Here is a 43,588-nt window from a genome sequence, read left to right as displayed (position 1 = left end):
CAACTTCAGCCGAAACTTTTGAGAGTGCTGCAAGAGCATGAGGTCCGAAGGATTGGGAGTTCGGTCTCGAAAATTGTGGATGTAAGGATAATCGCAGCGACAAACCGCAACCTCGAGCAGCTTGTCAGAGAAAAACTTTTTCGTGAGGATTTGTTCTATCGTCTCAGTGTAATAAGGATAGAGCTTCCGCCCCTTAGAGAGCGACAGGAGGATATCCCGCTGTTGATTGCGCATTTCATGACGAAATACACTCGTCAGCACAATAAAAAAATTTCCGGCATCTCCGACGAACTCCTGTCGACTCTGAAAAAACTCGATTGGCCCGGGAATGTCAGAGAGCTTGAAAATTTTATCGACCGCTCAATCGCGCTGGCGACCGGACGAGTTCTGTCGCTTTCGGATATCGAGCTTCCGACTGCGAGTCCGAAAGACGCATCATCGTGGTCTGCCCACCTTCCGACAAATCTCAGTTTAAATGAGGTTGAGGCAGAATATGTCAAGAAAGTTTTGAAAGAATCCAACAATAACTACGGTGAAGCCTCGAAAATCTTGAGGGTTAACAAGAGCACACTTTATAGAAAATTCGGGAAGCCGCATAAATAAAGATTTAGGAAGTTAGAAAAATATGGAGATGAGAAATATTTCATATTTCTCCATTGCTTTTATTGTCCTCGTTGTTTCATTTCCGCTCGACGCGCGGGTGAAAGGGTCCAAGTCACAGGCAGTTCTCAAACGTGAGATAAACTTTATAATAAAAAGATCAAACACGCCGAGGACCGTCAAAGCCATCGACATATATTCGCGGAGAGATGGAAAGAATATCTATGAATTCAATTCCGGTTTCCTCTTAAATCCCGCAAGCAACCTGAAAATTGTCACCGCGTCTTTCGCACTTCAAAATCTCGGAATCGATTACAGATTCAGAACAAGATTTATTGTTGACGGCATCCGCCGACCTAACTCAATTGACGGAGACCTGGTTGCAGCTGCCTGCGGAGATCCGATTGTTTCTCACGCGGATCTTGATTCAATTGCAGGTATTATCTCGGGCAGTGGAATCGAAAGCATAGACGGCAATCTTGTTATCGACGCTTCAAAATTTGATTCGCTTGAATGGGGCTCAGGCTGGATGTGGGACGATGAGCCGGGTGACTACCAAATGTTCATCGCACCAGCTTGCTTGGACCACAATACGATCGAAGTACTCGTATCCTTAGATTCGATCAAACACAATCTTCTGATAACGACACAACCGGTTACAGCTTTTGTTCGCATCGCTTCAACCGCCGTCGCGGACATATTTGACAGCCTTTCCGTTACCAGGGTGATGACAAACGACATAAATACAATATCGGTGAGCGGAAAATACTCCCCCTACCTTTCACCCTCCGATTATTATTTTTCCGTCAGGCACCCCTCGCATTATTTTGGAACCGTATTCAAAGAGATGCTCGAGAGGCACAATATCAAACTGCGTGGCAGAGTCGTCGTCGAAGATTCTTTGCTCCGGATGGATATTGCAGGTCGGATAAACAAGGCAGCAACCGGACCGGGTACCATCTGGACACTGGATCACTCATTGGACACCGTCGTCACTTATGTCAACAAAGTGTCGGACAATCTGGGAGCCGAATGTCTCCTGCGCAGCGTTCCTAACATAATTTACGGACAGACCGGGAGCGCCGACAACGGCATAAAACTCGAAAAAACTTTCCTGAGCCAATGCGGAGTCGATTCAACTGAATATTATATAGTCGATGGTTCCGGACTGTCTCATTACGATTTAATCACTCCGGATGCGATAGTAAAGGTTTTGAATTACGATTTAAATCAGCCGTACCGGGACGTCTTCATGCATTCCCTTCCCGTTTCCGGAATTGATGGCACGCTGGAGAAGAGAATGAATAAAGATTTCGCCGTGGGAAAAATCCTTGCCAAAACAGGCTCGATTAGCGGCGTGAGCACGCTTTCGGGATATGTTTTGCTCCCGAAAGACACGCTCGTTTTCTCAATGCTGATGCAGAATTTTATCATGAGCGGCGATTCAATACGCGCCTTACAGGACAGCATCGGAACTGTGCTCTCCTTATATGATGATAATTCGGCTACATTCGTGCGAAACCTGAAAAAAAATAACGCTGGAACTTATTGGGCAGCATACGAGAAGAGAAAGTTCCGCCTGGAAGAGATGAACAGAAACAGACGGAAGAAGCACATCTCGAAATGATTCCGCAAAAATGAATCACACCAAGCGTTGAGGTTGTACCTTCATTTCATTAAATTATGTACAAGTTTGTGTGCATGCTGGCGTAGCTCAGTTTGGTTAGAGCACTTGACTGTGGATCAAGGGGTCATGAGTTCGAATCTCATCGCCAGTACAAGACTCTTCGTCGACGTTGTGCCAATCGAGTTAGTGGTGGGGCACTTCAAAGAAGCCGTCAAGCGTTACCAGGTTGAATAAATAGAGTTTTCTCATATCTTTACTTCCTTCCATTTACCCTTTTTGAAATAGTACCAGGTTACCAGCGCGATCACAGTTTCGGCTATCGGTATTGCCACCAGTGCTCCCGACCAATTCATTTTCAGTCCTTCGGACAAAAAGTAAGCCAGTGGAATTTGAAGCAGCCAGAAGCAAACGAAATTGATCACTGTAGGCGTCCTTGTATCACCTGCGCCATTAAGTGCCTGGGTCATAACCATGGCGATTCCGTAAAAGATGAAACCCGATCCGAAAATTTCTAAAGATAATGCACCATGCCTTATTACCGATTCGTCTTGCGAGAAGAATCGAACGATAGGAGTTGAAAAGAACAAGAAAAGCAGCATCACAAGGCTCATGAAAACAGTATTGTATTTAGCTATGAGCATGACACTTTGTTCCGCTCGCTGCAGTTGTTTGGCGCCGAGATTCTGACCCACCAATGTCGCCGCCGCGTTGCTCAATCCCCAGGCAGGAAGAATGAAAAAGATAAAACTCCTCAAAGCAATCTGGCATCCTGCCGACGCAGTTGTTCCGCCGGTTTCAGCCACCAAGCGGACAATCAAAATCCAGCTTCCGCTGGAAATAATAAATTGAAAAGCAGCAGGCCAGGAGATGTTCAGAATGGATCTGATTACATGGGAGTCGAATCGAAAAAGCGGCAGGTGAACTTTTAGTAAACCGCTTCCTCTGAACAGGTGATAAGATTGAAAGAGCACACCGGAACTTCTTCCTGCCACTGTAGCCATCGCAGCCCCTTTTAATCCGAAAAAACGGATGAGAATCGGGCACAAAACAATATTCACACCGCTGGCAATCCACAAACTTTTCATCGCCATCGCAGGGTCGCCTGCTCCACGGAAAATGCCGTTAATGAGAAACAAAAGTATGATCGACAGACTCCCGCCAAACATTATGCGGGTAAATATCGCTCCATCCCTCACAACATCGGGAGTTGCACCCATAAGTGCCAAGATATTTCCGGAAAATATCATCCCAACCGTACCTAGGGCAACCGCCACAACCAGGGCAACTAAAAGTGATTGGGCACCGGCCTTTGACGCAGCCTCATGATTTTTCTCGCCAATTCTCCTGGCGACAATAGCCGTCGCAGCCGAACTCAATCCAAACGAGATGGAATAAATAATCGTGATGACGGATTCCGTCAAGCCGACAGTAGCAATTGCGTTCCGCCCCAATTTTCCTACGAAGAACATATCTACAAGAGCGAAAACACTCTCCAAACTCAGCTCAAGGATCATCGGTATCGCGAGCAGTATTACAGCCTTCGGAACGCTCCCCTGTGTATAATCCAGCTCCTCGCTTCTGAGCGACTGTCTAATTATTGAAATAGCGTTTCTTATCTTAAGCATCTTGATTTGAAATTCATTGAACGATAATGACATGAATAGGGATAGACTAAATCGAAGAGAAAAGTCTCAGAGACCTTTCTCTGGTTCAATCCTTTCGGGATTCCCGGCAATTACTCCGAGAGACGGCGTGCTTGTTAATACATGGTAATTAAACTTAATAATTTCCCCCGAGACTTCCTACCGGTGTTTCTCGTTTGTCAAGAACAAGTCACCTTGCGGACACGCAGTGTAAGACCACAACGCCGGATTTGAATGTTTTTCTGTCTATGAGTTTCAATCTAATCATGTGGCTCACACCATCGAACAACCGTCTTCCCTTTCCGCAAACTACCGGTTGAATCGCGAGCCAATATTCATCGATCAAATCTCGCCTCATAAACTCTTGAGCAACACTTATTCCACCCAATGAGATGTTCTTGCCCGGCTGTTGTTTTAACGTGATGACTTCTTCCGCCATGTTATCCTTAACCAATCTCGTATTGTTCCATTCCGCTTTCTGGAGAGTCCGTGAAAACACAATCTTAGGGATGGCATTGAACTTATCGGCAAAATCGAGAATGCTTCTCGTAGCAGCGGGATCATCGTGTACATGAGGCCAATAGCTTTCCATGAGCTAGTAAGTCACTCTGCCGAACACCGCGAGATCCGATGTGTCGAGCAAGCCGCTGTAAAACTCATGCAATTCATCGTCAGCGACCGCGACGGTATGATCGCCGAATCCATCGAGCGAAACGTTTATAGCTAAGATTAGTTTTCTCATCTCAGAAAACATCGTGCTCTAAATGAGGCGTTGCCAAATTCACGCTCTCTTCTTTGAGAACCGGTTCTTATTCTCGGCAATTCTCGCTTTTACTATTTTCTTCACAAGCAATGTCGGTATCGGTTTGTCAGGCTGAAATTGAATAGTGCCTTTACTGGTCTTGTAGTCCTTGAGCTCAGATTTGTATTGCTCTACAATGCCCCCCGGATAGAAAGCGCAATGATTTGCTCCGGCACCAAACCACAGGAGAACTCTTCCTTCCATCCTGAATGCCGGCATCTGGTAGCTTATGCATTCTTCAGCTCCCGGTGCAACACCTTTGATGATCTTCCGAAGCTTCTCAAGTGCTATGCGCTTGTCTTCATCTAAAGCACCAAGGTATCCATCGACCGTCTTCGATATACTTTTCATTGATCATGCTCCTTAATATTTTTATTTAGTAGCCGCTTGCGGCATAGGTTCGACGAGAAATCCTTCTATTATTGAAGCAGCGGCCGCCGGCGGTTTGTTTCCTTCCTTTGTTGTTTCTGCTGTACCGATGTACTCTCCGTGAGCCCCGGGAAGGATCGCCAATCGTCCATGCGGCAGGAGACGATACATCTTGATTGTGTGTTCGGGTCTGACAACGTCGTGGTCACCATTCATTATCAACACCGGCGATTCTATAGAACGAATTTCGTCTGCGGGCCAGTCTTTGAACTGCAGCATTCTATTCCTGTCTTCTTGAAACATAACCTGCAAATCATTCGGGTGCGGTGCCACCTTCAGGTAAGCCTCCTTCAAAGCTGAGGGCATATCGTCAAGTGTGCCATGTTCCATCCTGTCCCAGAACTGTTTTGAAAACGCATCTCGTTTGAACGCGGCCGAAGCAACGACAAGCTTACGGACAAGCTTGGGATGCCGGATTGCGATCTGCAGAGCATCCCCTCCTCCGTTGCTGAACCCAAAGAAGTCGGCTTTATCAATTTTCAAGTAATGCATCAGAGCCGCGACATCATCTGCATCTTGCTCGAAAGATTCGGGACGGTCAATATCTGCGGTATGCCCGTGCCCCTGCAGTTCAACCGCGACGACTTCCCTATCTTTGCAGAGCAACGGTAAAATCGCTCCGAAGGACGTTTGAATCGTCGAACCGCCGCCGTGAAGCAGAACGAGCGGAACCCTGTCATGGCTGGTCTCATGAATCTCGTAATACATTTTCAATGCACCCACAGGAGCATAGCCACTGCTGTCTTGGCCGCGCGCAACAGCCAACATGGTCAATCCGACTGCTATCATTTCGAAAGATTCTTGAAACACCGTTGATTTCCTTTCAAGATCACTTCTGTTTCGGATAAGTATAATTGATCATCCATCTTGTTCCGAACCTGTCGGTGAACATCCCGAAGTAGGCGCCCCAGAATTCGTCATGGATCGGCGTCTCTATTTTGCCGTCTATGGAGAGTTTATCGTATAGTTTTCTTGCTTCTTCTTTGCTGTCTGCCTCAATTGAAATATTGAAATTATTGCCATACGACAATTTATGCCCCATGGATTCGAGAGCGTCCGTACCCATCAGAATATTTCCTTTGCCGATGGGCAAAGAGACATGCATGATTTTGTCTTTCGCATCGGCCGGAACTTGATCCCCGAAGGGAGTCTCCTTAAATCGCTGGATCGCGACGAACTCTCCGCCGAAAACCGATTTGTAGAAATTAAATGCTTCTTCGGTATTTCCTTTGAAGTTCAAGTATGGATTGAATGTTGCCATAATTGCATCTCCTTTTATTATTGTCCTTCATTATTTTCCTTCGTAAGCTCGTTTCAATTCCCCGATATCGAACTTTTTCATCTTCAGAAAAGCCTGTGTTACACGTGCCACCTTGGTCTTGTCCTTATCTTTTTGCATCTTAGCCAAAATGGTCGGAATAATCTGCCATGACAGACCGTATTTATCCTTAAGCCAGCCGCATTGTTCGGCTTTCGGATCTGCAGACAGCTTCTCCCAGTAGTAGTCTATCTCCTTTTGGGTTTCACACGGTACTACGAACGAGATTGACTCATTGAATTTAACAAACGGACCTGCGCTCATGAATGTAAAGTCCTGGCCTAGCAACTCGATGGTCACAATCTCTACAGTACCGGACGGCGTATTTCCAAGTTTTCTTGTCTCCTTGATTTTCGATCCCTTAAAAATAGAGTTGTAAAACTCTGCCGCTTCACCGGCTTCCTTATCGAACCATAGGAACGGGGTTATTTTCTGTTTTGATGTCATCTTTGTTCTCCTTCTATTAATAGTCGATTGGTGATCATGGAAATCGACAACCGGCATCTATCACCGAACAGTTTCATACCGCCCGTCTTCTCTCAATCCGTTCTCGACCGGTCGTATCTCAATGCTACCGAAACGAGCTGAAGGCCACTCTGATGCGATCTGTATCGCCTCATTCAAATCAGATGCTTCGATAAGAAAGAACCCACCAAGCGTTTCTTTGGTTTCAGAGAAAGGGCCGTCGGTGATGGATAGTTTCCTATTGCGAACTCGAACCGTCGTCGCGTTGCGGACGCTCTGCAATGGTTCTGCTGAAATGAATTTACCACGGCGTCTAAGATCTTCAACATAATTCATCGTTTGAGTTCGCAAGGAATCCCATTCACTCTTCGTGAGGGTGTTCAGCTTATGCTCTTCCTCGTATGCGAGGCAAATGTACTTCACGGCACATCCTGTTCCTTTTCACCGCGTCTTTTCTCGCTTTCCTCAATCATCGCGCTTAGATCGGCGGCGGGCCGAATCTCCCAACATCCTCCTCCTTTATTAAGAGCGAGCGACGGATGTTTCGACATAAGCTGTATTGCATGGTTCAGGTCGTCCGCCTCAAGTATCATGATTCCACCGATCTGTTCTTTCGTTTCGGCGAACGGCCCATCCGTGACCGACACGCGGCCATTCTTGATTCGTAAGGTGGCCGCGTTCAGTGCAGGTTGAAGAGCTTCGCCGCCGACGTAACGGCCGGTTCTCTTCAGCTCTTCATCATACGAAAAACACTGATCCACAAAATTACTCCGTTCGCTTTCGGAAAATTCCTCGAAAATTTTTTCGTCCATGTAACCAAGACAAATGTATTTCATGGCTATTCCTTATCTTTTTTGCAATGGTTTCTTATACTTTGAGTCAGTTATTTTCACTCCTGCCCAGAAGTTGGTCGATAGGTTGCCATTATCACTCCGGTTGTCGTAATCTTACTGTCGATCAGCTTAAGGGCAGAAAATGGGCTGCCATCCGGAAAGAGGCGGCTTCCCGATCCGAGAACCAATGGGTGAATGGAAAGGTGGTACTCGTCGATCAAATTGTGCTTCATCAACGATCGGACAAGAATTCCGCTGCCATGCTGACGGAGTCGATGTACGGCACCGCCCAGCCGCCGTGCTTGAAGTCGCCGCGGGTGTCCTCGTCGGGCCGCGCCGGCGCCTGCATGACGCCGTCGAGTTTGAGACCAAGGTAAACAATCACTTTGTTCATTTTTAACTACCGCTTCCCGATCGACTAACGGGCGGGTACTTTAGATTTTCTTTTTTTCTCGATCGCTTCCTGTACCACTTTGCTTTCTCCGGCTTTCCGGACTTCAGGAGGCATCTCAGACATCTCAAATATCTGTCTCACCTCTATGACTGCGCCGCTGTCGACTTTAACTGCCGGGCATTTCTTTGCCCACTCGACCGCTTCTTCTTTTGACTTCACATCGATCAGCCAGTAGCCGCCGACCACTTCCTTCGCTTCCACGAAGGGCCCGTCGGTTACGGTTGCTTTACCGCCTTTGTACGTAACGCGGGCACCTTTCAATAAAGGATGAAGACCATCGAGTGATATGAGGATTCCGGCTTTTGCCATTTCCTCGTTGTACTTGTTCATCGCTTCTACTGCTTCCTTTGGAGGAGCAAAGTTCGCATCCGCCTTTTGTTTCGGCGATGCGTTTGGCTGGTATTCCGGCGGGATCATAAACATCATGAATCGCATTGTAGTATCTCCTATGTTGATCGTTAATGAAATTTATTTCGCATGTTCATCTACTTCGAAAACTCCGAAGGTATTGTTGTCCTGATCGAGAAAATAGCCTTGCCAGCACCGTCCTGGTACAGCAAATTTTGGGAGTGCAACTTGCCCGCCATTTTTCAATATCAAGTCGCTTGTTTTGTCAAAGTTGTCGACTTGAACAGAACAAACAAACGCATTCGTACCATGTTCCGTTGGAGGCACCTTTGCCGGCCTTTTTAAGAGTCCTCCATTGATGCCGTCGGTTTCGATTCTATACTCGATCGGAACAAGTTCTTCCCTGACAAATTTCCATCCGAACACTTCTTTATAGAATTCTAACTCTCTTTTCGGTTCCGACGACTGGATTTCAAAATAACCGACTTCGTTCATTTCTCCCTCGTCGATAGTTTTCGAATTGTCATCTTGTTCACTAAGTAGTCGATTGAGGTCAGACAAAATCGACATGGGAAAAAAGGATTCTCATAGATCCCTTTTTAATCGCGTATAGGTTCATAGCAAAGGAAGACACTCCCACTCCTGAAGGCTCTCGATTTAGTCAACTTCAGTTTCAATTTCTCTTTCACGCCTTCGAACATTGTCCTTCCCTTGCCGAGAACGATTGGAACGACGATGAACTGATATTCATCGATCATGTCTTCCTCAGCCAGTTGGGATACGATCGTTCCGCTTCCGAAGATCACCAGGCCCGGCCCGGATTCTTTCTTCATCTTTCGTACCTCGCCGACTACATTATCTTTGATTAGCTTCGTGTTGCTCCATGCGGCTTTCTCCATAGACCTCGAGAAAACAACCTTCGGCTGGTTGTTCATTGCCTGTGCAACGATGGGGTCATTCGTACGCGCCATCTCCGTTGGCCAGTAACTTGCCATCAAGTCATAGGTTTTTCTGCCGAACAGAAATTCGCCGCCGCCCTTTGCGTTGTCCTGAACAAACGCCTGAAATTCGGGATCACTGTCGTGAGCCCAGCTCATGTCGCCTTTCGCGTCGACGAAATAGCCATCCAGCGATATGAAATTGAAAACGATCACTTTACGCACTGTTATTTCCTCCCTCTTTTTTATTCTTCAATGAACTTGTCGGTGGACTCATTCTATGTCCTGTCGTAGCTTGCCTTAGCGATCTGATTTATTATACTAACACGATGCGTGACCATGCTGTTCCATGATCCGGATACTTCAAGTAAATCAGGGGGGAGCTGAGAATACGTTTTCAACTCCCCCAATATCAGATCAGTCATTGATGTTATTCAGCTTTTCGAAACGACAAGAATTCGCGCACGCGGCTGTTGCGAAGATAGAGTCCCGCCCAGACCAGTATGCCGAAGTAAACCGGGAACAGGATGTTGCTGAAGAGGGGTGTGCCAACGCGCAAGTTAGCTTCGACTGCGCCGCCGAGGTATCCCGTCAACAAGACCGCTCCGAGAATCGCAGTGCGCGGATATAAGTAAACTACCAGACACGCGAATAAGATTATGCCTACTGCCATGATCGTGTTTGCCGAATATCCGAGCTGGGCAGAGGCTTTCACCACGGCGTCCACCTTCAGTATCTTTGTGATGCTGTCGAAGAGCATAAATAACACGACAATGCCGGTTATGATTCGACCTGTCCAGACAGCGCCTCGACCGTGCGAGCGCCGAGCAGTTGCTGAATAATCTATTGTTGCTTCCATGACTTTTTCCTCCTCTTGTTTTTTATTTGCTAAATTATCGTTCACATTAAGTAGTCGTTTGAGAAGGCGGGAAATCGACAGAAGATTATATCCTTTTTTTCTCCTCCAAGAATTGCGGTAGTCTATCCCTTTCGAGTGGCGGGGGGCGGCAATCCCTCTGCGTCTCTTGTCATTCCGACCAAACAAGTGCGTGTCTCGAAGGGATCCGCCTGTCCGATGAATAGGCGGAGAGGAATCTTGCATTAGCTTCCACTCAATCCGGCATTCACGATCGGGTACTGATTCAGTTAGGAGTTGAGTGGCTCAGTTTGCGTGATCTGAATAATCCCTTGCGAAAATGGAGTCCCGTCGCGTCGAACTCACCTCCTTAGTCCCCCTCTCTAATAAATTAGAGAGGGGGAAATCGCGCTTTGCGCGAAGAGGGTGAGTTAGATCGAAGAAGGGAATTTCGTAATTGCCATTTTTTCCTAAGTCCGTACACCACACTCTTCCATTCCGATTCAAGTTGAGCCAGCATTTACGATCTCCATAGAAGATTTCTCCTCGCAAAGAGCGCTCGCTGAAATGACAAACCTGTAGTGTTACAATCCCCCTCACGTCTCCTGTCATTGCGAGGAGGCCTGCTTGCAGGGCGACGAAGCAATCCCTTGGTTAGTGATTTCACGAATAGGATTGCTTCTGGCGCTTAAGGCGCCACCGCAATGACGGGTTAGATGAGAGCGGTAAAATCCTTGAATCACCATCCAATAAATTGGACGGCTCAACGAATCTCGAAATCCGCCGCGGGCGGATTGGCGCTCTAGCAAGGCGTCCATTTCTAATGGATGCCTTAATTTGTCCCTCGCGATGACGGGTTAAGTATGAGAATGCCACCCCGCACCCGTCGTGAAGTACGCGATCAGATTATACAAGGCACCAATTATCAGGAGATAGAACACCCAGTTGATCAAGGTATCGCTTGCGGAGTGAGAGTGGCTGTCGATCCTCAGGAATGCGTAAACTGCACCTACTACACCGGCGACAAAAACGAGCCACCCTGCCAAGGAAGCCGGGAGGTAGAATATCCCTTTCCGCCTGAACCAAAGTAATTTCATTTTGCTCCGCTCCATTATAAGTAAATGAATATGACGATAATCGACACTAAAACTATAACAACGTTCAGCCACACTATCCGCAGGAGTCCGGAAGCCTGAGGCTTTCCAGCTTCACGATAGATCCTCAGCATCGCAGGTAAATTCATGGCTATAGATAATCCTGGAAGAATCAGGAACACGAGGATGGACAACCATCCGTCTCTCGTCGCGAATTCGTGGAGGTTCCTCGTCAGGGTCTCATGCGGAACAAACAATGTCTTCATGAAAAGCGCGACCAAGACGTATAGCGAAACGCCAAGCCACCACCAGCTCACGAGAGACCTGTTGCGGGCCTCGGCGATCGCATTTGCCAGGACATCCTGGTGTTTCAGTTCATCAACCATGGGTTTCTCCATATGTTTCAGTCTCTCTTCAAATTCCTGCATTTCTTCCATCGTTAATTCCTCGCCTCAGAATTGGTTGCACATCTCGTGAAGTTTTCGAAGCCCTCTGGAAATGAGCGACTTCAGTGTTCCTTCCTTGATCCCGAGTATCGCGCATATCTCCCCGTTGTCCTTCTCTTCGAAGTAACGAAGTGAGATCACTTCCTGGTATTTGATCGGGAGCGTCTTGAGCGCGGCGAGAACCGCCTGGAATTCCTCGTGTCTATGGAACTCCTCTTCGATCTGCTTTCGATCTTCGTTGAGCGATGCTCTCAGCGACCCGGCGGACTCGATGTCGACCCTATCCAGGAGTGAGGATCTCTTTTTTCTGAAATACATATTGAGTTCGTTTGTCGCGATGCGATAGAGCCAAACCTTGAGAGATACACCCTTATATGTGAATGCATTTATGTATTTCAGCGCCTTGTAAAATGTCTCCGCCGCGATGTCAGCTGAGTCGTCCACTTTCCCCGTTCTCCTAAGCACGTAGCCAAAGATCGGCTTATAGTATTCCTTGAAGACGACCGAGAAAGCTCCAGGGTCGGCCTTGATTCTTTCGAGAAGTTCCGGGTCGGTCATCGTACCATATTGTAATACATCTGAATCAATAATGCAGGAACGTTGAAATGGTTGCACGGGTATGGAGGTGAATCTATTTTCGTCTCATGAAACGCGAGAGGAGTACCTTGCTTCGTGCGACTAGCATGTCCCGAGTTTTCGAGTGACGGCAATCCGTCACTTGATGGCACTCTCCCTTTTCAGTTCTCATTCCCCTCACCGCCTTGCGGGATCCCCTCATATAAAGTATTTTGGGCGGGATATGCTCTTAGTGGAAATCCAAGCCGCGATGCCGGGCTACCCGAGCGCATCCTGGCACACGCCCCTCCGTCAGCGCAGTGACAATATCTATTGAACCCGACTTACTTCATACTCCACATCTTATACCTTTCGAGGATCGTCCAGCCCCCTTCTTGCCACCCGAGCATGACGTATTCCCCGTAGGTCTTCGAGCTGTCGGTCCAGTTTGCCGCGGCAACGTACACAAGAGCAAGCGTCTTTTCCTTATTGAAGCCTACCCGCGAATGGTAGACGGCAAAGTCCGGAGCGCCGAGCTCTTTCGGGACACTCGAAGTTGACGTTGGTCCCCAGATGATTTGTTTGACATTCAATGGCAGAGTCTTATCTACGACAGTGCTGGTCTCCGACTTCGACATCAGGTCGAGAAAGACCTCTGTCGTCAGGGAGTGGAGGCTGCCCGCAAGCATATTGTACACGTCCTGCGGGGATTGGTCCTGAGTCCGCATGCCGCTGCAGCCCACAAAGCTGAAACCGGTATTAGCGGGCGGATCGCACTCAAATGTCGTCGTCCGATTGGACAGCATGAACCAGCGCGGATGCTTCGGCAAGTGATCTGCTTTGACTACCGCAGCGACTACGGAGTACTCCACAGAGTCCATCGGCCCTGCTTTCGAGCCTGATGGTAGGTCCTGTGAAAATCCACAGATTGTCAGGGACATTGACAGCACAAAAGTCAGAAGAATCTTGAACATTTAAGCCTCCTTGATATAGTTTATTATCGATCACCGCAATCGCCTTCGGCCGTGCAGCAATACATGCGCACTTAGATCTAGCGATGTCACCCGCTGTCCTGTCTCACATGTATCTCACAAAAGCCAGTATATCCCACAAAGCGTGGACGATCACCGGGGCTTCTATCGATCTGTATTTGGTATAGTACAGAGCCATGATCGCGCCGAAGATAAAAACGAAAGCCATTCCGTAGACGCCCTGATAAGTGTGGTATGAGATTCGGATCACGATCGTTAAGACACCAATCGATATGGCGGAGATCCTCCCCTCCAAAGCGTGGTACGAAAGTCTCAATAAGAAAAACTCCTCAAAGTACGCGTTCACTATCGACAACACTATAACCAGAGGCGCGATTACTTTTGTGGCGGTGCTGAAAGTTGATGTCGTGTGATGATAATTAGGAGCGAGAACATGAACGAGAACCGAAAGGACCAGGGTGGTCGCCAATAAGCAAATCAGGAAGAGTCCGATCGACCATAAAATCTGGCCCGACCTCAACTTGAAACCAAAGACCGACATATCATACCCCATTTTTCGAAACAACAGGAACGCTACAAGTAAACAGATAAGCTCTTCAGCGAGTAGAATAGCGAAACGAGTGTTCGAGGCAGGAACGTCCACTCCGTGGTATAAAAAGAACGAATAGGCACTCTTCACTATAAGCGGTAGGAATACAAAGGCCATCAAAATGCAATAGACATAAACAGGTATACGTTTTGCCATGATTTCCCTTCTGTTCTTATCAACTCCTTTCGGACACGGAATGCACTCTACTATTGTACCGACGACGGATTAATAACAGCGTTTGTCATGTGCCCTCCGACGGCGCTCATTCTTTTTTCTTTGCGACTACCGCATGAAGCCACAGCGACCTGTGCGGGAACCTTGCCTTCACGATCTTCGCCTCCATCCCCTCATTCCTGAATACATCGCGGTACGCTTTTGTGAAACCTCCATCGGATATGACTGCAGTCCCGCCGGGCTTCAAGACCCGCGCGATCTCCCTGCATGCCTGATCCCTTCCTTCCTTACCCTTAATGTTATGCAGACAGAGGTTTGAAAGAACCACGTCGAAGGATCCGGATGGGAAAGATGTCTTCCGTATATCTTCGTTCCTGATCTCGATTTTGTCACGTACGCCCTCCAGCTCGGAATTGTGCAATGCTCCTTCGGGAGCGTTGTTTGCCATGTCCTGCTTTCTCCAGATATCTACGCCGACGGTCTTCCCGGCCCTCTTTGCCGCGCCGATGAGGAGGAGGCCGCGTCCTGTCCCGACATCGAGTACCGTCTCGTTCCCCTTCCAATCCACTAAAGACAGGAGGGCATCACGGTGCCTCAGCTTCCCGAACCTGACATACGAAAAATGCCACGCCGTAACGACGAGAAACCCCAATCCAAATGCGAATACTATATACGCGGCGATCCTGATGAGGAGTGAAGACGACAAGAACAAAAGGAGATCGACGATAGCGACGGCGCATAGAGAGATAACCAATGCCGCGGGATTTCCGTCAAAGCCGTAATCTGGTTTTGAATTACTCATGAAGTTTTTCTGATAATGTATGGAGAAATAATTAGATTTCCTTGCGTCGTACCTGATTGTCCGGTAGAGGAAAAGCCACATCGAGACATCAATATGCCGCCGCCGGCAGGCAAAGAAGTAAAAGCAGTTTGCGTTTCGCGAAGCTATTTGGAATGACAGCGGGGGCACGTGTGAACGTGCCCTTGGTTATTTATGGGGAAGTGGACACGTGAATTAATCCGAAGAGATACTCTTGAACGACAGCCTATCCCTCATTCAGCTTGTTCACAATATTTTTCGAGCACGTCCGACTTAAGGAATTCCAATTGCTTATCGTTATACAGTTCACGAAGTCTGTCGTAGGAAATATATGTACACTTTTCAGAAAGTGCTCCGCCTTCCAACAAGGAAAACACTGGACGTTTGATTTCTTCAAATACTTTCTCGCTTCTTGAAGGTGGCGCGACAATGTGCAATTTGATATCAATATTGGGTAGCAAAGCAAGAAGATCGGCCATTCGTAACAATCCCGAATAGATGGAAGTTGTATGCTCGACCTCGAAGGCTCTAACAATTGCTCGTCGGTTTAGCCAGAGCACATCTATGTTCTCGATTGTCTTCATGGCTGTTTCGTCATAGTTCAATGGCAGTCTGTCAAGCAGTTCTTCTCCTGTAGGATGCCAGACCCTGAGAATTCTTGATCGATCTCCTTTGGGAATCCAAATCTGCATTCCCATTTTTGCTCCGATTTCCGCTACGATTGCCTGCATTGCAATTGACTCCCTAGGTCCTTCCTCTTCGGCATCATAGGAGGTATCGTCATCATCGTCGCGCGGTATACTCACCTCCACAGGTTTCTTTCCGATCTCAACAGTATGTGTACCTCTCCAGAGAGCCTTTGCCGGCGAGCGATAACAGAATTCCGAAATCGTTCGAGCGGACCCTTCCACACCTTCAGACCTAAATCCCCGGAGGATTATTTCGTTCGTGTTTGCGAACCTGACACCTGAAGTGGCATTGTCATAATCAAATGTCATTGGAAATCCAAAGTGTTCAATAATGAGCCTTCTGTCTTTCATAGAGATTATGCTGATATTGCTCATCGGGTCGTACGCCGCAAGGAAAGCGTTGATCACGTTCCCGCTCGGCCCAGTTAGATTATTCTTCCTGCCTTTATTCATCTCATAAAGTGAATCAACGTTAGCGGCTCTCTCTCCTGTATCGGCCGTTTCAAATATCTGAGTTATGAGCTTTGACAAATCTTTCTTTGAGCATAACTCGTGAAACATTCTTCGCCATGCCCCCTGTGCAACCATGGCTTTCGCGATGGCTTCGGATTCGCTATTGTTCCCTTTCCCATGTCGATCAAGTATCCTTACAATAGGGTCGATGTTGTCATCCGTAAGTGAATCGGGTGAACCATTTACAATTTTATCATTCCAAAACCGACGAAAGGTCCGACTCTGTTCAGCCCAGATCGCATCCTTCGCATCGGCATCATAGATAGTAAGGAATTGCTCGAATTGATCTTTCAACATAGCAAATACACTCCTATAAACATTATCATTTATTACAAAATACTCTGCCCGATTAAGCGCAGGCAGATTTTTCTAACTTGGTCAGTTAATCTTCAGATTCCTTAATCTCAACATTTTTCTTTCCCGAAGACGTTACCTTGCATCCTAGTCTACTGTCACTTTTGCTTAAATTGTTCTGCCATTGTAAGGGTCTAAGATTGTCTTTCGTATCTGGGCCTCCCGGGGATATATGGTCAATCTCCCATCCGTAATCGGATTTTCTGTTTCCGTATTGCATGCGATGAATCCACGCACCGCACTGGTCTTTTCTCCATACGTCCGGGTCATAGCCTGCGACGGCTTTACCATCGTTCCATACCTTTTGAATTTCTTCTTCAGAAAAAGCCATCTTAAGCCTCCTATGATTTAGTTTTTGATTTTTTTATCTGCTTCTTACTTGAAGCCGCCCTTTTGATCTAGTCACTTTATTTGGCTTGCTTCCCTTTCCACATCTTCAAGCTTTGTCGCCTCTGTGAAATAAACTTCCTTGAGCTCTGCAAAGTGCTTCTTCCCGCATTCGATCTTCTGGTTCTCGCTTTCGAGGCGCTTGGATTTATCGAGGGTCGATTTCGTTTCCGCCACGAAGTAAAGCCGCTTTTCTTTCTTCAGCATCAAAGCCCAATCGGGTCTGTATTTCCCAACCGGAGTTTCTATCTCAAACCACCGCGGGAGCTTCAAGAAAAACTCTACGTCATCGCTGGTATCACAAGCGTTGGCAAATTTGCGCTCTGTCTCCGACAGCGAATCTATCTCTATGTTGTCGAAGATAGTCTTCTCTTTGTTCTTGACACCGTAAAGATTTGATAGATACTCTTCTATCTCGTCAGTCTGGAACTGGTGCATCTCGTAATACTCGTTCTCTATCTTTTGGTATTTGACACCATCGACCATAGTTGCTTCCAGTTCAGTCTTTATCTCGTGCACTGTACTTTCAAGAAACAACTGCGGATTCTTCAGGCAATCAAGGAGCCTTCCCGATTGGCGTAGGATTTCCATTATGGTAGAACGCGTAAGATGCGTTCTTTGCTCGATGTAGCCGACAATATCGGGGATTGCCACTGTGCCGTATTCCGGAGCATGAAACTCAATCGACTTCCCTTCACCAGTGACGCCTGATTTTTCCATGACAAGCTTGGTTCGCTGGGCAACGATTCGAGGCGCAAGAATCTCACACATCTTGCTAACCCGCTTCGCAGCCTTGCGAGTCAGTTCGTCGGTTAGGTATTCGACGCGGTACGTTGTCTTCTGTCTTATGCGTTCCCAAAGCTCAATGAATTTCGGATCTGCGTCGTACCCTTTCCGCAGAGTGACTTTCTTCTTTTCATTCTTGTTCTTTATCCTTCCTTCGAACTTCTCTCCCGTCTCGTCTTCGATTTCTTTCTGGAGCTTTTTTGCAAATTGCTCGTAGCTCTCATTCGCGATTACGGTCAATCTGTTTACCGCCTTCTCAAACACCCTGTTTCCGTCGGAGTTGACAGCAAGCCTGAGCCCCCGTCCAATCTCCTGCCGCTTCTTTAGCTCGGAGGTGGTCTCGTTCAGTGTGCAAAGCTGGAAGACATTGGGATTGTCCCAGCCTTCGCGCAAGGCTGAATGGCTGAAGATAAACCGGAGAGGCTCATTAATTTCAAGGAGCTTCTCCTTGTCTTTCATGATGAGTTCGTAAGCCTCGGTATCGGTTTCAGAAGTTTTCCCCTCGCGGGAATCTTTCATCAAGCCTTTCTTGTCCTGGGCAAAGTAGCCGTTGTGGACCTGAGCAGCGCCGAATGGTATCACTCCTCTAAACTCAGGTTTGCCTGCGTACTCTTTGAAGATTTCTTCAAACCAGACAGCGAACTTTCCGTCTCCCTTCTTGCCATCTTCATAGAGGCGGTAGTTATTTACTTTGTCTATGAACAGGAGAGATAAAACCTTGATGCCTTTTGGCCTCAGGACTGCTTCCTTTCGGAAATGTTCCTCGACCGTCTTTCTTATCTGGACTTTCATTATGTCGTCCCGAAGGCCGCCCGTAGTCTCTCCAAGACTTATTCTTAACCCTCCCGAAAATTCGACAAAGCCCTCATCGGCATCTATTGAGTTTACTATATACCCATCACGGTACATCTCTCTTTTGTTCGATAGGTCATACAGGTTATCGCCATTATCGAGATAGGCGGACTTCCTCAAGACCGATTCTGCGCCTTCATAATCAAATGAGAGCTTTGCTCTCGGAGGTCTTTTCTTCTGCGTCTTTATCCCTTCAAGCTTCACAAATGCCTGGTTGAAACTGTCCTCGCTGACTACCGAATCGACTTCGATCTGCTTTACCAATCCAAGGTCATAAGCTTTGACAGGACTCAGTTTATAGACAAGATTATAAACATCCCGATGCGTTGCGGAATATCGGAGAGTGCATGATGGCTTTAGGTTAGCAATTGCCTCCTTCCGAAGATCGGTTTCCATGTTCTGCGGCTCATCCACGATGACAATCGGATTTGTGTATTGAATGAATTCTATCGGCCGCTTTCCCGTGAGCTTGTCGTTCGGCTTGTTGATGATATTCTCATCCTTAGCAAAGGAGTCAATATTGATGACGAGCACCTGGATCGTGTTACTTAAAGCAAAGCCACGCAGAGCTGAGACATTCTTCGAGCCATAGACGGTGTATGTCAAAGGGGCGCGGTTGTAAAGGCTTTGAAAGTGGCCGTATGTTATCTGGAGATTCTTGAGAACTCCTTCGCGAATCGCAATGCTTGGCACGACAATAATGAATTTCTTGAAGCCGTAAGTTTTGTTGAGCTCGTATATGGTGCGAAGATAAACATATGTCTTCCCTGTACCAGTTTCCATCTCGACTGAGAAGTTGAGGCCTTTCAATTCGGAGGATTCTTCTATTCCATTTCGTTTCTGAATAGAGTGGACATTCTTAAGTATTTCCTGCTCCGTCAATCTGATTGCATTCCCGACACCGTTTTCTGTGAATGCAAGACTTGTGTCTCCCTGCTGAAGCGAGAATTCATAGTCGCCAGTGTTAAGCGGCTGTCCTTCAAAAATGTCCACTACGGATTGGATAGCCTGTATCTGGAAGTCTTGATGTGAGTCGAATTGGAGTTTCATCGTTATGCCTGTTTCTGTCGAAGAAGGAGGGCATCTTCACTTGGTGTACCCCTCTCCAGCCATCCCATGGCATCGTCATCTTGCTTCTCAGGATTTATCCACAAGACACCATTCAATTCTTGGAGAGGGTCTCCGAATTTCCGGTATAACTCTCGCGCTTCTTCATCAAGAGACACGACTCGACATTCACTTGATTTTGCGGCCACAATAAGGCATACGTCTTTGAGCATCGCCCGCTTCTGGGCATCTCCAATTTCGAGTGATTCTATCTTTTTTAGCAAAGTGGTTGGGTCGCCAGCTTCAAGATCGCGGAGTTTGCCTAATGATTTCATACTTGCGGCCCACTGAAAAGCATACTTTGAGGCATTGCGGTTCCATTCTTCATGTATCTTCTCTGTCATTACAAGTTGATTACATATATCTCTGACACGCTCCATGAACTCAATACAGGTCACACCCCTCACGGACTTAAAACCCGCTGCGCGCGCGATCGACGCATCTATAACCAGTTGCTTCTTGAAAGGCTTACTCATCCGGGGAAAGTTACTTACGAACACCTGCGTTGATATACTCCTTCTCCACTCGAAGAGAAACTTCGTCGAAGTCGGATGGCCATTCGCCGAATGCTCCTGTCTGGTCGAGCTCTGCACTAGTCACCTTGGTGTATCCGTCCTTGTTTCTGTCAAACCAGTGGAGAGCCACTAGTCTTCTGTATTCGGGACGCTCAGCTACAAGGGCTTGAAGCTTGCGAAGGAAGAGACTGCTGTGGGTTTCTACAACAACGCGCACTCCCCGACTTGCCGCCCTCAAAAATATCTCAGCCAACGCCGCTTGCGCATTGGGATGAAGATGAATCTCAGGCTCTTCGATGTAGACAAGTTGGTTCTTTCGCGCTGCGAGAAGGGCCACCAAAACCGGAATTGTTTGTGAGACCCCGAAGCCTACGTCCGCAATACTCACCAGATCCTGAGCGCCGCCTCTTCTGGCTGTGACGAGCCGACCTACCCTCAACTCCACTTGTACATCGTCTAAGGGGTGAGCTTCAATTTTCCAAGTCAAACCCAAGACCTGAAGGTCATTAAAGAGTTGTTGGAGTCTCTTGTTGTCCTCTGATTGCCACATATTTATGATGCTCGCCACGTAGTCCTGAAATCTCCCTGGGAATTCCCCGCCTATTGCAGTTACAGGATAGGTTCTCTCAGGATTTCCGCGCAATCCAGGAACATGGATGATATCTCGCAGCCGTGCTTGGAGTTCGAAGCTTGGAGATAGCGGGGCAGCACTTAAAACAGTCCTCACCGTCTTCTCGATATTTTCCGTCAGGGCAAGGGCAAAAAAACAGCGGTCGCGTTGGACTTGCCATGAAAGAGTCGTTTTCCTTTCCTTGGAAAACGCCTCTGCAAGTTCCTTCAATTGGGCGGGAATTACGTAAGAGGCACTATCAACGATCATACCATTCTTGAACTCAAATAGCTTGCCATCTCCACCGTATTCCATCTTGGCAAGTTGGGGGCCTGAAGTGCCTTTTGAAAATATTGACTTTATGTAGTAACTGCCATCTGTCTCGATAGCAACCACCATTTCCTTGGCGTATTCGTTTCCGCCCATGTTGCTAAAGAACTGGCCAGCCGACGTGAACCTAACGTTAGGACCATTGAGCAAAAGCGGTCCCGGGTCATATGGAGACTCAAGGGTCTGTTTCATCATGAGCATGGGTTGCATAATGCTGGACTTTCCTGAACAGTTTGCTCCTGCCAAGACGGTGAGCCGTCTAACGGGGATTTCGCAAGTGCTACTTAGCGATTTAAATCCGGTTACAGAGATCTTGGTTATACCTTGGATCTCTGGATCTTCCATCGTAGAATCTTCTTTCATGTCTCACTCCTTAAAAATAAAACGAGATCGGTCTTCTGTTGACTGCCATAGGAACATGATGCCAAGACCAATCCGACCCAAATATCATATCGTCCTAAACTCCACTCCCGCGTCCTTCATCTGCAACGCGGTATTTGTCTTTAACTGATCGTTGCCTGCGAAGAGGCGGTCGAGGCAAATAAAATTCTTCGGCTTCATTTTGACGACCTCAGCTATTGCCTTTTGGGTAATCTTTTCAAGCGCAAGCGCAATCTCGCCTTCGGCAATCGAATAGATCGCGACATTGCCGACTGTTCGCTTCTCCATCTTCGTTGTCAACTCATACCCCGACTTAACAAGTATCTCCCACGCCATGTCGTTGGCGTCAGAGCCAGTCTTGACGGGATCAGTAAAAGCATCCATCTGTTTTTTCAGATCGTCGCCGTTCTCAATCGTATCTGTCCGCCAGACCTTGAAGGTCGACGGCTCAAGCGTGAAGGCTTTGAATCCGAGGTCCAAGGATTTGTCTTTGAACAGGTCACGCTGTGTTTCGATTTCTTCATTGATCTTCTCACTCACCCTTCGGATACGCACTCTGCAAATATCCGCGATCGTTTTGTAGTTCGCTTTGTACGCATCCGACTCCTCATCAATCTTCTCTGGAAGCTGTATCAGGATAAACTTTCTGTTACCGCCGTCTTCCTTGTTCAGTTCCATGACAGCTTGTGCCGTTGTGCCACTGCCGGCAAAGAAGTCGAGGACGATGCTATCTGTGTAAGTCACGAGCGAAATGAGTCGTCTAATTACTCCCGCGTCCTTTGGAAAGTCGAAAACTTTTTCCTGCAAGATGCCCTTCAGATCAGCACTTGCCCCTCTCCTATCTCTATAAAATACGCTACTGGGTGCTTGATACTCATTCTCACGCAAATAGACTTTAATGTTTGGCACTGAAGACTCATCGGGTCCAAAATGCACGCGATCAGCGGCTAACTCTTCTTGCATCCTTGGATATTCCCATCTCCATCCTCTTGCTGGGATTTGAACGGGCTTCTTGGTCACTGGGTGGAGGACTTCATACCTTGGTCGATTTTTCCTTCCATCGTCTGGGCCGGATATATCACTCGCAAAATAGACACCTTCTTTATCCGCCCAGTGGTAGTGTTCATGTTCTTTTGCAGGATCATATGGCTTAAGGCCGCGATACCATTCTTGTAAACCTTCGCTGACAGCAGACCAATCTTTGCCATATTTCCTCTTCAATTTCTCATACTGAGAATAAATCCGATCTATACCTTCCTTTTTTTCTTTCCATACATTCCCAGATGAAATTTTAGCCGCTGACGACTTGCCATAAGACAAAATATATTCATGGCTTACACTAACCTGCTTCGAATCGTTTTTCCTCCCTCCAAACCAGACAAACGCGGCCACAAAATTCTCTTCTCCAAAAACCTCATTCATCATTAGCCGCAGGTTGTGCATCTCGTTGTCGTCAATCGAAACGAATATCACACCGTCGTCGAGCAGAAGATTCCTCGCGAGGAAGAGCCGCGGGTACATCATGGATAGCCAGTTGGAATGGTACTGCCCGTTCTCTTTGCTGTTCTTTCTGAAGAATCCTTCCTTCGTCAGGTAACCCGCCTCATCTTTGTCGCCGATGCGCTTCAGGTATTCATCTTTGCTCTCGCTGAACTTGTCGGGATAAATGAAGCTGTCGTTGCCCGTGTTGTATGGCGGGTCGATGTAGATCATCTTCACCTTCCCATAGTACGACTTCTGTAGCACTTTCAGCACTTCAAGGTTTTCGCCTTCGATGAAGATATTTTGCGTCGTGTCAAAATCAACCGACTGTTCGCGCTGCGGCTTCAGCGTTGCGGTGGTCTGAGTCTGGATCGCTCTGAAGGCGTCACTTTTGCCAGCCCAGTTGAGAACGTACCGTTCGTTGTCGATTGTTGTGTCTTCGCCCAAGGTTAGCTTGAGCTTTTCCCAATCCACCTTCCCATCCGAAACAACTTCCGGGAAAAGTTCTTTCAGCTTACTTAGCTGCTGCTCCCTGATGTTTTGAGATTTACCGTCCATTAATACGGGGTCCTCCGCTTCTTGGCTTTCTTCACGCGAGGAACTGTTCTATTCAGCAAAACGTAAAGACTCATTTTATCAATGTCTTCGGCACTTCTTAGTCCTGAAAACAGTGCGAGATCAATGCACAGCTTATAGATTTCTGTCTCCCATAGTTCACCGATTTTTGACGGGAGATATATCTCAAGTAGGAACTCCGTCTTCTCGAACGGCTTTCGCTTTTCGTCGCCCATGTATGGGTGAAGCGATCGGACCAAAAAATCAAGGACAACCCCTTGAATCGTCCCCCCGCGAAGACCTACAATCTCGGCAAAAAGGATTTTCAGGGTATCATCGTTTATTAGACTTACATCAGTGTGAAGGTAATGATATATGCGTTCTGTCGGCAAAGGCTTTAGGAGCATACAACGCCTCCCCGCAATTGCAATTTTTCCCACTCCAATTCTTTTTCCAAGTTGATTAAAAGTAATCGACATGAACCGAAGAATCAACGGGGATGCGGTTAGCTGATAGATCATGGCTCGCAGCTCGTAGGAATTTAGATGATTGAAAAGTGAGGGGCCTCTCTCCTCAGGGATCCTCACAAGCGCATGATTTATCATTCCTTGCCTTCTCAAGAGATTCACGTCCCTCGTTGAATGAGAAGTAGGCTAACGCCAACGAACCGAGGATATCGACATAACCGACTTTCGTCAGCTCGTAAATGCCGCTCGCAACAAGCAAGACTACGGACATGTAAACACAAACCCTGGTACACTGTGCATCCGCGATTATCGCGTCTGAGTCCAGCGCCTTTCCCACCGTGAGCTTCGAATACATGAGGGCAAGCATGACTCCAATTGAAATTAATGAAAGCACTACGCCCGCAAATGTTGTCCCGGGTCTTTCTCCCGTAAGCAGTTTGTAAATACTCGTCGCAAGAAGCCCGAAAACAAGGACGTAAAATGAAATGCCGGTGATTGTCAGGGCGGTCTTTTCAAATTTATCTTTGCTGCTCTCCGGGTCACGCCGGATACGCGATACCATGTGAGCAATACCAAGTCCTGAAATTACCTCGATGAAGCTGTCGATGCCGAAGCCGAAAAGAGTAAGGCTTCCGTCCCTCTGGCCGAAGAAAATAGCGACAAGCCCTTCGGCAAGGTTGTAGGCTATGGTGAAGATGGCCAGCCTGAATGCGGTTCTATAGAGTCTCTCTGAATTATCGTTCATGACCGCCGTTTTATTTCTTTGATAAGCTTGATTCCCCAGTGATACGGTTCTAAAATCCTGCTGTCGCCGTTGAAATGCAAATCGAGGCCGCCGATACTGGCGAGAATCATCTCTTTGTCAGGCCGCGTCTCGATGCGAGGCCCGCGCGGCGTCTCGATATCTTTTCGCCAGTGGATAATGGCTGCCACTCCCGAAGGTTTGAGGATTCGCGAAGCTTCTTGAAGGAGAACCCGTCGTTCGTTGAAATGCAAGATGTTGAAAAGCAGAACCATTCCGGAGCCCGCGGAGTCGAGCCCGGTTCCTTCCTCGAGAACATCGCGAAGAAAGAAATGTACGTTCGTGAGTGCAGCCCTCTCGGCGTTGTTCCGTGCAGCGGCAAGCATCTGTGGGTCTATGTCGAATGAATAAACTTCGCTGCCGGTTTCCTTTGCAACGGTGACAGTGAACGATCCGTAGCCGCATCCGATCTCCACGATCGGGCCGGCTGCGTTTTTTATATCAAGCCATTCTACAATTCCGGGAATATGAAAAAGGCTGTTCCAGTATGTCTCATCCGGCATCCCGCTGTCGGATACTTTCATCTCGCCGGCGCCTCAGGAAATCCGGTTCAGAGTGACCTTTGAGTAGACCTCGAACTCTTTGTTGGGTTCGTCCAGTTCAAAGGTTTCCTCGACCTGATTATCGCGCATCTCTTTCTTCCGAGTGGGTCAAAAGTAAGCGACGCAGCCTTTAGATTCAACGTTCCCAACCCCGGAGATGCATACCGGGATCTCTTAGCTGCGATCTACGCCTGCCACACCACCGTCAACACGCAATCGTAGTTTGGCATCGGCAGGCACTGCTCTACTAAGTAGTGGTTCGGACGGAAGCCGCGGGTATCCGAGAACCATGAATCCGCAAGGACCCTGTGAGGCTTAAGGTCCATTTTCTTTCCCGACCCTTGCGAAAAGAATTTATCGGCTTCCGAAAACTTGTTCACTTTATACCCCTTCCCGACATACCGGTACGGGAATGATTCGCTTATCGCAGACCATGACACCCTTCCTTCGTTATGCGCTCCCTTGCAGCTCATTATCACCGCGACGGGAAAGTTTCCGGCTTGAGAATACCTTATCGCACTTGCGCTGAGCGAGACCCCGAAATATTCCGCGGCTTGTTTGATCGTCTCGATACCCGGCGCTTTGTCCTTCACGAACCCGGCGTACCACTCCTTCTTCATCAGGAGCTCGGCGGCGAAGGCGTTGGCCGCGTTCTCCTCTTCCTTCTTTGATTTGTATCCAACCATGTCTTCCATCCTGCAAAGGTGAATTGGGTTCTTGTCTAAGAGGAAGTGGCCTATCTCGTGGGCGATTGTGAACCGTCTCTGTCCCGGCTCCTTTGAAGACGCCGACACTTTTATCAGCCCCGAAGATTCGGTCCGCACCGAGTATCCCTCGCTGTTCTCCGCGTCCGTTTCTTTCACGATGAGGCCGACGGCGTTGGCGACCGCTTCGATGTCTATGATCCTCTCCGGGTTTTTTGCGTTGAGTTTCCTCAACAGCTCACGCGCCTTCGCTTCGGGTAATGGATACATAGTTTCGTTAGTTAAGTAAAATCCAATGAGGTTCTTCCCTGAATGCCTCCTGTCATCGCGAGGAGCCATCCGCTTCATGCCCGGGATTCCTTCAAGTCCTAATCTCTAACTCACCCCTTTTGTCCCCCTCTCTTCCCGAGAAGAGAGGGGGAAATCCCGCTCGGCGGGAAGAGGGTGAGTTCGGTGGTACATGAGGGGATCCTCCCATACTTACCCGCCGGATCGCCTCAGCAGAAAGAAAGTGCATGTCATTCCGACCAAACTTATCACGACGAAGTCGCGATAAGTGCGCGGAGGAATCTTGTGTGGAGTACCTGTCAACAGGACTTTCATGAGCACTACAGAAGATTTCTCTCCACCTGCGGCGGACGCGTCCGCCGTCTTTTTGGCGGATCGCTCGAAATGACGAATCACTCTTCCTTCCCATCCTCCTTCTTCCCTTCGCTTTCTTCCTTCGCCCGCGCAATGATGTCCAGCTCTTCTTTGTCGGCCAATATTTTCGACGCCTCCTCTTTGCTCATATGCGAAAGTTTCCTGAACGCGAATCCGAATTCGCCTGAATTCCCTTCCGACTTTCCGCCTCCTCTGGTTTGCACGGCAGGCGGACCGCTTTTCTTCTTCAAGCGGCCCAGCATATGATAATATTTTTCCTTGAACGTTTTCCCCTTCGCCAGCATTTCCTGCGCATCGATTTCCTGAATTGCATCGATCAATTCCCCTCTCGATTTCTCAAGATCAATCCCCGCCTCCTTTAAGTATTCCCGGATATACTCCGGCTCTTCGCCGGACATATCGGCATAGAATTTCAGGAACTTTAACAACTCCATTTTTCCTCCCAAATGATTTTTTGTAAGCCGAATCATCGAACAAGCGCCGGCGATTCTTATCTCCGGTGCGACTCCCTCAGCCGGTCACGAACGAAACAGCAAAGCCATTCTCGAGCTGTAATGTTCGGAACCAACCGCCTGCAATCTTGTTGACCGGTTGCTACGTCTCAGTATTTTGACCACCTATTTCGGAATCTGATTCCTCGTAGGCGTTTTTCGTTAGCTTTCTGAATTTCTTGGGATCGCTTATGGATTCCCGCTGCTCTTTGAATTTTCTGTCGAGGGTCCTTCTCACGTTGCGCACCTCGTTTCGAACATCCGGCACGGAGTATTTGTTTGCATCGGCAATCTCCTGCACGGATTTTCCTTCCATCATCCCTTGAAATACAAAAAATCTTTTCTCGTCCGATTCCAGATCCCTCTCTGCCTCGTCTATCATCATTTTGCGGTCCAGCTCCCCCTCGTAATCCGGCGAGAAGGGTGCCGCATCCGATAGTTCGTTTTTTCCGTATACTTCCTCGCCGTCTCCGCCGTCGCAATCCCCGATTCTTTCTTCCCCCTCCCTGACGAGTTTCTTGTCATGGTCCAGCATGTTTCTTATTTCACTCAATAATAATCTTGAGTATATGAAATCCTTCAGCACGGGAAACTTCTTCCGGTCCCATGTGCGGCTGCCATGGTACAGGGCAATCAGCACCCTGTTTGCCACATCGTTTCCGCCGAACTCGCGTTTTGCGCGGGGCTTCAACGAACGAATCATTCTCTCGGCGGATGAGTACAGTATCGCGAGCTCATCCTGGTTCGCCATTAACTTTTTAACTTCCTCTCGCGTATCCTGTAAATCTGCCTCTTTCATCGATGCTCTCCGGTTTGAGTTCTATGCAGCATCTCTGCATCTCGGTACCGACTCAGTTTGATAGTTCCAAACAAAATAACGATTGTCATGCCAGCCCCGTGTCAAGCGCGGGATAAACTCCAGCTGGCATCCAGAACCAAAGAAGTGGATTCCGGCGGAAGCCAGAATGACCCCGGGATCGAAACGGTGCCGCCAGCTCCACCTCCGAGTTCGCTTTCTCATGGGCCGGCTTGTACGGACCCACCTCCACCATAAATACTACTAACTTCCCCCGAATTTACCATCGTACAGAAAAATATAGTGGTGTGCTGGGTTTGGGTAGTGGTTCAGTTTGAATCGGAATGGAAGACTGTAGGGTACGGCATTAGGAAAAAATGGCGATTAGGAAATTCCCTCCTTCGGTTTAAGAAACGAATACTGTCCGACGGCGCCGAAGGCGCCTAGTTTATTCGTTTCTTCGGAGGGGGAATTTCCAGCCATTTTTTCCGTAAGCCTTGACTTTCTCTTTCGTACTTTCTCTTGTGTCAAGACAAGAGAAAGTACTATAAGTCCGCACAAGGTTTGTTGATTCTCCATTGTTCATTTTCTTTTGCTCGCCCAAAAGATAAGGAATCGTATAAATACATGTATGAAGACGAGGAAACTCCAATCTTTCTGCACGACAACAATTAAGCAAACCGAACCACCTAATCGCAAAGTGAGCCAGTACGTGAGCAGAGACTTTTTCTTAAGCTAGTGCACTGCCAAAAATATCTGCAATTGCAAAAGCTGTACCATCAAACAGTATTTACAATGTGGCATCAACAAGTTCTTTGACAATTTGAAAATCCATCCCTCTGAATTCCGGATGACCCTCGCATGTTTCCCACGCGGTTCCCGATCAATTCTCGGTTGAGTCCCGGTTAACTCCCGATATGCCCTCGATTAACTCTCGGTCAAGTCTCGCTTGACTCTCGTTCAATTACGTACCGGTTCCCTTATTCAAACAATTGCCATTAAATCCAAGAAAGGAGAATTAACATGGCACAACTAAATAAGTCACCCCTTGGAAAAGTCCAGGGGAAGCTTGGCGACATGGCCTTCCGGCAACGAAACGGAAAGAACATCATCGCCTTGAGACCTAAGAAGCCGTACACCCCTGCTGCCGATCAAGGCTCGATCGACCGCCGGTCGCGCTTCGCGTTCTCTGCGAAGCTTGCGCAGTCGATCTACTCCGTCCCGGAGCTTGCCGCGCTTTGGCTCCCTGTGACTCCATCGGGGATGTCGGCTTACAACTACATCATCCAGAAGAACATCACGCTGGTGAACCCCGATGCGGTAACCGACCTTACTGCGATAACGCCCGGTCTCGGGTTCGCCGCCAACTGTACCGATGCAGCCCTCTCGGCGAATGCCGTCTCCGTCGCACTTGCGGCGCTCGGCCGCACGACCGGCATAGACATAAGCAGTGAGCCGAACGTGAAGTTAGCTTATGTCCTGTCGCTGGTCAATCCCGCGAACAAATCGCTCCCCGACTTCTGGTTTGTGGCAGGTGCAGCCGCCGCACAGCCCACTGTCCTCGACACCCCGATGACGTTCAGCATTCCGCTGTTCGGTCAGGAAGCGGCGGGCGTCGGAAATTACGGGGACAAGAGGCTCCTCTTTGCACTCGTGACTCTCGACTCCGCAAACAAACCGGTGAAGTATTCCGGCACACTCCAGAGGGTTCTCACCGGTACATAATGAGCCCGCAGGCTCTTCATGTCATGGACTCGCGGCCGACTCGCTTCTCCCTCTCCCGATTTGGGAGAGGGAGGCCGGGCCTGCCCCGTGATGTTCTTACACGGGATGAGTTCGTCATGGTACAACACTGGAATTGCTGCAGCAGGGATCGCCCTTCTTTTTCCAGGTTGACTAAAAGTAACCGGCGCAGACTTTAGATTCAGCGATTGCAAGCGGTAAGCGATCGGGAATAAGCGTTAAGCTCGCCTACGTCCTACGGATTTCGGCGGAGCGGACGGCAAGAATGGTTGGGATAGCGAAGAAGAGTAAATCGAAAGGATTGTTCGCCAGAGGTGAATCTGCCAAAGGCACAACCATGTCATCACGCAAAAAGGAATTGCAATAGAGGATAAATGGGGGGGGGCGCTTCTCCCGGCAAAGTCGGGATCGTCCCGAAGGGATCCCGTTGGGACAATGACAGGTTAGCGGGAAGGTCGTTTCCTCAACGATGTGACGTGAACTCGTAATCTCCCGACTCCACTTTGTAGACAGCTCTGTTGTTCTCCATCCCAAGAAACTTCACACCGTATGATCGACCGGCATTCACCTTTCCTTCCATAACGTCGCCGGACGATTTCGCCGGGACATGGACTATAGCAGAAGTGTTGGCCGGAATGGATACGTTCCAGTAAAACTTGTCGCCTTCTTTCTTCCACTCGCTTTTAACGAGGCCATGGACAGTGTGGTACGATGCCTTAACATAGCTAAGGCTGTCGATCTCTCTTGGATCCATAATTAACTGCTCATATCCCGGCTTCCCCGGGCTCGACTCTATTCCCGCCAGGTCCTGGTAGAACCAGATCACGAGATCGCCGAGGAGCATGACATGGTTTCCCGAATTCATGGCAGGATCGGCCGTATTTCCGTTCCACAGCTCCCAGATTGTCGTGGCTCCATTCTCCAACATGTATCCCCAGCTTGGGTATGTCGTGTTCGTGGCTATCTTGTACGCAAGGTCCGTTCTGCCGTAGTCGGTGAGCGTCCGCATAAGCCACTGTCCGCCGATCATACCGGTGCTGATATGGCCGTTGAAATCGTCCATCGTTTTCTTCACTATGTTGTCGAATACTTTTTCTCCGATCTCCGCCGGCGCGATCCCGAAATAAAGCGCCAGCACATTGGCGGTGACAGTGTTGTTCGCATAGTAGAAATCTTCACTGTTCAAGTAAGTTTTGTTTATTGCATTCCTTACCTTCTCCGCCAACGACGCATATTCAGCGGCATCATCACTCTTTTTGAGGAGAAGAGCGTTTTGCTTCATAAGATTGAGACAATAATAGAAGTACGCGGAGCCGATGAATGCCCCGGGAGTAATTCGTGTCGTGTCTTTCGAATGGATAAGCTCCATTCGCTCCGGCGGCATGCACCAATCGCCGTATGTGTCCTTCGGAAGAAGATAATCCTTCATGTATTTATCGCGCATATACAGAAGCCATTTTCTCATCGCAGCGTAATGATTCGAGATAACTGCCTCGTTCCCGAATTGCCTGTAAAGATGGTCGGCTATCAATATGATCGCGCATGGCCATGTCATGTTGTCTGTGTAGACTATCCAGTATGGCGGCGCAGCATTCGGAAGGCTTCCATCAGGCTTCTGCGCATCGACGATATCGGTCAGCCACTTCGAATAAAGCAAGTTGTTATCGAAGATGAAACTCTCGCCGTAGGAATTCGTAGCGCGGTCGCCAAGCCATCCCATTCTCTCGTCGCGCTGCGGGCAATCCGTAGGCATTCCCCTGTAGTTGCCGCGAATCCCCCAATAAGCTGCCTTGTAGATCTTGTTCAGCAGCGGATTTGAAGTCTCGAAGCTCCCGATGGTTTGCATCTTGTCGTAAACAACTTTCCCCACAATTGAATTGAGGGCGGGTTTATGATTCAAACCGGTGATCTCGATGTAGCGGAATCCATGGTACACGAAATCAGGCTCCCATGTCTCTTCACCCTCTCCCTTGAAAATGTAATTGTCCGTCTGCTCAGCCCCGCGAAGGTTTGCAGTATAGAGAGAATCTTTGGAATCATTCAGGCGCTCGGCGAAGCGCAGCTTCATGCGAGTCCCCGCGGCTCCTTTCTCGGTCGTCTGTACCCAACCGACCATGTTCTGTCCCATATCCACGATGTATACGCCGGTTCTGGGTTCACCAATCGAAACAGGGTGAACGGTATCCATGATTGCGATGTTCGGATTCGGTTGAGCTTCAATAACGCTGCATGACCGCTTTACCAATTCGGCATTCGACCAGGCGGAGTCGTTGAACCCTATGTTGTTCCATCCCGGCATCTCCAATCTCGCATCGTAGTCTTCACCGTCGTACTCGTTGTTCGAACGGATAGGCCCGTTCGCAGTCACTTTCCATGATTCGTCGCTGACAACGATTTGTTTGGAACCGTCCGCCATCTCGATCTCAAGTTGAAGCAGCATCTTCGGAAAACCGTAATCCGTGACCACAGGCGTTCCTCTGCCAATAGGTCTCATGCTGAAAAATCGCCCGTTGCCGAGCGTTACTCCTATTGAATTCGCCCCTTTCATGAGAATACTCGTGACATCAAATTTATTGTAGTAAACTCTCTTGGAATAATCCGAAGGAGCCGGCGCCATCACCTGGTCTCCGACTTTCCTACCATTGATGAATAACTCGTACAACCCTAAACCGCTGATATAGATAGCGGCTCTCTTCACACTGTCGCCGATAGTGAATCCTTTCCGAAAATATCGTGCTGCAAGTCTTGAGTGTGCGGAATCGGAATTTTCTCCAGGAAACAATTTATCGAGCCCGATCCACTTTGCAGTCCAGTCCGAGCTGTCCATCAGCCCCATCGCCCAGTGTGCGGATTCGCTCCATTCGGTTCTCCCCTTATTTGTCCATGCTTGCACTTTCCAGTAACATCTCACCCGACTGGTCAGCGGTCTCCCGGCATAAACTATACCTGAAGTGCTGCTCGAATTCACTTTCTTTGAATCCCATAGATCGCCTTTGCTCGCGGCGAGGATTTCAGGAGATGAAGAGACTATGATCCTGTAAGCAAGCTGACGGACATTTCGCAGGTCGGTTTTGAATTCCCAACTCAGTCGCGGGATCCTCACGTCAATCGCTGCCGGGTTAGATATGTACTCGCAATTCAAATTCGCGATTTGGACCTCATTAGAATGATGCGTGTCTTTCGCTGCCTCCCGGGAATTAAAGGGTGACAAAAATAAAACTCCGCAGAAGACAAAAAGTCTGAAGGATTCCAGCAGGGTCCTGTGGACAGTGGACAAGAGTGATTTCATAGATATAACTCCATTAGAGGCGAGGCGACGTCATCCCGCCTGTGGTTTTCATTTTTGGGTAGAAACACTCTTTGGAAAAGTCAAGGTCTAACTTGAAACTGGTTTCACCATCACAATCAAGTGAGACTGTCTTTCTCAAAAAGGACTTCTTCTGTCTCTTTAACTCTTAATGATAACGCTTGGCAGGGAGAAAAGTCAAAGAGATAAGAGGGAGAAGTCATGTCTTCAGCAGGTTCACCTTCAGTGAACAATCCTGTGGTTGATAGGATTGCCACGTCGTTTCACTCCCCGAAATGACAAATGAGTGAGGGGTTCCCTACCGGCCTCCCGTCTTTGCGAGTGAGCTTCGGCATCACGCGGTCCCGCGAAAAGGGATCGCACACACTGTGTTTTTTTGTTTGACTGCGACAATCCGCTGCTTCGTGGTACAACCATTGGGATTGCTGCAGCAGAGATCGCCCCTCATTCTCCAAACAACTCCCCCACCGGACTGAGGTGGTGTCCGGCGGGCCAACTCCACGCTTGGAATAACCCTAAAGAGGACGAGGTACTGGCTCAATTTGCCTTTAGGTGGTTCAGTTTGAATCGGAATGGAAGAGTGTAGCGTACGGCATCAGGAAAAAATGGCCATTAGGAAATTCCCTTCTTCGGTTTAAGAAACGAATACTGTCCGACGGCGCCGAAGGCGCCTAGTTTATTCGTTTCTTCAGAGGGGGAATTTCCAGCCATTTTTTCCGCAAGCCTTGACTTTCTCTTTCGTACTTTCTCTTGTGTCAAGACAAGAGAAAGTACTATAAATCCTCACAAGGTTTGTTGATTCTCCATTGTTCATTTTCTTTTGCTCGCCCAAAAGAAAACGAACCAAAAGTGAGCGCCTTGCGCCATCCCGCATCTATAAAAAGACTATTATGTCGGAGCGGGAAAAAGGGCGCCGTGCGAAAATGGTCCGCCACAGGCGGATCGTCCCGTACGGAGAATATGCGATTTTTTGAATAGCTACGACAAACCAACGTTCGACAAAAAATCGCTACGACCGTACTACTAATTCCGTAAAATTCCTCCTCCCAAACGGGACTCCATTTTCGCATGGGATTATTCAGATCACGCTAACTGAGCCACTCAAGTCCTGACTGAACCAGTACCGAGGACGATGTGTTCTTGAACCTTCACTGTGCTGTCCATAGATTGAGGACGGCTGTTCATAGCAGCGTCCGCTGACTCGAAACCCTGGCTTGAACGGGTTCCGAAAATGTACAAGTTCACATAAGATTAGGAGGATTCGATGAAGAAGTCGACACTATTGTTCATGATAATCGTGGCTCTCTTTTCCATTTCCGGCAAGGCACAGAAAAACTCGGACCCGGTACAAGTAACGCTTCAGAACAATACCCAGTATGACCTTTGTCTTTTTCTGGACAACGGGAATAATCTCGTCTGCGGCCCCGCCCCGGCTAACGGCGGCGTATGCGTAGCCAGCGTTGAGTCCGGCACGCATGTGTTGATCGTGGCAACAGTAGACGGCAACATCTCAACGTCCACGAACCCTGTCGATATCAATCCGGGTGATACTAAAATTGTTACCGCTGCAACAGGGAACGATGGAAAGATTCACTTAAGTGTCCGGTGATTTTATTCTCTGAACAAATCCCCCAGGGGCTTTTTGCCGGGTGCGTGAAAGAAGCACTAATCAAAGGAGGCAGTACGTCATAAGGCTCAGGAGGTTTTTGTTTATGCAGTCACTTCAATTGCTGTGAAATCTTTTTGCCGACGCTGTTTGCCAGCTCGTCCGGCGCAACTCCGTCGCCTTTGCCGTGATAACTTATTATTCCAACAACCTCTCCGGTTTGAGGTTCAACTATCGCCGCAGAGAAATCTGTAACCAGTTTCCCTGAAAGGGTATATTCGAAATCATATGTGAATTCCAGCAAGTACTCATTTCCCTGCCCATTAATTCTCGAGGAGTGAACGGAAGCAGAATCCGACGTTCCCTGTGAGGACTGATTTGAAGGCTGGTTGTTCGAATTATCCTGAAGCTGGATTTCCGTCCGGGCGAATGAAGGCGACATGACGTTGACTCCATTTCTAAATAAGGCTTCTTCAATTTTCGGTCGAAGGTCTGCACCGTCAAAGTTGCCGCTCCTGACTGCCACCGGCGAAGTCAGTTTAAAACTCGTGCTTGGTTTCATCGTCATCTCAAGGCCTCCGCCACAACCATCGAGTATCAAACCTGCGGCGATTATGAGTAAAAATAAATTCTTCATCGAAGTCATGTTAATGATCTTGTCGATTAATGCCTTGACCTGGCCCGCCATACATGTTTTCCTTTCAGTTTTCTGCTCTGACGTTCTTCAATGAATGCATGCATGAAATGTCATACGTCCTTCTTTATTTCGGAATTTCCGACTAAATCCTTAGAGGTGTTCTGGATTCTGCTGGATTCATGAATGGGGGATCGCCACGGGACTTCTTCCCTAGCGATGACGGGTTAAGTGAGAGGGTTGGTCTTTCCCTCATGCCTCCTGTCATTGTCGCGGAGCAGAACCCCGTAGGTCTCTTGTCATTGCGAGGAGACCTGCTTGCAGGGCGACGAAGCAATCCCTTGGTTAGTGGCTTCATGAATGGGATTGCTTCGCGATGGAACCGCTCGCAATGACGGGTAAATTATAGGTTTCGCTCAATAAAGTCCCTCGCTCAAATCATTCCACTCGGGATTTACGCTATTAATCAACTCTTCCTTCTTCTTCCTCGACCCCGCTTTGATCTGCTTCTCTCGACTTATCGCTCCATACGCGCTATCACAGAGTTCATAATAGACGAGCTTCGTGAGGTTATACCTCTTCGTGAACCCCGGGATGTTTTTCTCTTTGTGCTGTCTTATTCTATTGGCGAGACTGCTCGTCATTCCAGTATAGAGGGTGGTGTTGTTTTTGTTGGTCATAATATAGACGAGAAATAATCTTTTCATGGATGGGCTAAGATACCACACCTCAGCATCCATCGCAAATCATAATAACAAAGAGATTGTGTCGTCACTTCATTCCTCGTGATGATGGGTTGATTGAGAGGACGTTCCCTCATGCCTCTTGTCATTGCGAGGAGCCCAAACCTAAAAGCCTCTTGTCATTGCGAGTGGCGCGCCTCGCGCCACGCGGCAATCCGTTATTTTGTGGTTTCATGAATGGGATTGCTTCGCGATGGAGCCGCTCGCAATGACGGGTCAATTGATGGGTCGTGGTCGCAGTGACTGGTGAGGGTCATCCGGATAAAGAAGACAAATCAACTTTCCGGACAACCCTTGTAAAGATGAAGATCGATGCGTACCCTCAGGCAGTAACGTTTACTATGTTCCCGAGCGGGAATCGCTGGTTAGTGCTGTAAGGTGAGGAACTAGTCGGCATTAAGTCCTGCAGGAGAAACGCGTAAGAGCTTTGAGCGGCCGACAAATTATTTGACTGGAGCGCGCTCTGAATGCCCTGGAGGTCGATGCTCGATTGGCTGTTTCCCGAGAATAGACTCGATGAGCCGCTGTCGTTCTGAACGTCCTGCAGCAATGCACTGAACGCGGACTGCGCAGAAGAAGCGCTGCCGGATTGGAGTGCGCTGCCGAGGGAGTTCAGGTCGCTCATCTGCTGCGCCATCGAGCTGTTCACCTGTCCTTTATGATGATGGTGGTGATGATGCACAGCGCCTGAACCTGATGAAGAGCCTGTCGCTGCCTGCGCGTCCTGCTGGAGCGCTGCAAGCGCGCTTTCTGCCGAGGAGACATCTCCGGATTGAAGAGCGGTACCGATTGCCTGGAAGTCACTCAGGCTTGTGCCTGACAAAGCGCCCAGCCCGCTGCTCGAGTTTTGAAAACTACTCTGGATCGTCGAGTATGCGGATTGTGCCGCCGACACGTCGCCTGATTGAAGTGCCTGTTCCAGCTGCATGAATTGTTGTCCGATTATGTTTTGGTTGGAGTTGGTTTGAGCGAGCTGGTAGGCACTTGTTGTAGGGGATATGCTGCTGATATCCATTGTTCTACGCCTTTCTAAATTGTTAACTGAATATATATCGGAGTTCCCCTGCGCTTCTTTAGCTTCGGACCTCTTCCCTTTTCTATTTTTTGTCTCGCTGCAGCAACCCGTGATTTATTTCGCGTACAGTGTATCCCGTCAACTATTCCCGCACCAGGCTTTTTTCTCCAAGTTGTTCGAAAGGAAGCGACATGGATTTTAGAATCAACGTTCCAGCCCGGAGATTTACAGGCATCTCTTAACTGCGAGATACACCTGCCGCACTACCGTCAACACTCATTTCGACACGATACCGAGAGGAAGCACCGGCCTTCCATAAACTTCGTTCAATACTATTGCAATCCCTGTGTAGATCGCAGACGCTCCGCAAAGAATTCCTTCGTATCCGGCAATCCTGCCCACGGACTCGTTCTCCGTTCCTTCTGCTATTGCCAGGAGGAAAAACAAAATCGTCAGCGTGGCGAACACAACCTGAAGTGCCCTGGATAATCTTATCGTGCCGAAGAACATGAGGAGTGTGAATATCCCCCACATTATGAGGTAGTACACCATACCTGCTCCGGATGTCGCGCCGGTCCATCCTGACTTCGGCATGACGATAAGTGCGACAAGCGTAAGCCAGAACAATCCGTAAGATGAAAAGGCGACGAGTCCGAAGGTGTTGCCTTTCTTCCATTCCATGGCACCGGCAATTATCTGTGCGATCCCGCCGTAGAATATTCCCATCGCAAGTATCATGGAGCTCATTTCGATGAGCCCGGCGTTGTGTACGTTCAAGAGTACGGTTGTCATTCCGAAGGCGAGAAGTCCGAGCGCGGCCGGATTGCCTGATGAGTCTTTGACCTCGTAGCGTGCAGTTTCCATTTTACCTCCCATTTGATTCTGTCATTGTTCTTCTGTAACTCACGATGACTCCCTTCATCCATGTGAGGGGGATCAGTCATCAACTGAGATCATGGTGCTGGTTCCACCATGTCCTTGTCTAAATATAGGTACTTCGATGAAACGCAGCAAGCTCATATTGCGCAGAGGTTCCGACATCAGTTCTCCTGTCACCGCGTGGTCTTAGCGGCGACCAAGCGGGAATCCGGACTTTGTACACTCTCTCCTCACTTGTCATTCCCGCACGCTTTTAGCGGGAATCCAGTTGTTGCTTCCGCCGGAGGTCCCAGTAGATCCCCCTTGATAGATGCGGAGACTCGGAAACGACATTGAGGAATAGTTGAGAAATGATTTTCCGAGAAGCTACCATCCCACCCTGAGCCCGGGATTCTTGACATGGCACGTTTTCTTAAGTATATTTTCTCGAAAGAGAGAGAAATTCAATGAGATTCAACAGCACGAAGTACATCCCTTTATTGGTTTCATTGGTGCTGAGCCTTCAGCTCACCATCGAGGCATATTCACAGGAACCAGATCGTGGAGCATCGACCGGCGGTGCCATCCATGGTACGGTAAAATCGGGAGGCAAACCCATCGCAGGTGCGACAATCCGGCTTCTCGAACTCGATCGCTCCGCTTTCTCCGATGTCAATGGACGTTTCACGTTTCCCGGCGTACCGAATGGGACATATAATGTTTTCGTGCACGTGATCGGATATGCTTCGGCAAGCAATAAAGTCTCAGTAGCCGGCGCAGATGTCACGACGTCCTTCGCTCTGCATGAATCTGCAATTGAAGCCGCGGAAGTAGTAGTCTCCGCCTCGCCTTATGCACGTCCTGCCGATAAAGAGTATCAATCCGCTCAGTCGAAGTCCATGGTCGAATTGCATGACAGCCCCGGCTCGAGTTTTGCTGAGAAGATTTCGGATCTTCCAGGCATTGAGGTCCGTTATAACGGCTCCGCGCCTGCCAGGCCGATGATTCGCGGGCTTTCCGACAACGAGGTTTTGATTCTGGAGAATGGACTCCGCACGGGCGACGTTTCCACCTACGACCCGGCCCATTCGGTGCCTATTGAGCCGCTGAGCATTTCCCGGATCGAAGTTGTGCGGGGACCTGCCTGTATCATGTACGGACCGAATACTATCGGCGGTCTGATCGATGCAATCACGAACACAATTCCGACAGCATCTTCGAGTCCGGTTTCGGGCCGCGTATCGTTGTCAGGCAACAGTGCGAGCGACGAATATACGGGTTATCTCAACACTATTTACAGCAGCGGCGGGCATGCGCTCGGCATTTCTGCAGGAGGTCTTCATTCTCAGGATATCCGCATTCCTGCCGGAAATTATTTCGACGGAGTGAATAGTCTGCACCTCGACCGAATGCCGCAATCGTTCGATCATTCGCAGGAAGAAGGCGCGGGCTATTCATACCAGGGCGATTTCGGAATGGTCGGGGTCGGATATAAGCATTACGAGATGAGCTACGGTATTCCCGGCACGCCGCCGAATCCGGACTGGATCGACGATCCGCCTACTACATCTCTCATCGACCAGACCAAAAACTCCGTCGAGGCGCGAAGCCTTTTTGTGGTGGACGGCCCGGCAATCCAGCAGATAAGAGTGACCGCAAACTATGTCGATTACAACCATTCGGAATTCCCCACACAGCAGGACTCGACGGGAGTATCAAATCCGGAGGCAAACCACTTCCACAAGCAGGCTGTCAATGCCATGGTACAGCTCCAGCACCCGCAGTTCGGCCCATTCCGTGGTACGATCGGGCTCTGGACTAACGTCGAGAATCTGACTATCGAAGGCGAACAGCCGCTGGGTCCTAATTCCATCACGACGGGACTTGCAGGATATATTTTCGAAGAGTATTTGGCTGGCGACGAGATGCGCCTGCAGGCCGGACTGCGCTATGACTATAACCGCATTCATGCCGTTCCATATTCCGCTTCGCTCGATTCGGTTTTCCAGACGATCGACGTCACGCGCCATTCCGGCGCCGTGACTGCATCTATCGGTGCGATCCGGGATTTCCCATCTGGGATGACCGCATCTTTGAGCATCGCCCGTTCTTTCAGAGCTCCGACGGTTCAGGAGCTTTTCGCCGATGGAGCGGATGCCGCCAGCAACACGTACTCGATCGGCGACGCGAACCTCGTGTCGGAGACGTCCGTCGGCATCGACGCATCTCTGAAAGGGAGATTCACGAACGTCTCTTTCGAGCTTACTCCCTACGTAGATTTGATAAGCAACTATATCTATACTTACCTGAGGGGAGACACGATACAGGATCTTCCCGTCCGTCAATTTGCCGCGACGAATTCCCGCTTGATGGGCTTCGAGATAACTGCCGCAGTTCAACCGATGGATTTCATGGCTTTACAGTGCCAGGCCGATTACGTTAATGCGGAAGACACGCGAAACAACGTACCGCTTCCCTTTACCCCGCCACTCCGCGGATTGTTTAAGATGATCTACCAGGACAACACGTATTCTGCGACGTTGGAATGGCGTTTGGCCGCAAGTCAGAAGCGGCTTGGTGTCGGCGACACGTATACCGCAGGATACGGGGTGGTAAATATAGGTGCGGGGTTACGACTCACACAGGAAGGGCTGATACATAATATCAGTCTCCATTGCGATAATTTGCTAAACCAGGTCTATCGTGACAACCTCTCCGTCATCAAGGACTTCATACCGCAGCCTGGACGGGGCTTTCAGTTGAATTATGATCTGGAGTTTGGGAATTAATCCCCGCTGCATTTCGGTCTCTGCTGTGACTTGACTCCGAGAGGAAGCGTAGAGCTTCGGCATGACATGCGGAACGGGATCGCGCACGTCATATTTTTCTATTCAAGGTTTGCTTTTTCTTTTTTCCCGGGCTCTCGTGTGGGAATAGGAGTGCTCATTCATTCCGTCAAGCGGGAGCCCGAAAAAACACAAGAAGTGGTCTATCTACAGTTGAGGGTGATAACGGCTTTGTGGGAATTCATATCTTTCGGAGAAAAAATATGGACCATTTCCCATTCACGTAAGTGTTCCTTTCCCTCGCCAAGCTCCCACCTGTCGCTGACAGTCACCGAGCCATGACGGATTTCCACCTGCGCTCTTGGTCCTTTGGCGCCGTCGCTGCGCACCCACTCATATTCCACTGTGACCGGTGAGTGGTTCACAGTGATTGTGCAATGGAAATCGAATGTCTTCGGACAATGGCCGGTGTATGATGCAGGCTTAACACCGACCTCGACCTTTGTGATTCTTCCCTGCACAGTCTTGGCCGGCTGCCTCGTCGGCACTTTCTTCTTGAGAACCGGCGTCTGGGCGAGTAAAACTTGTGATGATAGTGTTAGAACGATTGCCGCAAGAGCTGCATTTCGAAATTGGCGAAGATGGTATAGAGACATGAAATTTTCTCCTTTTCTAATTGGTAATCCGGTTAAAAGTAAGCGATGTGGATTTTAGATTCAACGATCCGGAGATGAGATTTGACCTGCCCCCTTCTCTAATAACCTGTCCTGACGAAAGGAAGGACCAGAGAAGGGGGATAACAGGGTCAACTTCAGTTTCTACTTCATCAACATCAGTTTCTTTGTTGCGTTAAATGCACCGGCTTGTATCCGGTAGAAATACACGCCGCTGGCAAGATTGCTCCCGTCGAACCTAGCGCTGTATTCACCCGGGCTTTCCGTCTCGTTAACAAGTGTCGCCACTTCTCTTCCCAGTATATCGTATACCTTCAGAGTAACATGGCTGACCGATGAAAGCTTATAGTCGATAGTCGTTGTCGGGTTAAAGGGGTTAGGATAGTTTTGCAAAAGCTCGAAAGACCCGGCAACAGGCGGTCGATCTTTTACCGCAACGAGGTTGGGATTGTACCTGGCCAGGCAATACGATGGTTTATTTCCTGCGGTACTGAAATTGCCGCCGACATAAGTGTCGTTCCCGGCTGAAGCGATTGCATCGGACCCTAAGTTCAACCCGTCGCCAAGAGTTGAGAATGAGCTGTCTGCAATGCTCCACTCGACTACGTGGTTAGCATTAACGAGTCCGCTTGCCGTAAAACTTCCTCCGATAAAGAGGTTTGTGCCGTCGATTGCTAAAGCAGCCACATTGCCATTAACACCTGCCGCAAGAGGAGTCCACTGGTGTGTGTTCCACTTCGCAAGGTGATTGGCGGCGCTTCCGCCGGCATTCGCGAAGTTGCCTCCGACGAACACGGTGTCGCCATAAGCTGCCAATGCCTTTACGTCATTATCGACTCCGTTTGTAGGCGAGCCGAGTGCAGACCAGGTCGACCCGTTCCATGATGCAATGTGTGCTGCCAGGCTCCCTCCGGCATTTGCAAAATGACCGCCGAAATAAATCTCGCTTGTCCCGGAGGCAACTGCATACACAGTATTGTCGACGCCGGAGCCAAGAGCCGACCATGCCGTCCCGTTCCACTTCGCAACAAAGTTGGCAGAAGACCCACCTGCGTGTGTGAAGCCTCCACCAACATACAGGTCCGTTCCGAATGCGGCTAACGCATTAATATTGTTGTCGACTCCGTCATTCGGAGTCGTCCCGAGCGTGTTCCACTTCGTGCCGTTCCACATTGCAATGTGGTTGGCCGGGAGGCCTCCGGCATGAGTGAATCCTCCTCCCGCATATACATTACTGCCGGACACCGCAATGGCATCAACGTGACTGTCAACTCCGTTCGCTGTCGTAGTCCCGAGCGAAGACCATGTCGAAGTGCTCTTGTTGAAAACGGCAATGTTGTTCGCCACTATTGATCCCGCAGTGGGGAAATATCCTCCGACATAAACGTTGGAGCCGCTCAGTGCGAGCGCAAAAACGTTTCCGCCCGGAGCGTTCGTTGAACCGCCTAATGACGACCAATTCGTGCCATCCCAGCGTGCTATTCCAAAGGCGCTTGACCCGCCCGCGGTAGTAAGTTGCCCCGGCAGATAAAGTTTTCCGTTGGCAACAGTACCCCACCAAAGCTGGCCGTTGCTGCCTACAGTTGTACCTGAGCCCAGCGCAGAATACGTATTAGTGGACGTATCTATTTCCACGACATTGTTAACAGTGACTAAACCTGCTGTTGTGAATGAACCGCAGGCATAGAGCTTGTTGCCGAACCACATGAGACCGATCACCGCGCCACTTACTCCGGATCCAACGGCACTCCATGAAGTTCCGCTCCACTTTGCGATTCCATTCACGGTTGTGCTACCTGCAGTCGTGAAGGCACCGCCGAGGTACATTGAGTTTCCTGCAAGGACGATCGAGTTAACAATGCCATTGAGATCTGTCTTAGAGGTCCCGACGTGGCTCCAATTCGTCCCGTCCCACTTTGCGATGTAATTTGCCGTATCACCTCCTGCATTCTTAAAATATCCTCCGGCGTACAGGTTTCCACCGTTGATCGCGAGAGTGTAAACCCAACTGTCGACTCCCGATCCGAGAGTGTGCCATGAGGATCCATCCCATCTTGCGATGTAATTTGCAGCGGCTCCGCCCGCGTGAGTAAACTCTCCGCCAACATACAGGTTGCCCCCGACATACAACATGGCCGCGACCCAATTATCGACTCCATTGCTTGTGCCGGAACCGAGCGCCGTCCATGTTCGTGTTGCAGTGTTGTAATCCA

At 48.9% G+C, this 43,588-nt stretch carries 47 protein-coding genes and 1 tRNA gene (1 of these 48 only partly in view); 6 read left to right on the top strand and 42 right to left on the bottom strand.

What is annotated here, in order from left to right:
* From VLX91_17300 to VLX91_17290, 3 genes are all read left to right on the top strand, one after another.
* Positions 1-603: sigma 54-interacting transcriptional regulator (locus VLX91_17300; GenBank protein ID HUI31969.1), on the top strand; the 603-nt coding region annotated here is incomplete at its 5' end.
* Between the two features lie 28 nt (positions 604-631).
* Positions 632-2,227 (top strand): D-alanyl-D-alanine carboxypeptidase/D-alanyl-D-alanine-endopeptidase, encoded by a 1,596-nt coding sequence (gene dacB, locus VLX91_17295; GenBank protein ID HUI31968.1) that lies wholly within the window; start codon positions 632-634, stop codon positions 2,225-2,227.
* A gap of 76 nt (positions 2,228-2,303) precedes the next feature.
* Positions 2,304-2,378, top strand: a tRNA-His gene (locus tag VLX91_17290).
* 94 nt (positions 2,379-2,472) lie between these two features.
* On the opposite strand, the gene VLX91_17285 is transcribed toward VLX91_17290, so the two are convergent.
* From VLX91_17285 to VLX91_17115, 35 genes are all read right to left on the bottom strand, one after another.
* On the bottom strand, positions 2,473-3,852 hold the full coding sequence (locus tag VLX91_17285; GenBank protein HUI31967.1) for an MATE family efflux transporter: 1,380 nt from the start codon (positions 3,850-3,852) through the stop codon (positions 2,473-2,475).
* 208 nt (positions 3,853-4,060) lie between these two features.
* A complete protein-coding gene (locus VLX91_17280) occupies positions 4,061-4,462 on the bottom strand; it encodes a dihydrofolate reductase family protein (GenBank protein ID HUI31966.1) in 402 nt (133 codons plus the stop codon).
* A gap of 3 nt (positions 4,463-4,465) precedes the next feature.
* The gene (locus tag VLX91_17275) at positions 4,466-4,612 is read right to left on the bottom strand and encodes a hypothetical protein (protein ID HUI31965.1); all 147 of its coding nucleotides are present in this window, start codon (positions 4,610-4,612) and stop codon (positions 4,466-4,468) included.
* 39 nt (positions 4,613-4,651) lie between these two features.
* The gene (locus tag VLX91_17270; protein ID HUI31964.1) at positions 4,652-5,023 is read right to left on the bottom strand and encodes a DUF1801 domain-containing protein; all 372 of its coding nucleotides are present in this window, start codon (positions 5,021-5,023) and stop codon (positions 4,652-4,654) included.
* Positions 5,024-5,044: 21 nt separating this feature from the next.
* Positions 5,045-5,890: an alpha/beta hydrolase gene (locus VLX91_17265; GenBank protein HUI31963.1), complete on the bottom strand. Its 846-nt coding sequence runs from the start codon at positions 5,888-5,890 to the stop codon at positions 5,045-5,047.
* A 40-nt stretch (positions 5,891-5,930) separates the two neighbouring features.
* Complete coding sequence (locus VLX91_17260; protein ID HUI31962.1) at positions 5,931-6,362, bottom strand: VOC family protein; 432 nt, start codon at positions 6,360-6,362, stop codon at positions 5,931-5,933.
* Positions 6,363-6,392: 30 nt separating this feature from the next.
* Positions 6,393-6,866, bottom strand: a complete 474-nt coding sequence (locus VLX91_17255) for a VOC family protein (protein HUI31961.1) — start codon at positions 6,864-6,866, stop codon at positions 6,393-6,395.
* Positions 6,867-6,926: 60 nt separating this feature from the next.
* Positions 6,927-7,307: a YciI family protein gene (locus tag VLX91_17250; GenBank protein ID HUI31960.1), complete on the bottom strand. Its 381-nt coding sequence runs from the start codon at positions 7,305-7,307 to the stop codon at positions 6,927-6,929.
* Positions 7,304-7,720, bottom strand: coding sequence for a YciI family protein (locus VLX91_17245; protein HUI31959.1), 417 nt, complete (start codon positions 7,718-7,720; stop codon positions 7,304-7,306). Before VLX91_17245 ends, VLX91_17250 begins: the two co-directional genes overlap by 4 nt.
* Positions 7,721-7,773: 53 nt before the next feature.
* On the bottom strand, positions 7,774-7,950 hold the full coding sequence (locus tag VLX91_17240) for a dihydrofolate reductase family protein (protein HUI31958.1): 177 nt from the start codon (positions 7,948-7,950) through the stop codon (positions 7,774-7,776).
* Complete coding sequence (locus VLX91_17235; GenBank protein HUI31957.1) at positions 7,950-8,111, bottom strand: hypothetical protein; 162 nt, start codon at positions 8,109-8,111, stop codon at positions 7,950-7,952. The genes VLX91_17240 and VLX91_17235 overlap by 1 nt, the downstream gene beginning before the upstream one ends.
* Before the next feature lie 24 nt (positions 8,112-8,135).
* A complete protein-coding gene (locus VLX91_17230) occupies positions 8,136-8,606 on the bottom strand; it encodes a YciI family protein (protein HUI31956.1) in 471 nt (156 codons plus the stop codon).
* A gap of 33 nt (positions 8,607-8,639) precedes the next feature.
* A complete protein-coding gene (locus VLX91_17225; GenBank protein HUI31955.1) occupies positions 8,640-9,014 on the bottom strand; it encodes a VOC family protein in 375 nt (124 codons plus the stop codon).
* Positions 9,015-9,118: 104 nt separating this feature from the next.
* Entirely contained in the window at positions 9,119-9,682 is a 564-nt protein-coding gene (locus VLX91_17220) for a dihydrofolate reductase family protein (GenBank protein HUI31954.1), read from the bottom strand.
* Positions 9,683-9,735: 53 nt separating this feature from the next.
* A complete protein-coding gene (locus tag VLX91_17215) occupies positions 9,736-9,882 on the bottom strand; it encodes a hypothetical protein (protein HUI31953.1) in 147 nt (48 codons plus the stop codon).
* A 5-nt stretch (positions 9,883-9,887) separates the two neighbouring features.
* Complete coding sequence (locus tag VLX91_17210) at positions 9,888-10,316, bottom strand: DoxX family protein (protein HUI31952.1); 429 nt, start codon at positions 10,314-10,316, stop codon at positions 9,888-9,890.
* Positions 10,317-11,170: 854 nt separating this feature from the next.
* Positions 11,171-11,410 carry a hypothetical protein gene (locus VLX91_17205; protein HUI31951.1) on the bottom strand — a complete coding sequence of 80 codons (240 nt, stop codon included), beginning with the start codon at positions 11,408-11,410 and terminating at the stop codon, positions 11,171-11,173.
* A 14-nt stretch (positions 11,411-11,424) separates the two neighbouring features.
* Positions 11,425-11,844: a hypothetical protein gene (locus VLX91_17200; protein HUI31950.1), complete on the bottom strand. Its 420-nt coding sequence runs from the start codon at positions 11,842-11,844 to the stop codon at positions 11,425-11,427.
* Between the two features lie 15 nt (positions 11,845-11,859).
* Complete coding sequence (locus VLX91_17195) at positions 11,860-12,411, bottom strand: RNA polymerase sigma factor (GenBank protein HUI31949.1); 552 nt, start codon at positions 12,409-12,411, stop codon at positions 11,860-11,862.
* Positions 12,412-12,752: 341 nt separating this feature from the next.
* Positions 12,753-13,382: a hypothetical protein gene (locus tag VLX91_17190; GenBank protein HUI31948.1), complete on the bottom strand. Its 630-nt coding sequence runs from the start codon at positions 13,380-13,382 to the stop codon at positions 12,753-12,755.
* A gap of 103 nt (positions 13,383-13,485) precedes the next feature.
* Positions 13,486-14,145, bottom strand: a complete 660-nt coding sequence (locus VLX91_17185) for a CPBP family intramembrane glutamic endopeptidase (GenBank protein HUI31947.1) — start codon at positions 14,143-14,145, stop codon at positions 13,486-13,488.
* Between the two features lie 106 nt (positions 14,146-14,251).
* Positions 14,252-14,965, bottom strand: a complete 714-nt coding sequence (locus VLX91_17180; GenBank protein HUI31946.1) for a class I SAM-dependent methyltransferase — start codon at positions 14,963-14,965, stop codon at positions 14,252-14,254.
* A 251-nt stretch (positions 14,966-15,216) separates the two neighbouring features.
* On the bottom strand, positions 15,217-16,482 hold the full coding sequence (locus tag VLX91_17175) for a hypothetical protein (GenBank protein ID HUI31945.1): 1,266 nt from the start codon (positions 16,480-16,482) through the stop codon (positions 15,217-15,219).
* 85 nt (positions 16,483-16,567) lie between these two features.
* A complete protein-coding gene (locus tag VLX91_17170; protein ID HUI31944.1) occupies positions 16,568-16,870 on the bottom strand; it encodes an HNH endonuclease signature motif containing protein in 303 nt (100 codons plus the stop codon).
* 71 nt (positions 16,871-16,941) lie between these two features.
* Positions 16,942-19,614 carry a DEAD/DEAH box helicase family protein gene (locus tag VLX91_17165; protein ID HUI31943.1) on the bottom strand — a complete coding sequence of 891 codons (2,673 nt, stop codon included), beginning with the start codon at positions 19,612-19,614 and terminating at the stop codon, positions 16,942-16,944.
* Between the two features lie 2 nt (positions 19,615-19,616).
* Complete coding sequence (locus tag VLX91_17160; GenBank protein ID HUI31942.1) at positions 19,617-20,147, bottom strand: hypothetical protein; 531 nt, start codon at positions 20,145-20,147, stop codon at positions 19,617-19,619.
* A gap of 10 nt (positions 20,148-20,157) precedes the next feature.
* Positions 20,158-21,489 carry an AAA family ATPase gene (locus VLX91_17155; GenBank protein HUI31941.1) on the bottom strand — a complete coding sequence of 444 codons (1,332 nt, stop codon included), beginning with the start codon at positions 21,487-21,489 and terminating at the stop codon, positions 20,158-20,160.
* Between the two features lie 84 nt (positions 21,490-21,573).
* Positions 21,574-23,547 carry a site-specific DNA-methyltransferase gene (locus VLX91_17150; protein HUI31940.1) on the bottom strand — a complete coding sequence of 658 codons (1,974 nt, stop codon included), beginning with the start codon at positions 23,545-23,547 and terminating at the stop codon, positions 21,574-21,576.
* Positions 23,547-23,984: a hypothetical protein gene (locus tag VLX91_17145; protein ID HUI31939.1), complete on the bottom strand. Its 438-nt coding sequence runs from the start codon at positions 23,982-23,984 to the stop codon at positions 23,547-23,549. The genes VLX91_17150 and VLX91_17145 overlap by 1 nt, the downstream gene beginning before the upstream one ends.
* Positions 23,985-24,117: 133 nt before the next feature.
* Complete coding sequence (locus VLX91_17140) at positions 24,118-24,756, bottom strand: cation transporter (GenBank protein ID HUI31938.1); 639 nt, start codon at positions 24,754-24,756, stop codon at positions 24,118-24,120.
* Entirely contained in the window at positions 24,753-25,337 is a 585-nt protein-coding gene (locus VLX91_17135; GenBank protein ID HUI31937.1) for a methyltransferase domain-containing protein, read from the bottom strand. Before VLX91_17135 ends, VLX91_17140 begins: the two co-directional genes overlap by 4 nt.
* Before the next feature lie 203 nt (positions 25,338-25,540).
* Positions 25,541-26,407, bottom strand: a complete 867-nt coding sequence (locus VLX91_17130; protein HUI31936.1) for an ImmA/IrrE family metallo-endopeptidase — start codon at positions 26,405-26,407, stop codon at positions 25,541-25,543.
* A 132-nt stretch (positions 26,408-26,539) separates the two neighbouring features.
* Positions 26,540-26,743 carry a hypothetical protein gene (locus VLX91_17125; GenBank protein HUI31935.1) on the bottom strand — a complete coding sequence of 68 codons (204 nt, stop codon included), beginning with the start codon at positions 26,741-26,743 and terminating at the stop codon, positions 26,540-26,542.
* A complete protein-coding gene (locus VLX91_17120) occupies positions 26,740-27,156 on the bottom strand; it encodes a hypothetical protein (protein HUI31934.1) in 417 nt (138 codons plus the stop codon). Before VLX91_17120 ends, VLX91_17125 begins: the two co-directional genes overlap by 4 nt.
* Positions 27,157-27,316: 160 nt before the next feature.
* Positions 27,317-28,012, bottom strand: coding sequence for a hypothetical protein (locus VLX91_17115; protein HUI31933.1), 696 nt, complete (start codon positions 28,010-28,012; stop codon positions 27,317-27,319).
* 1,020 nt (positions 28,013-29,032) lie between these two features.
* Here VLX91_17115 and VLX91_17110 point away from each other — a divergent pair.
* Positions 29,033-29,734: a hypothetical protein gene (locus VLX91_17110; protein ID HUI31932.1), complete on the top strand. Its 702-nt coding sequence runs from the start codon at positions 29,033-29,035 to the stop codon at positions 29,732-29,734.
* Between the two features lie 481 nt (positions 29,735-30,215).
* Here the strand turns inward: VLX91_17110 and VLX91_17105 are convergent, their stop codons facing one another.
* Complete coding sequence (locus VLX91_17105) at positions 30,216-33,041, bottom strand: family 78 glycoside hydrolase catalytic domain (protein HUI31931.1); 2,826 nt, start codon at positions 33,039-33,041, stop codon at positions 30,216-30,218.
* A 1,282-nt stretch (positions 33,042-34,323) separates the two neighbouring features.
* Between VLX91_17105 and VLX91_17100 the strand changes: the two genes are divergently transcribed.
* Positions 34,324-34,668 carry a hypothetical protein gene (locus tag VLX91_17100; protein HUI31930.1) on the top strand — a complete coding sequence of 115 codons (345 nt, stop codon included), beginning with the start codon at positions 34,324-34,326 and terminating at the stop codon, positions 34,666-34,668.
* 109 nt (positions 34,669-34,777) lie between these two features.
* On the opposite strand, the gene VLX91_17095 is transcribed toward VLX91_17100, so the two are convergent.
* From VLX91_17095 to VLX91_17080, 4 genes are all read right to left on the bottom strand, one after another.
* Positions 34,778-35,353: a hypothetical protein gene (locus VLX91_17095; protein HUI31929.1), complete on the bottom strand. Its 576-nt coding sequence runs from the start codon at positions 35,351-35,353 to the stop codon at positions 34,778-34,780.
* 362 nt (positions 35,354-35,715) lie between these two features.
* Positions 35,716-36,006, bottom strand: coding sequence for a GIY-YIG nuclease family protein (locus VLX91_17090; protein ID HUI31928.1), 291 nt, complete (start codon positions 36,004-36,006; stop codon positions 35,716-35,718).
* 358 nt (positions 36,007-36,364) lie between these two features.
* Positions 36,365-37,057, bottom strand: coding sequence for a hypothetical protein (locus tag VLX91_17085; protein ID HUI31927.1), 693 nt, complete (start codon positions 37,055-37,057; stop codon positions 36,365-36,367).
* A 276-nt stretch (positions 37,058-37,333) separates the two neighbouring features.
* The gene (locus VLX91_17080) at positions 37,334-37,921 is read right to left on the bottom strand and encodes an acetate uptake transporter (GenBank protein ID HUI31926.1); all 588 of its coding nucleotides are present in this window, start codon (positions 37,919-37,921) and stop codon (positions 37,334-37,336) included.
* A 461-nt stretch (positions 37,922-38,382) separates the two neighbouring features.
* Here VLX91_17080 and VLX91_17075 point away from each other — a divergent pair, with 461 nt between their 5' ends.
* On the top strand, positions 38,383-40,704 hold the full coding sequence (locus tag VLX91_17075) for a TonB-dependent receptor (protein HUI31925.1): 2,322 nt from the start codon (positions 38,383-38,385) through the stop codon (positions 40,702-40,704).
* A 200-nt stretch (positions 40,705-40,904) separates the two neighbouring features.
* On the opposite strand, the gene VLX91_17070 is transcribed toward VLX91_17075, so the two are convergent.
* Both VLX91_17070 and VLX91_17065 read right to left on the bottom strand, forming a co-directional pair.
* A complete protein-coding gene (locus tag VLX91_17070; protein ID HUI31924.1) occupies positions 40,905-41,357 on the bottom strand; it encodes a hypothetical protein in 453 nt (150 codons plus the stop codon).
* Between the two features lie 162 nt (positions 41,358-41,519).
* Positions 41,520-43,588, bottom strand: partial view of a T9SS type A sorting domain-containing protein gene (locus tag VLX91_17065; GenBank protein ID HUI31923.1) — the 3' portion only. 565 nt of this gene lie beyond the right edge of the window; 2,069 of the gene's 2,634 nt are visible here — the last part of the coding sequence; the start codon falls outside the window, past its right edge; the stop codon is at positions 41,520-41,522.

The organism is Candidatus Acidiferrales bacterium, assembly GCA_035515795.1.
Lineage (GTDB): Bacteria > Bacteroidota > Ignavibacteria > Kryptoniales > JAKASW01 > JAKASW01.
The sequence above is the reverse complement of the archived record's forward strand: the minus strand, read 5'-3'. Positions and strand labels throughout refer to the sequence as shown.

Bases quoted from the DNA above. Each gene is read 5' to 3' on its own strand.
- VLX91_17115 (HUI31933.1), bottom strand. From the start codon at position 28,012: ATGAAAGAGGCAGATTTACAGGATACGCGAGAGGAAGTTAAAAAGTTA.
- VLX91_17260 (HUI31962.1), bottom strand. From the start codon at position 6,362: ATGGCAACATTCAATCCATACTTGAACTTCAAAGGAAATACCGAAGAA.
- dacB (HUI31968.1), top strand. From the start codon at position 632: ATGAGAAATATTTCATATTTCTCCATTGCTTTTATTGTCCTCGTTGTT.
- VLX91_17160 (HUI31942.1), bottom strand. From the start codon at position 20,147: ATGAGTAAGCCTTTCAAGAAGCAACTGGTTATAGATGCGTCGATCGCG.
- VLX91_17070 (HUI31924.1), bottom strand. From the start codon at position 41,357: ATGTCTCTATACCATCTTCGCCAATTTCGAAATGCAGCTCTTGCGGCA.
- VLX91_17090 (HUI31928.1), bottom strand. From the start codon at position 36,006: ATGAAAAGATTATTTCTCGTCTATATTATGACCAACAAAAACAACACC.
- VLX91_17165 (HUI31943.1), bottom strand. From the start codon at position 19,614: ATGAAACTCCAATTCGACTCACATCAAGACTTCCAGATACAGGCTATC.
- VLX91_17105 (HUI31931.1), bottom strand. From the start codon at position 33,041: ATGAAATCACTCTTGTCCACTGTCCACAGGACCCTGCTGGAATCCTTC.
- VLX91_17255 (HUI31961.1), bottom strand. From the start codon at position 6,866: ATGACATCAAAACAGAAAATAACCCCGTTCCTATGGTTCGATAAGGAA.
- VLX91_17265 (HUI31963.1), bottom strand. From the start codon at position 5,890: ATGATAGCAGTCGGATTGACCATGTTGGCTGTTGCGCGCGGCCAAGAC.
- VLX91_17085 (HUI31927.1), bottom strand. From the start codon at position 37,057: ATGGATATCAGCAGCATATCCCCTACAACAAGTGCCTACCAGCTCGCT.
- VLX91_17280 (HUI31966.1), bottom strand. From the start codon at position 4,462: ATGGAAAGCTATTGGCCTCATGTACACGATGATCCCGCTGCTACGAGA.
- VLX91_17180 (HUI31946.1), bottom strand. From the start codon at position 14,965: ATGAGTAATTCAAAACCAGATTACGGCTTTGACGGAAATCCCGCGGCA.
- VLX91_17210 (HUI31952.1), bottom strand. From the start codon at position 10,316: ATGGAAGCAACAATAGATTATTCAGCAACTGCTCGGCGCTCGCACGGT.
- VLX91_17100 (HUI31930.1), top strand. From the start codon at position 34,324: ATGAAGAAGTCGACACTATTGTTCATGATAATCGTGGCTCTCTTTTCC.
- VLX91_17235 (HUI31957.1), bottom strand. From the start codon at position 8,111: ATGAACAAAGTGATTGTTTACCTTGGTCTCAAACTCGACGGCGTCATG.
- VLX91_17285 (HUI31967.1), bottom strand. From the start codon at position 3,852: ATGCTTAAGATAAGAAACGCTATTTCAATAATTAGACAGTCGCTCAGA.
- VLX91_17120 (HUI31934.1), bottom strand. From the start codon at position 27,156: ATGGAGTTGTTAAAGTTCCTGAAATTCTATGCCGATATGTCCGGCGAA.
- VLX91_17080 (HUI31926.1), bottom strand. From the start codon at position 37,921: ATGGAAACTGCACGCTACGAGGTCAAAGACTCATCAGGCAATCCGGCC.
- VLX91_17185 (HUI31947.1), bottom strand. From the start codon at position 14,145: ATGGCAAAACGTATACCTGTTTATGTCTATTGCATTTTGATGGCCTTT.
- VLX91_17215 (HUI31953.1), bottom strand. From the start codon at position 9,882: ATGACTGATCTGATATTGGGGGAGTTGAAAACGTATTCTCAGCTCCCC.
- VLX91_17150 (HUI31940.1), bottom strand. From the start codon at position 23,547: ATGGACGGTAAATCTCAAAACATCAGGGAGCAGCAGCTAAGTAAGCTG.
- VLX91_17095 (HUI31929.1), bottom strand. From the start codon at position 35,353: ATGGCGGGCCAGGTCAAGGCATTAATCGACAAGATCATTAACATGACT.
- VLX91_17110 (HUI31932.1), top strand. From the start codon at position 29,033: ATGGCACAACTAAATAAGTCACCCCTTGGAAAAGTCCAGGGGAAGCTT.
- VLX91_17175 (HUI31945.1), bottom strand. From the start codon at position 16,482: ATGTTGAAAGATCAATTCGAGCAATTCCTTACTATCTATGATGCCGAT.
- VLX91_17240 (HUI31958.1), bottom strand. From the start codon at position 7,950: ATGAAGCACAATTTGATCGACGAGTACCACCTTTCCATTCACCCATTG.
- VLX91_17205 (HUI31951.1), bottom strand. From the start codon at position 11,410: ATGAAATTACTTTGGTTCAGGCGGAAAGGGATATTCTACCTCCCGGCT.
- VLX91_17135 (HUI31937.1), bottom strand. From the start codon at position 25,337: ATGAAAGTATCCGACAGCGGGATGCCGGATGAGACATACTGGAACAGC.
- VLX91_17170 (HUI31944.1), bottom strand. From the start codon at position 16,870: ATGGCTTTTTCTGAAGAAGAAATTCAAAAGGTATGGAACGATGGTAAA.
- VLX91_17190 (HUI31948.1), bottom strand. From the start codon at position 13,382: ATGTTCAAGATTCTTCTGACTTTTGTGCTGTCAATGTCCCTGACAATC.
- VLX91_17200 (HUI31950.1), bottom strand. From the start codon at position 11,844: ATGGAAGAAATGCAGGAATTTGAAGAGAGACTGAAACATATGGAGAAA.
- VLX91_17225 (HUI31955.1), bottom strand. From the start codon at position 9,014: ATGAACGAAGTCGGTTATTTTGAAATCCAGTCGTCGGAACCGAAAAGA.
- VLX91_17275 (HUI31965.1), bottom strand. From the start codon at position 4,612: ATGAGAAAACTAATCTTAGCTATAAACGTTTCGCTCGATGGATTCGGC.
- VLX91_17140 (HUI31938.1), bottom strand. From the start codon at position 24,756: ATGAACGATAATTCAGAGAGACTCTATAGAACCGCATTCAGGCTGGCC.
- VLX91_17270 (HUI31964.1), bottom strand. From the start codon at position 5,023: ATGAAAAGTATATCGAAGACGGTCGATGGATACCTTGGTGCTTTAGAT.
- VLX91_17245 (HUI31959.1), bottom strand. From the start codon at position 7,720: ATGAAATACATTTGTCTTGGTTACATGGACGAAAAAATTTTCGAGGAA.
- VLX91_17230 (HUI31956.1), bottom strand. From the start codon at position 8,606: ATGCGATTCATGATGTTTATGATCCCGCCGGAATACCAGCCAAACGCA.
- VLX91_17155 (HUI31941.1), bottom strand. From the start codon at position 21,489: ATGAAAGAAGATTCTACGATGGAAGATCCAGAGATCCAAGGTATAACC.
- VLX91_17130 (HUI31936.1), bottom strand. From the start codon at position 26,407: ATGAAGCGGATGGCTCCTCGCGATGACAGGAGGCATTCAGGGAAGAAC.
- VLX91_17075 (HUI31925.1), top strand. From the start codon at position 38,383: ATGAGATTCAACAGCACGAAGTACATCCCTTTATTGGTTTCATTGGTG.
- VLX91_17195 (HUI31949.1), bottom strand. From the start codon at position 12,411: ATGACCGACCCGGAACTTCTCGAAAGAATCAAGGCCGACCCTGGAGCT.